The organism is Arthrobacter sp. RCC_34 (assembly GCF_041360795.1).
Taxonomy (GTDB): Bacteria; Actinomycetota; Actinomycetes; order Actinomycetales; family Micrococcaceae; genus Arthrobacter_E.
Genome location: NZ_JBFUPW010000001.1, coordinates 1,533,697 through 1,591,183, shown reverse-complemented (window position 1 = coordinate 1,591,183; position 57,487 = coordinate 1,533,697). Strand labels below are relative to the sequence as shown.

The following is a 57,487-nucleotide window of genomic DNA, read 5'->3' as shown; positions in this document are numbered from 1 at the left end:
CGGGCGGGCGTCGAGCAGACCGCGTGCGGCGACCTTGGCGGCTTCCACATCGGGCTGGTCGTAGGGATTGATGCCGAGGAGGCGACCCGCGACGGCGACTGCGAACTCCCAGACGACCATCTGCGCAGCCAGCCCACCGGCGATCTCGACCTCGTTGCCGGTGGCGGCCGCGTCGTCGTCATCGGGGGAGACGAGGCGGACCACCAGGACGTCAGGCGCGTCCAGGGACAGCTCCGGGGCATCCGCCGGCGCGACGACGGGCAGCAGGCCCTTGCCGCTCTTGCCGGTGGACTCGGCGATCAGCTGCTCCGCCCAGTCGGCGAAACCGACGATGCCGGAGCCGTTGTCCACGATCACGATCTTGTTCCGGAGCGGCTCGGTGCCACCGAGGGCGGCGCCGAGCGCGAGGCCGATGTTGTCCGTGTCGTCCTCGTTGAGGATCTCGAGGGTGTCCTCGGCCTCGTCCAGGAGCGCCGCGATGTTCACGCCGGCCAGACCCGACGGCACCAGGCCGAAGGCGGTCAGCGCGGAGAAGCGGCCGCCGACGTTCGGGTCCGCGTTGAAGACGGCCCGGTAGCCGGCGGCACGCGCGGCCTCATCCAGGGGCGAGCCCGGATCGGTCACGATCACCACGCGGCTCTTCGGGTCGATGCCGGCCGCCTCGAACGCCGCCTCGAAAGCGCGGCGCTGCGAGTCGGTCTCGACCGTGGAGCCGGACTTGGAGGACACGACGACGACGGTCCGCTCCAGGCGGTCGGCGAGGGCCGCGGCGACCTGCTCCGGGTCGGTGCTGTCCAGCACCGTGAGCTCGACGCCGGCCGTCGCGGTGATGACCTCGGGGGCCAGCGAGGAGCCGCCCATGCCGCAGAGGACGACGTGGTCGATCCCTTCGGCGTGGAGCTCCTCCCGCAGGCTGACGATCCCGTCCACGAGCGGACGGGAGACCGCCGGGGCCTCCACCCAGCCGAGGCGGATGGAGGACTCGGATTCGGCCTCGGGACCCCACAGGGTGGCGTCCTTGGCGATGATCCGTGTGGCGACGTGGTCTTCGACCAGCTGGTCGATGTGACGGGTCTTGGCGTCGGCGGCCGCACCGGCGGCGTCGTAGCTCAGGGTGCTCATGGAGGGGTCAGCCTTCCTGGGATGCGGTGTTGAGTGCAGCCTGGACGTCGGCCAGCAGTTCCTTCCAGCTGGCGACGAACTTGTCGAGGCCTTCGGTCTCGAGCTTGGCCACGACGTCGCTGTAGGAGACGCCGATCTTCTCGAGCGCGTCCAGGACCTCGTTGGACTCGGCGTAGGTGCCGGTGATGGTGTCACCGGTGACGTCGCCGTGGTCGAAGACGGCATCGAGGGTCTTCTCCGGCATGGTGTTCACCACACCCTGCGCGACGAGCCCCGTGACGTAGAGGGTGTCCGGGTACGCCGGGTCCTTCACGCCGGTGGAGGCCCAGAGCGGGCGCTGCGGACGGGCGCCTGCGGCGGCCAGGACGTTCCAGCGCTCGGTGGAGAAGAGCTCTTCGAAGACCTGGTACGCGAGACGGGCGTTCGCCACGCCGGCCTTGCCCTTGAGGGCGGCGGCCTCATCGGTGCCCAGCGTGTTGAGGCGCTTGTCGATCTCGGTGTCGACGCGGGAGACGAAGAAGGACGCGACGGAGTGGATCTTGGAGAGGTCCAGGCCCTTGGCCTTGGCCTGCTCCAGACCGTTCAGGTAGGCGTTGATGACCGCGCGGTAACGCTCCAGGGAGAAGATCAGGGTCACGTTGACGCTGATGCCCTCGGCGATGGTGGCCGTGATGGCCTCCAGGCCCTCCTGGGTGGCGGGGATCTTGATGTGGACGTTGTCCTTGCCGACCTTGGCGTGCAGTTCCTTCGCCTCGGCGATGGTGCCTTCGGTGTCCCATGCCTTGCGGGGATCGACCTCGATGGAGACACGGCCGTCGACGCCGTCGGTGGCCTTGGCCACCTCGGCGAAGACGTCGCAGGCGTCCGCGACGTCGGACGTGGTGATCTCGAAGACGGCCTTCTCGGCGTCGGCCCCGGCGGCTGCCAGTTCCTTGATCTGCGCGGCGTAGTCCTGGCCACCCGTGATGGCGGCCTGGAAGATGCTCGGGTTGGTGGTCACGCCGACCACGTTCTTCTCGGCGATGAGCTCCTGAAGATTGCCCGTGTTCAGGCGCTTGCGGGAGAGGTCGTCAAGCCAGATGGACACACCGGCGTTGGACAGTTCTGCAGTGGGAGTGCTCATGTTTCAAATTCCTCGGTTCTGTACCTTGTTGCTCTGTACTGGCGTTGCTCGGTGCCGGCTCAGGCGGTGGCGAGCGAGTCCAGGGAGTCCTTCGCGGCGGCGACCACTGCTTCGGTGGTGATGCCGAACTCCTGGAAGAGGCGCTTGTAGTCGGCGGAGGCTCCGAAGTGCTCGAGCGAGATGGAGCGGCCGGCGTCGCCGACGAACTCGCGCCAGGTCAGGGCGAGGCCCGCCTCGACGGAGACGCGTGCGGTCACGGCGGCCGGGAGGACGGCATCCTGGTAGGCGGCGTCCTGCTTCTTGAACCACTCGACACACGGCATCGACACCACGCGGGTCGGGATGCCGTCGGCCTGGAGCGACTCTCGGGCCTCGACGGCCAGCTGGACCTCGGAACCGGTGGCGATCAGGATGACCTCCGGCGTGACGGAGGCGCCGTCGCGGCTGGCTTCGGCCAGGACGTAACCACCGCGGGCGGTGCCGGCCGCGGAGCCGAAGACGTCACCGGCGGCCTCGCCTTCGCCACGGGCGTAGGTCGGGATGTTCTGACGGGTCAGGACGATGCCTGCCGGGTTCTCGTGGTTCTCCAGCATGGTGTGCCAGGCCACGGCGACCTCGTTGGCGTCGCCCGGACGGACGACGTCGAGGCCGGGGATGGCACGCAGGGACGCGAGCTGCTCCACGGGCTGGTGGGTGGGGCCGTCCTCGCCGAGGCCGATGGAGTCGTGCGTCCAGACGTACAGGGACGGCACGCCCATGAGGGCGCCGAGGCGGATGGCGGGGCGCTGGTAGTCCGAGAAGATCAGGAAGGTCCCGGAGAAGGCGCGGGTGTTTCCGGAAAGCGTGATGCCGTTCACGATCGACGCGGCGGCGTGCTCACGGATGCCGAAGTGCAGGACACGGCCGTACGGGTTGCCCTTCCACGCGTTGGTGGAGCGGCCCACGGGGATGAACGACGGCTCGCCCTCCAGCGTGGTGTTGTTGGACTCGGCGAGGTCGGCGGAGCCGCCCCACAGTTCCGGCATGACCGGGCCGATGGCGTTGAGCACCTTGCCGGACGCGGCACGGGTGGAGACGTCCTTGCCGGCCTCGAACACGGGCAGCGCGCCCGAGAGTTCCGAGGGCAGCTCGTGGGCCTCAAGGCGCTTGAGGAGGGCGGCGCCCTCCGGGTTGGCGGCGGCCCAGGCGTCGAACTTCTCCTGCCAGGCCTGGTGAGCGGCGGCGCCGCGCTCCACGACTTCGCGGGCGTGGGCAAGAACCTCGGGGTCCACCTGGAAGGACTTCTCGGGGTCGAAGCCGAGGACCTCCTTGAGGGCGGCGACCTCGCCGGCGCCGAGGGCGGAGCCGTGGATCTTGCCGGTGTTCTGCTTGGTGGGGGCCGGGTAGCCGATGATGGTGCGCAGGGAGATGATGGACGGCTTGCCCGTCTCCGCCTTGGCCGCCTGAAGCGCGTTGTACAGCTCGTGGACGTCCTCGACGTACTCGCCGGTCTTGGTCCAGTCGACGCGCTGGGTGTGCCAGCCGTACGCCTCGTAGCGCTTGAGGACATCCTCGGTGAACGCGATGTCGGTGTCGTCCTCGATCGAGATGTGGTTCTCGTCGTACAGCACGACCAGGTTGCCGAGCTCCTGGAGGCCGGCCAGTGAGGAGGCCTCGGAGGTCACGCCTTCCTGGAGGTCGCCGTCGGAGGCGATGACCCAGATGGTGTGGTCGAACGGCGACTCGCCCTCGGGGGCGTCGGCGTCGAACAGGCCCCGCTCGCGGCGGCCGGAGTAGGCGAAGCCGACGGAGGAGGCGAGGCCCTGGCCGAGCGGGCCCGTGGTGATCTCGACACCGGCGGTGTGCTTGTACTCGGGGTGGCCCGGGGTCAGGGAGCCCCAGGTGCGGAGTGCCTCGAGGTCTTCCAGTGCCAGGCCGTAGCCGGAGAGGAAGAGCTGGATGTAGAGGGTCAGCGAGGTGTGACCGGGGGAGAGGATGAAGCGGTCGCGGCCCACCCAGTCCGGGTTCTTCGGATCGTGTCGCATCAGTTTCTGGAAGAGCAGGTAGGCGGCCGGGGCCAGGCTCATCGCCGTCCCGGGGTGTCCGTTGCCGACCTTCTCCACCGCATCTGCGGCCAGAACGCGAATGGTGTCTACCGCACGCTGGTCGAGATCAGTCCAGGACAGTTGCTGTTCTTCCACTTGTGACACGTAAACCGGGCCCCTTCTCTTGTGTGTTTTCGAGAGTGCGGCCACCCTGCGGTCCCGTGCCCGGGGCACAGCTGTGGCGCCCGCAGCGAGTTCTCCGCGCTCTCGTTCACCATTGAATAACCACCGGCCTGCGCACCCTGTTCCCTCGCTTCGTCGGGGAGTCCGGGGCCGCCAAGCCGAGCTGTGTTCAGCTTAGCCCGATTCCCGGGGGTTCTGGTGGCACCCCCTGGTTTAAGTGTGATTTATGTCAAAGATGAACCCGGGCGAGAGCGGCCTCCCGTTTACCTGGGCCGATGCCGTGAGCCCGGCGACCGCCCGTGGACGGGTCTGGAAGCGTGCCTGCCGGGGCCATGGGGGAGTGGGCGGTAGAATGAGAGGGGCCGGTCCATGCGCGGATCACGGGATTCACCCGCGCCGCAGGACAGGCCAGTCATCAGTCGCGAAGCAGAAACTAAGGTCATCGTCGCCGTGAGCACTTCAGAGTCCGCCCTCCGCACGCCGTCATTGCCGCAGGGAGGCGGTTTCTCCCGCAAGCTGAAGGCGTACGTCGCCCTGACCAAGCCGCGCGTGATCGAGCTGCTGCTGGTCAGCACCTTGCCGACCATGATTTTCGCCCAGCGCGGATTCCCGTCGATCGGCCTCATGGTGGCGACCATGGTGGGCGGCGCCTTCGCGGCCGGCAGCGCCGGCGCCTTCAACTGCTACATCGACCGTGACATCGACAAGGTGATGAAGCGCACCAAGAACCGCCCCCTCGTCACCGGCGAGGTCACGCCCCGGGAAGCGCTCGTCTTTGCGACGCTGCTGGGCATCGCGTCCATCCTGATCCTCTGGGTCGGCGCGAACGGCCTCTCCGCTCTGCTGGGTCTCGGCGCGATCTTCTTCTACGTGGTCATCTACACCCTGATCCTCAAGCGCCGCACCGCGCAGAACATCGTCTGGGGCGGGGCGGCCGGCTGCTTCCCGGTCCTGATCGCCTGGGCCGCCGTGCGGGACACCGTCGAGTGGCCCGCGCTCGTCCTCTTCATGGTGATCTTCCTCTGGACCCCGCCGCATTACTGGCCCCTGTCCATGAAGTACGGCGAGGACTACCGCAAGGCCGAGGTGCCGATGCTCGGCGCCATCGCGGGCGCGAAGGTGGTCTCCGTGCAGGTGGTCCTGTACGCGTGGGCCATGGTGGCCTGTTCGCTGCTCCTGATCCCGGTGGGCGGCGCCGGCTGGGTCTACTCGATCGCCGCGATCCTCTCCGGCGCCTGGTTCCTCTGGGAATCCCACAGCCTGTACAGCCAGGCCCAGGGGGAGAATGTGGACAACAAGCGTGCCATGAAGGTCTTCCACGGCTCGATCAGCTACCTGACCGTGCTGTTCCTGGCCCTCGCCGTGGACCCGTTCGTCGGCGGCCCCCTCATGACGGGCTTCTGACCAGGCAGGCTCAGAGCTGTCCGGTGTGAACTTTCCGGTACGACGAAGGCCCGGCCGTTCGGCCGGGCCTTCGTCGTGTCCGGGGTGCCTCGCCGCCGGTCGGGTGGCGAGGACGTGAGGTGGCGCGGACGGAGCAGCGCGACGGGGCAGCGCGACGGCGGAGCGCGGCCCGCCGTCGTCGTGCGCCTATCGTGAGGCCCAACTCGGCCCTGCCCGGGAGACGACGAAGGCCCCGCCGATGGCGGGGCCTTCAAAGGTGAGGATCAGGCCTTGGGGCTCCAGCGGCTCACGTCCGCGAGGTTCGTGGCCGCGGCCATGAGCAGAGCGCCCACCACCATGTGCGAGCCCACGAGCAGCGGCGGGATGCCGTTGTAGTACTGGACGAACCCGATCGCCGCCTGAAGCAGCGTGACGCCGAGCAGCGTCAGCGCGGCGGTGCGGAACAGCCCCTGGATGCGGTGGCGGAAGGCCAGCACCACTGCCACGAGGACGCCGGCGGTCACGAGATAAGCGGGCACGGCGTGGAAGTGGCTGACCACGTCCCAGTCGAGCCCGTTGCGCGGGGCCTTGGCGTCGCCGGCGTGCGGGCCGGCTCCGGTCACCACCACGCCGAGCACGACGGCGAGAGCGGCGAAGAAGGCCACGGCGGCAGTGAGCGGCGCGGCGATGCCTGGGAGAGCCTCGAGCGTGCGGTTCATGAAGCGACCGGTGCGGCCGTAGGCGCGGTTCACGAGCAGCATGGCGAAGATGACCAACGCCATGGACACGAGGAAGTGCAGGCCGACCACCCAGGGGTTCAGCCCTGAGAGCACGGTGATGCCGCCGATGATCGCCTGGGCCGGGATGCTGGCGAGCAGGCCGAGTGCCAGGACGAAGAGGTCGCGGCGCTCCTTGCGGATCCGCCACAGCGCCACGAGCATGAACAGCGCGACGGCGGCCAGGAGGAAGGTCAGCGTGCGGTTGCCGAACTCGATGATGCCGTGGACGCCCATCTCCGGGGTGTTGACGAGCGACTCGCTCGTGCAGCGCGGCCACGTGGGGCAGCCCAGGCCGGAGGAGGTCAGGCGGACCGCGCCGCCGGTCCCGATGAGGATGATCTGACCGACCAGCGAGGCGATGGACAGCTTGCGGACGCGGCCGTCGACCTCGGTGGGGAGCCGCTCCACGAGACGGTTGATCCGTTCACCCAGAGGGGTGCTGGCATTCATACAGGTACCTCATCCATCGTTACTCGCATCATCAATTCCACTTGAACCATTTCACGGCCAGGACCCCGGCCACCCCGGCCCACAGGACCAGGATGACGACGGCGGCCACGTCCACCGTGCCGTGCAGCAGCGCCGCGCGCAGGGCGTCGCCCAGGGCGCCGGAGGGGAGGAACGGCGCCACTTCGCCGATCAGGCCGGGCAGACGGCCCGGAGGAACCACAACCCCGCCGAGAGCGCCGAGGAGGATCCACAGGAGGTTCGTCAGGGCCAGGGTGGCCTCGGGCCGCACCGTGCCCGCCACGAGGAGGCCAAGTGCGGTGAAGGCCGCGGCGCCCAGGATCAGCAGCGGGATCGCCAGCAGGAGGCCGGCGCCGTTGGGCCGCCAGCCGAGGAACAGGCCTACCACGGAGATCACCACGGTCTGGATCGCCAGCACGGAGAGAACGGCGAGGATCTTGCCGGCGATCAGTCCACCGCGGCCCAGGGGCGTGGTGGACAGGAAACGGAGGACGCCGTAGCGCCGGTCGAAGCCCGTGGAGATGCCCTGTCCCGTGAAGGCCGTGGACATGGTGCAGAGGGCGAGCACGCCGGGGACGGCGATGTCCACGCGGGCGCCCTGCAGATCATCCAGGAGAGGCGTGAAGCGCAAGGCGAAGAGCGCCATGAGCGGCAGGACGATCGCCAGAACCAGCTGCTCGCCGTTGCGGAGCATCGTCAGGGTCTCGTAGCGTCCCTGAGCCAGAACGCGCTGCACGGTGGAGGCAGGGCGCTGGGCGGTGAGCCCGGGGTGGCCCGGGCGCACGCCGTGTGCGGGGGTGCTGCTGGCCGTCATTTCCGGCCTCCGTTCGGGGCGTCGTTCGTCAGGGAGGTGTCCGGCAGGGAGGCCCGCGCGGAGCCGCCGTCGTCCTGGGTCTGCTCCGCGCTGCGGGCGGCGATGTCGAGGAAGACGTCCTCCAGGGTGGAGGAGGACATCGAGAGGCTGCGGGGGAAGACGCCGCCGTCCTCCCAGGCGGTGGCGATGGCGCGCAGATGCGCCGGGGTGCTGATCCCCTCCACGGCGTAGGACCCGGCCCGGGTCTCGGCGATCTCCAGGCCGTCGGGAAGCGCGAAGGTGAGCCCCGGGTCGGCGTCGAAGGTCAGGGTGCGATTCTCGGAGCCCGCGTCGTCGCGGTGCGCGAGCAGCGAGGCGACGGTGCCTTCCGCGACGATCCGCCCGGCGTCGACGATGTAGACGTAGTCCGCCAGGCGCTCGGCGTCGTCCATGAGGTGGGTGGTGAGGACGATGCCCATGCCGGAGTCCCGGAGCTCCTGGATCAGGGTGAAGACCAGCTGTCGCGACTGCGGATCCATGCCTGCGCTCGGCTCATCGAGGAAGAGTACTTCGGGGCGGCCGATGAGTGCGGCGGCGAGGGCGAGTCGCTGTTTCTGGCCGCCGGAGAGCCTGCGCACGGAGGTGCGGGCGAATTCGGCGATGGAGAGGCGCTCCACGAGATCGTCCACGGGCCAGGGATCCTGGTACATGCGGGCGATGTGCTCGAGCAGCGGGATCGGATGCGCGGAGGGCGGCAGGCCGCCGTCCTGGAGCATGACGCCCACCCGGGCGCGGAGCTCGGGACCCGCGGTGTCGGGGTCCTGACCGAGCAGCTCGACGCGCCCGTCCGTCCGGCGCTGGAGGCCCTGGGCGCATTCGAGGGTGGTGGTCTTGCCGGCGCCGTTGACGCCGAGCAGGGCGGTCACCTCGCCGGCGTGGGCGGTCAGGGAGAGGCCGGCGACGACGCGCATCATGCGGCCGTCGAGGGCCGTGACCGGACCGACATCCTTGACGAGGGAATCGATCACGAGGACTGGGGGAGCAGCGGAACGCACCATAGCATTCTACGCGAGGTAGAAGGTGCCTGGAGCGGACCGGAAGGCGGCGTTCCCGTCGTCCCGCCGCGGGCCGGTACGCCCGCTGATCCGGCTCCGGCGAACGATGTGATGGTGGTCTCTGGTCACAATCGACAGGTCAGCCTAGCCTTAGTGGAAGGCGGGAAGTTATTTAGTGATGATTGTGTTGTGTATTCCATGGACACCTCCACGAACAGGCCGGTCGACAGCCTGAATCCGGGGGCCCAGCAGGGCGCTCCGGGCTCGGTCGCGCCTGCACCTCGTGCAAGTTCGTCCCGTGCGGTCTCGCGAGGCTCTCTGGTGGAATCCGAGGACCGCACGCGGGACAAGGTCCGGGCCGCCGTGCTCGAGCACGGTCCCATCAGCGCCGCGGAACTCGGCAAGCTCCTCGGTTACACGCCCGCCGCCGTCCGCCGACACCTGGACCAGCTCGAACGCGGAGGCGTGATCGAGGTCAAGCGCATGGTCAAGGCCGGCGCAGGGGCGGGCCGCCCGGCGCGGCGCTACGTCATCAGTTCCCAGGGCCAGCAGCACTGGGGCGATGACTACCTGGACATCGCGAGCAAGGCGCTGCACGAACTCGCGGCGCTTGGCGGCGAGCAGGCCGTCGAGGCGTTCGCCGAGCGCCGTTTCGCCGGTATGGCGGAGCGCTACGCCGACGAGGTGAACGCCGCGGGGCCCGACGTCGAGGCCCGCGCCATGGCCCTCGTCGAGGCGCTCAACCGCGACGGCTTCGTCGCCAATGCCAATGTCCTGCGCATCCATCCGGTGAGCAAGAAGCCCTTGCCGCCGCAGCTCACAGCCATCCAGCTGTGCCAGGGGCATTGCCCCATCCAGAACCTGGCCGCCGAGTTCCCGGTCTTCTGTGACAAGGAGACCGAGGTGTTCGAACGGCTTCTCGGTGTGGACGTCCGTCGTCTTTCCACGCTGGCCAACGGCGGCCACGTCTGCACCACGCACATTCCTACCGGACGCAACCACCAGCAAGAAAGGCCGTGATGACGGACCAACTAGCAGAAAAGCCAGTGGCTGAGGGTACGGTGATCTCCGAGATTCTGGAAAAGAACCCGGAGCTCCACGGTATCGGCAACTACGAGTACGGCTGGGCAGACAAGGACGACGCCGGCGCCAACGCGCGCCGCGGCCTGAACGAGGACGTCGTCCGGGACATCTCCACCAAGAAGAGCGAACCCGAGTGGATGCTTGACCTGCGTCTGAAGGGCCTCAAGTACTTCGACCGGAAGCCGATGCCCGCCTGGGGCGCGGACCTCTCCGGCATCGACTTCGACAACATCAAGTACTTCGTGCGCTCCACGGAGAAGCAGGCCGGTTCCTGGGAAGAGCTTCCCGAGGACATCCGGACCACCTACGAGAAGCTCGGCATCCCGGAAGCGGAGCGCAGCCGCCTCGTGGCCGGCGTCGCGGCTCAGTACGAGTCCGAGGTCGTCTACCACCAGATCCGTGAGGACCTGGAGCAGCAGGGCGTCATCTTCCTCGACACCGACACCGCGCTGAAGGAACACCCGGAGATCTTCCAGGAGTACTTCGGCACCGTGATCCCGGTGGGCGACAACAAGTTCGCCTCCCTGAACACGGCCGTGTGGTCCGGCGGTTCCTTCGTCTACGTCCCCAAGGGCGTCCACGTGGAGATCCCGCTGCAGGCCTACTTCCGCATCAACACGGAGAACATGGGCCAGTTCGAGCGCACCCTCATCATCGCCGACGAGGACTCCTACGTGCACTACATCGAGGGCTGCACCGCCCCGATCTACAGCTCGGACTCGCTGCACTCAGCCGTGGTCGAGATCGTGGTCAAGAAGGGCGCCCGCGTCCGCTACACCACCATCCAGAACTGGTCCAACAACGTGTACAACCTGGTGACCAAGCGCGCGATCTGCGAAGAGGGCGCCACCATGGAGTGGATCGATGGCAACATCGGCTCCAAGGTCACCATGAAGTACCCGGCCGTCTACCTCGTGGGCGAGCACGCCAAGGGTGAGACCCTGTCCATCGCCTTCGCCGGCGAGGGCCAGCACCAGGACACCGGCTCCAAGATGGTGCACATCGCTCCGAACACCAAGAGCTCCATCATCTCCAAGTCGGTGGCCCGCAACGGCGGCCGTGCCGCGTACCGTGGCCTGGTCCAGGTCCGCGAAGGCGCGAAGCACTCCGCCAACACCGTCCGCTGTGACGCGCTGCTGGTGGACACCATCTCCCGTTCGGACACCTACCCGTACATCGACATCCGCGAGGACGACGTGCTGCTGGGTCACGAGGCCACGGTCTCCCGTGTCTCCGAGGAGCAGCTGTTCTACCTGATGTCCCGCGGCATGCCCGAGGACGAGGCCATGGCCATGATCGTGCGCGGCTTCATCGAGCCGATCGCCCGCGAGCTCCCCATGGAGTACGCGCTCGAGCTCAACCGCCTCATCGAACTCCAGATGGAAGGATCCGTCGGTTAATGACTGCCGAAGCAACTGAGAAGGCCCGCATCGGCGCCCCGTCGATCGCCGGTTTCACCGAAGAGGGCGAGCAGCTGGTCTCCAGCAAGGTCGACCACAAGCACAATGACGGCACCACCGTCATGTCCTCCCGCGCCGAGCGTCTGACCAGCCACAACGTGGCCGATTTCGCCCTGCCGGACGGCCGTGAGGAGGAGTGGCGCTTCACCCCGGTGCGCGAGCTCCAGCCGCTGCTGCAGGACGGCGCGAACGACGACGGCGCCACGACGGTCTCCGTCGAGGCTCCAGAAGGCTACGTGTCCGCTCCGCTGGCCATCGGTCAGGCACCCCGCGCCACCGCGCTGGTGCCGGCCGACCGTGCCGCCGCCGTGGCGTCCGCCAACGCGCCCGAGGCGCTGCACGTCGTCGTGCCCGAAGGCGCGCAGCCCTCGGAGCCCGTGCGGGTCCTGCTGTCCGGCCAGGGCGCCGGCAAGCGCTCCAACAGCCACCTCGTCCTCGAGGCGGGCGCCAACTCCAAGTCGGTCGTCATCCTCGAGCACGACGGTTCCGCCAACCACAACGGCAACGTCGAGATCTTCGTCGGCGAGGCCGCCGAGCTCACCGTCGTCTCCGTGCAGCTCTGGGAGGATGACGCCATCCACCTGGCCCAGCATGACGCCGTCGTGGCCAAGGAAGGCGTGTACAAGCACATCGCCGTGACGCTGGGCGGCAAGATCGTCCGCCTGAACTCCAATGTGCGCTTCTCCGGCGAACAGGCCGAGGCCGAGCTCCTGGGGCTCTACTTTGCCGACGCCGGCCAGCACCTGGAGCACCGTTCGTTCGTGGATCACAACGTGCCGAACTGCACCTCCAACGTCCTGTACAAGGGCGCGCTGCAGGGCAAGGGCGCTCACACCGTGTGGGTGGGCGACTGCCTCATCCAGAAGCAGGCCGTCGGCACCGACTCGTACGAGAAGAACCAGAACCTGGTCCTGACCGACGGCTGCCGTGCTGACTCCGTGCCGAACCTGGAGATCGAGACCGGCCTGATCGCCGGCGCCGGTCACGCGTCCTCGACCGGCCGTTTCGATGACGAGCACCTGTTCTACCTCATGGCCCGTGGCATCCCGGAGGATGTGGCCCGCCGTCTGGTGGTCCGCGGCTTCCTGAACGAGATCATCCAGAAGATCAAGGTCCCGGCCCTCGAGGAACGTCTCACCGAGGCCGTGGAACGCGAACTGACCGCAGGCGAGAACTAGAAGGAGCGGACGTGCCGGAAACGCCCCAGGGCACCTTGGTGTGCAAGAGCACCGAGATCTCGCCCAAGCAGGCCCTCAGGGTTCTCCTCGAGGGATACCCCGTCGCCGTGGTGAAGGACTCCATGGGGGAGATCCACGCCATCGGTGACACCTGCTCGCACGCGGACGTCTCCCTCTCGGAGGGTGACGTCGAGGGCTGCGCGATCGAGTGCTGGGGGCACGGTTCCCAGTTCGACCTGCGGTCCGGCCAGCCGCTCCAGCTGCCCGCCTATGATCCCGTTCCCGTCTTCGCCGTGGAGATCCACGGCGACGACGTGTACGTCGACACCAGCAACGTTGTGAACGGCGCCCGGGTCTTCTGAGCCCCGGCCGCACCAAACAGACTTAGGACAAGAAAGAACAGCATGTCTACTCTTGAAATCAAGGACCTGCACGTCAGCATCGAGACCGAGCAGGGCGAGAAGGAAATCCTCAAGGGCGTCTCCCTGGTCATCAAGACCGGCGAGACCCACGCCATCATGGGCCCCAACGGCTCCGGCAAGTCCACCCTGGCCTCCACGATCGCCGGTCACCCGCGCTACACCGTGACCAGCGGCACCATCACCCTGGACGGTGAGGACGTCCTGGAGATGAGCGTGGACGAGCGCGCCCGCGCCGGCCTCTTCCTCGCCATGCAGTACCCGGTCGAGGTCCCCGGCGTCACCATGACCAACTTCCTCCGCACCGCCAAGACCGCCATCGATGGCGAAGCCCCCTCGCTGCGCACCTGGACCAAGGACGTCAAGGCCGCCATGGAGCAGCTGCGCATCGACGCCGACTTCGCCCAGCGCAACGTCAACGAAGGCTTCTCCGGCGGTGAGAAGAAGCGCGTGGAGATCCTCCAGCTCGAGCTCTTCAAGCCGAAGTTCGCCATCCTCGACGAGACCGACTCCGGCCTGGACGTCGACGCCCTGAAGGTCGTCTCCGAGGGCGTCAACCGCGCTCACGCCGGTGGCGAGATGGGCACCCTGCTCATCACCCACTACACGCGCATCCTGCGCTACATCAAGCCCGACTTCGTCCACGTGTTCGTCGACGGCAAGGTCGTCGAGCAGGGTGGCCCGGAGCTGGCCGACCGCCTCGAGGACGAGGGCTACGACCGCTACGTGGCCGGCGCCGGCACGGCAGCCGAGCCGGCAGCGGTCTGAGCCACTCGCCTGACAACCCGGGAGGGGACAGAAGATGACTGAAGTGAATGCGGCCAGGACAAGTCTTGAGGACGTCGAAGAGGCGCTCAAGGACGTCATCGACCCCGAGCTCGGCGTCAACGTCGTGGATCTGGGCCTGCTCTACGGGCTCAAGTACTCCGACGAGGACGGCGCGCTCCTGATCGACATGACGCTGACCACCGCGGCATGCCCGCTCACCGACGTGCTCGAGGAGCAGGTCGGCAAGGCCTTGGACGGTGTCGTCGACGACTGGCGCCTCAACTGGGTGTGGATGCCGCCGTGGGGTCCCGAGCGGATCACCGATGACGGCAAGGACCAGATGCGGGCCCTCGGCTTCAACATCTGATCCAGCGTGCACGGCTGAGCACAGCTCGAGTGGCCGAGCTCAACTGGCCGAGCACAGTTGAACGACGACGGCGGCGGCCGGGAGAAATCCCGGCCGCCGCCGTCGTTCGTGTGAGTGAGCCCCCGGGCCGCGTCAGTAGCTCCTGCCCACCACCGCGAACAGCTCCTCGGGGCTCGCGTCCGGGGCCGGGAGACCGCCGTCCTCGGTCTGCAGGCAGCGCACCGTGATGGCCGAGGCGTTGAGGGTCCTCCCGCCGGACTCGCCGAGCAGGTCCCAGCGGATCCGCGCGAATCCCGTCTGGGCGGCCTCCTGCGCCTCGGCGGGATCGGCCGTCTCGAGGGTCCGGTCCGTCAGCCGCCGCTTTGCCTCCTGGAACATCGCGTCCTGGATCTCCGTCAGCAGGCCGGGGATCAGCGCGGAGGTCTCGCTGAGCGACACCGGTTCCTTGGTCCCGGTGTCCCGGCGGACGAGCGTCGCGACCCCCTGGTCCAGGTCGCGGGGACCGAGCTCGATCCGGAGCGGGACACCCTTGAGTTCCCACTCCGTCACGCGGCGTCCGAAGCCGGTCGTGAGCCGTTCGTCGATCTTCACCCGCACGCCGGCCTGCTCCAGGTCCTCGCGAAGGCGGGCCGCGGCGGCGAGGACGCGGCCGTCGTCGCGCACGGGGACGATCACCAGTTGGACCGGGGCGATCGCGGGAGGGAGACGCAGACCCGTGTTGTCGCCGTGGGACATGATCAGCCCGCCGAGCATCCGGGTGCTCGACCCCCAGGACGTGGTCCAGCAGTCCTGCACGGCGCCGTCCGCGTCCGTGAAGCCGATGCCGAAGGCCTTGGCGAAGTTCTGCCCGAGTTCGTGGCTCGTGGCCATCTGGAGCGCTTTGCCGTCGACCATCATGGCCTCGCAAGTCATGGTGTTGACGGCGCCCGCGAACCGCTCCGCCGGGGACTTGTCACCCACCAGGACGGGAATGGCCAGGACGTCCTCGAGGAACGAGCGGTACACCCGGAGGTGGATGCGGCGCGCGTAGGCGGCGGCTTCGTCCCGCGTCGCATGGGCGGTGTGCCCCTCCTGCCACAGGAATTCGCTCGTCCGCAGGAAGGTCCGGGGACGCATCTCCCAGCGCACGACGTTGGCCCATTGGTTCAGCAGGAGCGGCAGATCGCGGTAGGACTGGACCCACTTGGCCATCAGTTCGCCGAAGATCGTCTCGCTGGTGGGCCGCACGACCACCGGCTCGCTGAGCTCCTTGCCGCCGGCATGGGTGACCACGGCGAGCTCCGGGCTGAAGCCGTCCACATGTTCGGCCTCCCGCTCCAGATAGGACTGCGGGATGAACAGGGGAAGGTAGACGTTCTCAGCGCCTTCGGCTTTGATGCGGCCGTCGACCGCCGCCTGCATCCGCTCCCAGATGCCGTAGGCGTAAGGGCGGATGACCATGGTTCCGCGCACCGGGCCGTTGTCGGCCAGCTGTGCCTTGTCCAGGACGTCCTGGTACCAGCGGGGGAAGTCCTCGGCTTGATCGGCGAGGACGGAAGCGTGTGCTTTCACCATGGCCCGACCCTACCGGACGATTCGCCGCTGTGTGCCTGACCGTCTCAGGGCTTGACGGTGTAGTGGCTCGTGATGGCGACGCGGTTGTAGGCGTTGATCGTGATGGCGAGCCAGGACACCGCGGAGATCTGCTCCTCAGTGAGCACCTGGGACACCGGCACGTAGACCTCATCCGGGACCTGGTGATCGGACACCTCGGTGATCGCTTCGGTCAGGGCCAGCGCGGCGCGTTCGACGGCGGTGAAGTACTCGCTCTCCCGCCAGGCCGGCAGTACTGCGAGGCGGTCCTGCGTCTCGCCCAGCTTGACCGCGTCCTTGGTGTGCAGCCGCAGGCAGTAGGCACAGCCGTTGATCTGCGAGGCACGGATCTTGAGGAGCTCGCACAGCTGGGGGCTGATGTCCGCGGCGGCAGCGGCCTCGGTCGCGGCCTTGCTCAGCTTCCCCAGCGCTTTGAAGGTCTCGGAATGGGCTTTGCTGATGTTCACTCGACGGTTCATGTCTGCATGGTAACCGTGGCCGGAGAGCCGGGGCATCCCCCGACCGGCTTATTCATGAGCCGTTCGACGGCGGTTCAGCCGGAGCGCCAGGAGCACCACGATCAGGGCGATTCCGAGGTCCAGGAACGTTCCTGCGGCGAACTCGGCCTTGCCCGTCAGACCCGCCGCGGTGCAGATCCCGCCGATCAGGATCACACCGAGGGAGAGTGCCAGTTGCTGCACGGTGCCGAAGAGGCCGCCGGACAGACCGGCCGCCTCCACCGGGATCTCGCGCACCACCGCCTGGGTGAGCGGGGAGAAGATCATCGACTGCCCGGCACCCAGGAGCACCAGGCTCGGCTGCAGCAGCAGGGGAAGAGTCGGGGTCCAGGCCAGCAGCACGGTCGCGGCGATCAGGACGAGCGCCGCCCCCTGGAGCGTGACGCCCCAGAACAGCGTGCGGTCGCCGAGCCACCGCTGGATCCTGGGCAGGCTGAGGGACACGGCCGTGAAGATCAGGGCGAAGGGAAGCAGGAGGAGACCCGCATCCAGGGGCGTCAGGCCGAGCCCGTGTTCCAGGGCGCGGGGGATGACGTAGAGGATCGCCCCATACCCGGCGAAGAAGAGGCCTGCCGCGAGCAGCCCGGTCTGCAGGGCCGGCAGGCGCAGGATGCTGGGCGGCAGCAGAGGGACGCGGCCGGACTGTTCGATCCGGTTCTGATGCCGCCACAGTGCGAGCAGCAGGACCGCGCCCATCACGAGCGCGACGGGCACCGGCCACGGCCAGCCGAGTGAGGGCCCGAACGTCAGCCCGGCGGCCAGCAGCAGGACTCCGCCGCCGAGCTGGAGGGTGCCCGCGACGTCGATGTCCACGGCCTCGTGGGCTGTGCTGCGGGGTGCGAAGCGGCCGAGCACGACGGCGGTCGCCGCGATCGCCGCGGCGAGCCAGTAGACGGCGCGCCAGCCGGAGAGCGGGCCGAACGTGACGCTCGCCAGCGCCCCGCCGGCCACCTGACCGAGTGCAGCACCGATCCCGCCGCTCGCCCCGAAGGCGGAGATGGCACGCACGCGCGCCGCGCCGTCGCTCGTGGCCTGGATCGTGGCGAGCACCTGCGGGGTGCAGAGCGCGGCGCCGAGTCCTTGCGCGATCCGTGCGGCGATCAGCACGCCGAGGTTCGGCGCGAACGAACAGGCCACGGCCGCCACGAGGAACACCACCATCCCGACGGTGAACATGCGGTGACGGCCGTAACGGTCACCGAGGCGCCCGCCCAGGATCAGCAGCGTGGCGAAGGGGATCCCGTAGCCGGCGACGACGAGTTCCAGCCCGGCGTCGGACGCGGAGAACTCCGTGTGCAGCTGCGAGAGGGAGACGGTGACGGCGTTGAAGGCGTAGGACCCGACGCCGGGTGCCAGAACGAGGCCGAGATAGCGCCAGATCGGCACGGCGGCCGGTGGGACCGGGTGGAGCGTGGTCACGGGTGAGGCGGCTGGTGCGGTGGTCATGGGACCACTCTGCTCCGCTTCTTATCCTGGTGCCAGGAGCCTGTTTATCCTGGTAGTGACAGCACCCGGTCCAGCGGCTCGCGGCCGCGCACGGGCGTGAGAGGATCGCTGCAGGAGGAGACATGTCCACTTCGGCACGCCGCGAGGAATTCGCGGAATTTCTGAGTTCCCGCCGGGCCCGGCTGCGGCCCGAGGACGTGGGTCTGCCACGGGGCGCGCGGCGGCGTGTCGCGGGCCTCCGGCGCGAGGAAGTGGCCCAGCTGGCCGGCGTCGGCCTCACCTGGTACACCTGGCTCGAGCAGGGCCGTCCCATCGCCGCGTCGGAGCAGGTGCTGACGTCGATCGCACGGGCGCTTCTGCTCAGTGACGACGAACGCGATCACCTCTTCGCTCTGGCCGGCGCCGCGATCCCCGAACGTGCCCCGATGAGCTGCCTGAACGACGCGCACCACGAGCTCCTCGCCAAGCTCATGCCGTATCCGGCGGCCGCGCAGACCGCCCGCTTCGACATCGTCGCCTACAACCGCTCCTACCGGTATCTGTTCACGGACTTCGACAGGATCCCGGTGGGGGAGCGCAACTGCGCCCGGCTGCTGTTCACCGCTCCGGAGTGGCAGAAAGCGCACGTGGACCTCGAACACGCTCAGCGGCGCATCGCCGCTCGTCTGCGCGCCGCCTATGGCCGTCATCGCGAGTATCCCGAATGGCAGCGCTTCATCCAGGAACTCCAGGACGCCTCTCCCGTGTTCCGCGAGCTCTGGGCCCGTGGCGACGTCTCCGGCGAACGTAATGCCCTCAAGCGGCTCCGCCACCCCGAGCTGGGCGAGCTGAACCTCAGCATGACGAGTCTCTGGACCGACGAGACGCTCGGCTCGCGGATCGTGTGGTTCGCCCCGGCGGATGCCCTGAGTGCCGAACGTCTGGAACTCCTCGCACTCCTGGAGCAGGATCAGCCGCTGACCAGCGCCGCGGCCTGACCCGCGCCACCGCGGATTCACCGGCGCTCCACGAGCGCCGTGCCGAGCGCTCCCGGCGCTCGTACTAGACTGTTCGGTGGCTGGCTGTGGTCCCGTATGCCGCAAGTCATGAAGCCGCAATGTGAACAGGAGACACCGTGTCAGAAGCCCAACAGATCACCCTCAGAGTCGACGGAGACGAGACCCAGGTGACCACGGGCACCACTGGCGCGGAGTTGTTCTTCGACCGCCGTGATGTGGTGGTCATGCGTGTCGATGGTGTGCTGAAGGACCTGGCCCAGCCCCTGGAGGCCGGCGCCGAAATCGAGTCCGTCACCATCGACTCCCCGGACGGCCTGAACGTCCTCCGCCACTCCACCGCGCACGTCATGGCCCAGGCCGTGCAGCAGCTGCGTCCGGATGCCAAGCTCGGCATCGGCCCGTACATCAAGGACGGCTTCTACTTCGACTTCGACGTCGCCGAGCCCTTCACCCCCGAGGACCTCAAGGCCCTCGAGAAGATGATGCTCAAGATCGTCAACCAGAACCAGAAGTTCGTGCGCCGCGTGGTCTCCCCGGAGGAGGCACGCGAGGCGATGGCTCACGAGCCGTACAAGCTCGAGCTGCTCGGCAAGGCCGACTCCGCCGACGAAGCGGGCGAGGGTGTCAACGTCGAGGTCGGCGCCGGCGACATCACGATCTACGACAACGTGGACCGCAAGAGCGGCGACGTGGTCTGGTGCGATCTCTGCCGCGGCCCGCACCTGCCCAACACCAAGCTGATCTCCAACGCCTTCGCGCTGACCCGTTCCTCCGCCGCGTACTGGCTGGGCGACCAGAACAACAAGCCGCTGCAGCGCATCTACGGCACCGCGTGGCCCACCAAGGAAGCCCTCAAGGAGTACCAGGAGCGCCTGGCCGAGGCGGAGCGCCGCGATCACCGCAAGCTCGGCGTCGAACTGGACCTCTTCTCCTTCCCGGACGAGCTGGGCTCCGGCCTGCCGGTGTTCCACCCCAAGGGCGGCATCATCCGCAAGGCCATGGAGGACTACTCCCGTCAGCGGCACGTGGAGGCGGACTACGAGTTCGTCTACACCCCGCACATCACCAAGGGGCACCTGTACGAGGTCTCGGGTCACCTGGACTGGTACAAGGACGGCATGTTCCCCGCGATGCACGTCGACGCGGAGTTCAACGAGGACGGCACCGTACGCAAGCCGGGCCAGGACTACTACCTCAAGCCCATGAACTGCCCCATGCACAACCTGATCTTCCGCTCCCGCGGACGGTCCTACCGTGAACTTCCGCTGCGGCTCTTCGAGTTCGGCTCGGTGTACCGCTACGAGAAGTCCGGCGTGGTGCACGGCCTGACCCGCGTCCGGGGCATGACTCAGGACGACGCTCACATCTACTGCACCAAGGAGCAGATGAAGGATGAGCTGACCAGCACGCTCAACTTCGTGCTCGGGCTGCTCAAGGACTACGGCCTGGATGACTTCTACCTGGAGCTTTCCACCAAGGACCCGGAGAAGTACGTCGGCAGCGACGAGGTCTGGGAGGAAGCCACCCGCACCCTCGCCGAGGTGGCGGAGGCCTCCGGGCTGGAGCTCGTGCCGGATCCGGGTGGAGCGGCGTTCTACGGCCCCAAGATCTCCGTGCAGGCCAAGGACGCCCTCGGCCGCACCTGGCAGATGTCCACGATCCAGCTGGACTTCAACCTGCCGGAGCGCTTCGAGCTCGAGTACCAGGCTGCCGACGGCTCCCGTCAGCGTCCCGTGATGATCCACCGGGCGCTCTTCGGTTCGGTCGAACGCTTCATGGGTGTCCTGACCGAGCACTACGCCGGGGCGTTCCCCGCGTGGCTCGCGCCGGTTCAGGTCGTGGCGATCCCGGTCGCCGAGGCGTTCAACGACTACCTCTATGAGGTGGCGGCGAAGCTCAAGAAGGCCGGCATCCGGGTCGAGGTGGACGCTTCCAGCGACCGTTTCCCGAAGAAGATCCGCACCGCCAGCAAGGACAAGGTGCCCTTCGTCCTGATCGCCGGCGGTGAGGACGCCGAGAACGGCGCAGTGTCCTTCCGCTTCCGAGATGGCAGCCAGGACAACGGGGTGCCGGTCGAGGAGGCCGTGCAGCGGATCGTCGACGCCGTGAAGAACAGGACCCTCTAGGCATGACGGAACCCACAGGCGCTGCGGAGACTTCCGGGACGGGCGCGACCTCAGATGAAGCCGTGACCGACGATTTCCAGCTCCCCGGCGTCCCGGACGCCTTCCAGCGCCTGTGGACCCCTCATCGGATGGCATACATCAAGGGTGGTCAGGAGCAGTACGACCACCCGGACTCCTGCCCGTTCTGCGTGGCGCCGAGCCGTTCCGATGAGCAATCACTCATCGTTCACCGGGGGAGGCTCTGCTACGTCATCCTCAATCTGTACCCGTACAACCCCGGGCACGCCCTCATCTGCCCCTACCGCCACGTGTCCTACTACACGGACCTGACGGAGGAGGAGACCGCCGAGTTCTCGGCCCTCACCCAGACCACCATCCGCGTGCTGCAGAAGGTGTCCCGTCCGGGTGGCTTCAACATCGGGATGAATCAGGGCAAGGTGGGCGGCGCCGGGATCTCCGAGCACCTCCACCAGCACGTGGTGCCCCGCTGGGGCGGCGACGGCAACTTCCTGCCGATCATCGCCCAGACCAAGGCGATCACGCAGACCTTGGGCGAAGTCCGGGAACTGCTCGCGGACGGCTGGCCGGTGGACGACGACGGCGACCGGCCCGCCGCGGGTGCCGCACGCACTGAAGCGGCGGGGGATCGCTGAGCCCATGCTCAACCGTTTCGCGCGCACCTTCTTCACGCGCCTGTTCACGCCCCTGGCCAAGGCTCTGCTCAAGGCCGGGGTGAGCCCCGATGCCGTCACGGTGACCGGAACGCTCGGCGCGGTCCTCTCCGCGCTGATCTTCTACCCTCAGGGGCAGCTCTTCTGGGGGACCGTGGCGATCACGGTGTTCATTTTCTCGGACGTGGTGGATGGCATCATGGCACGGCTGTCCGGACGGCACGGCTTGTGGGGAAACTTCCTCGACTCGACGCTGGACCGTGTGGTGGACGGCGTGCTGTTCTCCACGGTGGCCTTCTGGTACTTCACCGGTGGGAACGACCCTGTGATCGCGACGGCCGCCCTGGCGTGCCTGGTCCTCGGCATGCTCGTGTCCTATGCGCGCGCGAAGGCCGAGGCGCTGGGCTTCGAGTGCAATGTGGGCATCGCCGAACGCGCGGAGCGGCTCGTGGCCCTGCTGGTCATGACCGGGCTCACCGGTCTCGGGCTGCCGCCGGTGGTCCTCCTGGTGACACTCGTGCTGCTTGCGCTGGCATCGCTCTTCACGATCGGGCAGCGCGTCGAGACCGTCCGGCGTCAGGCTGCCGCCGTCCGCTGACCCGGAACCGGACGGGGGAGCGGCTCGGCTGGGAGTGGCCGGGGCAGAGGCTTCATCGTGGTCTGTTACGCGTGCGCGCCTCACGAGCGGTGCCGCCGTCGGACAGCTATTAGACTTGTCGGCAGGCGGCGTTCTGCCGCCGGTCGGGAGACACTGCGTGAGTTTGGCCGCGTGTTCCTGGCGTACGCCATTTTCTGATACCCATAGGGGTTTTTTGTGTCTACAGCTGAACTGAACGGCGAGAACACCAACGGCAATGCCGCCGATGCGAAGCAGCGAATCGTCACCGGCAGCAGCCGCGTGAAGCGGGGCATGGCCGACATGCTCAAGGGCGGCGTCATCATGGACGTCGTCAACGTCGAGCAGGCCCGGATCGCCGAAGACGCCGGCGCCGTGGCCGTCATGGCCCTCGAGCGCGTCCCCGCGGACATCCGCGCCCAGGGCGGCGTGTCCCGCATGTCCGATCCGGACATGATCGACCAGATCATCGAGGCCGTGTCCATCCCGGTCATGGCGAAGGCCCGCATCGGTCACTTCGTGGAGGCCCAGGTCCTGCAGTCCCTCGGCGTCGACTACATCGACGAGTCTGAGGTCCTCACCCCGGCCGACTACGTCAACCACATCGACAAGTGGGACTTCGACGTTCCCTTCGTCTGTGGCGCCACCAACCTCGGTGAGGCCCTGCGCCGCATCAACGAGGGCGCGGCTATGATCCGCTCCAAGGGCGAGGCCGGCACCGGCGACGTCTCCAACGCCACGGGTCACATGCGCAAGATCCGCTCCGAGATCGCCAAGCTCTCGGCCCTGCCCGAGGACGAGCTGTACGTGGCCGCCAAGGAACTCCAGGCCCCGTATGAGCTGGTCAAGGAGGTCGCGGCCACCGGCAAGCTGCCCGTGGTCCTCTTCACCGCCGGCGGCATCGCCACCCCGGCCGACGCCGCCATGATGATGCAGCTCGGCGCCGACGGCGTGTTCGTGGGCTCCGGCATCTTCAAGTCCGGAAACCCGGCCCAGCGTGCCGCCGCCGTGGTCAAGGCCACCACCTTCTACGACGACCCCGAGGTCATCGCGAAGGTCTCCCGTGGTCTGGGCGAGGCCATGGTCGGCATCAACGTCGACGAGCCGGCGCGCTCCATCCAGTTCGCCGAGCGCGGCTGGTAAACACTGGCACATGAGGCGATTCGGCCCACGCCTCCATCGATTGGCGGCGTGGGCCGTTCTCACTTTTGGGCTGTGGCTGGTGAGATCATGAATCCGGCCCTGGCGTTGCTCGTCGGTGGCGAGCCAGGACAGCTGGCCGGATTCCGTCACCCTGCCCTTCCGCCGTAGTGCACAGTCTGACTACGATCGTGTGTGGGTAGAAGAAACGTCCTCATCGAAGGCGGCTCCGGGACCGGGAAGACCGCCGTGTGTGAGGAACTCGCGCGACGCGGATACCAGGCCATTCACGGCGATCGTGAGCTTGCCTACCGGGGGGATCCGAAGACCGGAGAACCGGTGGGGAACGTCACTGGTCTGGCCGTTCACGACCACCATCTCTGGCGTGTCGACAAGGTCCGAGCTCTTGTGGCAGATCACAGCGAGCCTGTGACGTTCTTCTGTGGCGGATCGCGGAACGTTCTGCAGTTCATTCACCTGTTCGACGCAGTCTTCGTCCTCGACGTCGACACCGCGACCCTGATCAGGCGGCTTGACAGTAGGCCAGAAGAAGAGTGGGGAGGCCGGGGGCGTGACGCGGAACGAGATCTGATACTCCACCTACACCGAACGAGAGCGGACGTTCCGGCTGGAGGCATCGCGATCGATTCCACCGCGTCGGTCGCCTACGTCGTCGACGAAATCCTTGCCTTGAGCGATACGGCGGGAAACTCTGCCCGGTAGCCGGGGCAGAGGGCCAGTCGCGACGGCGTGCGACGACGACCATGATCAGAGCGTTCAAGGAGAGCCACTGATGTATGCGATGCAGTACCAAGTGGGCCTGCCGGCCGATTACGACATGGAGACCATCCGTGAACGCGTCCGCAAGACCGGGCCCCTCCTGGACGGCTTCGCCGGACTCGAGTTCAAGGCATATCTGATCCAGGAGAAGGTCCAGGGCGCGCCTCGCAACGCCTACGCGCCCTTCTATGTCTGGCGGGATATCGACGGCATGAGGAACTTCTGCTGGGGAGAACCAGGCTATTCGTCCATAGTCCGCGATTTCGGGCGTCAGCCCATCCAGGACTGGACTGTCCACCGGCTCGTCGCTGGCCCCGGGGACTACAGTCAGGCACGGAGCCTCTCGATCACGAATACTCAACTGCCGACCGGCATCGCGCCTGCCCGTTGCCTCGACGCGATTGCTCAGCAGTTCCTTTCACGTGTCAGCGAAAGCACGATCTCACTCGTCAGCGCAGTGGACGTCACCACCTGGAATGTCGTCCTCGTCGAACTCAGCAGCGCCCCAGCCGACCAGCGGTCAACGGATTCCGCCATTTACGAAGTGCTCCACGTCTCGACCTCTGCCCGATCCGCCGTTGGCCTGGCTACCAGCATCCTCATTCCCGGCTTGTCTATCGTTCGCGACGGCGGTGGGCACGCACCCGCGATCAGTTCAGACGCGTCGGTGAGCTGTAGAGACGGTGGGTGCGGGCGCCGTCGTCGATGAACACGTCAACGCAGCATTCCGCGGCGCAGGTTCCGAGCCGATCCCATCCCGGCCGCGCGCAGGGCGAGGTGCCTGAGGCAACAGCGCGGAAGGAAGGTGTCACAGAGCTTCGTAGCTCTGCCCGTGGGGGCCAACGAAGGCTAGCGGAGTGCCGTTCGCGGAAACGACAGTCCTCCCGTTGGCCGGTCCAGTGAGCTTAGTTTTGATGGTCGGGAGGACGTGTTCACCTTCGTTGCTGATCCACGTCACCTCCGGCATGGATTGCATGAGGTCCACGAACCGAGCGCGTCGCTCAGCTTCAAGGTAGACAAGCACCGCGCTGTGGAACACCACGGGCCTGGAACCGCGCGGAGCCTGGGCAACGAGCGAAGGAATGGCGTTCAGCAGGTCTCCACGCACCAGATTCGGCGGATCTGCCGCGACGATCTTCCGTGCAGCCTGGAGCCTTCTGCGTCGGGAATCGTGCTCGGGCCACACAAGAGTTTCCAGCCATTCGACCTGTGCGGGGTCGCTGACATCAAGCGGGTTCACATCAACGCCGACCCGCGCGACGACTTCGGGGATCCGATGTGGAACGCTCTTCGGATCGATACGGCAAGGCAGCTCAACCGTGCTCAGCCCTTCGGCAGGGTCAAGGCCGATGATGCCTTCTCCGGTGTCGTACCGGTAGCTGTATTTGTCAGGGTAGAGGCATAACCCCGCGGATGCTCCGGCTTCGATGAGCGCCAAAGGCCCTTCGAGGCGACTCAGCACAGGCAGGAGGACCGCGCACCTGCCCGCTTCATTGGTCTGGGTGGACCGTTCTCGGACTACAGGTTCGACGTCAGACCAGTGGTCCAGTATCCAGACGCGGAATCCTCGGTAAGGACCCACCGGCGCACCCTTGAGCCGGGCAGCGGCGAAGACGAGGTTCGGTTGACGTTTCCCCCATGGCAAAGTCTCGATGACGGCCAGCACCTCGCTGTCTTCGGCCACTGAGGACGCCCATTCACAATAGATGGGCGATATATCCCGTGCTTCGACGCGAGCGAAGCTGCGGTACATCTCCGACGTCACACTCTGCATAAGACTCATGCTAACGGCCGCGACCAGAGCCGCGTCCGAATCGATGAGACCGAGGCCCGGAGCATCCTCATCCTTGTCAGAGATCGTGGTGCACCGATCGGTTGCCCCGGGTTGCCATCGTCACCGGCTACATCGCCATGAAGTCACTCACTCCACTGACCTGACAAATGGGAATACGTCGTGCTGCTTGCCTCGGTTCGTGGTTCCGCCATCATGGCGCAAGACATCGCTATTACTACGGAGTGCGGATACCGGGCTCGCGTCCTCGGCGGTCGCTCACACTCATGGGGTCATGCGGAGATGAGGAAGGCGATGATCACGGCAGCGGCCACTGAACTCAGGACCCAGCTGCCCGTTTGGTCATGATCAGCCTTCTTCACATCGCACGCCGCCGGCCTCTCGCAGGAGCCTGCTCTTGTGGAGATGGTTCTCTGGGGGCTGGTGGAAGCGGCTGATCGGACGCGTGATTCATTCGTGCCCGGCGGAGAGCGTACGCTACAAGGCATCCGGCGAGGGAGGCCAGGGCTGCCGCGGTTCCGGCCCGGAGAATGAGGCCGAGCGATTCCGGCCAGGTCGCGTTCCCGGAAAGCAACGTCAGCACCGTCACGAACAGCGCGCCGATCCCGAAGCCCAGAGCGGTGATGATCACCGTCCGTGCGAGGTCGCTCAGCCGAGCAAAGCGGCGTTCGACCAGGAGCGCAAGGGGCAGCCAGATCGCTGCGCCCAGCGCCGCGAACACCAACGCAGTGCCGAGCAGAAGCGCCAGCAAAGTGCCCATCGGCACGTCTCCGTCACCGGGCGCTGCCAGCAGTCCCATGACGGCGAGAAGCGGCCAGGCTGCCACGCCCCACACGAGCTCTTTTGCCCTCATGCTCCCGGAGCGTAACAGCACACTGTGACCAGCGAATGAACAGCAGTCGTGGCGATGTCAGGATACGTTTTCGAGCGATTATCCTCGCGGCTGGCGGAGTGCCCGCCACACGAGGTCTCATTCCGCCGTGAGTGCCTCGTTGAGCTCGCACAACCGGCCGCCGGCGCGCATGGCGTCGACCGCGCGAGTGAGTTCCTTCAGGCGTCGTTCCGCGCTTGCGATGAGTTGGTCGGAGATCCGGGCCCAGTCCTGTGGCTGCGGGTTCTCGGGCAACTCCTGAAAGATCTCGGCGATCTCGCGAACGGTGAACCCGACGCGCTGGGCGAGCTTGGCCACCTTGACTTGGCAGCCGGCACTCGCGTCGAAGCGGCGCTGATTGCCGGAGGTGCGCACGGCGGTGATCACGCCGTGCTGTTCATAGAACCGAACGGCGGAAGGTGCGACGCCGCCTTCCTCGGCAACGTCTCGGACGGTCCGGAGACGCTTGGCCTCCACAATTTGGGTGGTAGTCATGAGCCAAGGCTGTCAGTCCTGGCGCTTGACTTCAATATTTGTTGAAGTCTTAGCGTGCCGAGCATGGACAACACATCGTCAGCATCGGGCCCTTCGTCAGACCCATCGGAGCGCGGCAGCGGCCGGTCCACCACCGGGGTGACCACGGTGCTCGCGGCAGGGATCCTCCTGCAGGCGATCACCATGTACCTCACCAGCGCTCTGATGCCCAGCGCGGTCGCCGACATCGGCGGAGATGCCTACTACGCATGGGTCACGACAGCGTTCATCGTCGCGGGAGTCGCTGCCACGGTGGCGACTCCCGCAGTGCTCGGTCGGCTCGGATCTCATCGCTCGTACGTGTTCGGCGCGGGTGCGTTCGCGATCGGCAGTGCGGTCGCCGCGGCCGCGCCGAGCATGGAGATGCTGTTGATAGGCCGCGCAGCCCAGGGCGTCGGAGGCGGACTTTTGTCCGGGTTGGCGTTCGCTCTCATCAGGATGGCGCTGCCCGAGCCGGCGTGGGCACGCGCGACCGCTGTCGTCTCGGCGATGTTCGGGGTCGGCACGCTTGTTGGCCCAACCGCCGGCGGGGCATTCGCGCAGGTGGACGCCTGGCGGCTCGCGTTCGCGTCGGTCGCCGCCGCCGCCGCCGCCGTCGTTCTGGCGATCGCCGCGCCGCTCGCGCTGCCCCGATCGCCGAGGTCGGTGAGCCTGACGCGGCTGCCGCTTCTCTCGCTGATCGTCCTGGTCGGCGCGGTTGCTGCGCTGAGCGTCACCAGTGTCCTGCCTGGCGGCTGGGTGTGGGCCGGAGTCGTGCTTGCGGCGATCCTGCTGATCGTGTTCGTCGCCGTCGACCGTTCTGCGCGCGTCGGTGTCCTGCCACCCCTCACCTACACCCGGGGCCCGCTCAAGTGGATCTACCTGGCGCTCGCTCTGACCACGGCCGCTCCAGCGAGCGAGGCGTTCACCCCCCTCTTCGGGCAGCGTCAGTTCGAGCTCGCACCCTTCGCAGCCGGTTTCCTCGGTGCGACAGTGTCGGTGGGCTGGTCTGTCGCTGCGATCTGGAGCTCGCGCGCCGAGCAGCCGAGCCATCGTGCGCGCCTGCTGCTCGCCGGTCCAGCTGTGACGGCGGCTGCGATGGCCGTGCTCGTCGTTCTGCAGATCATCCCAGGCGGTAGATCGGCCATCATCATCGGGTGGGTTCTGGCGCTGATACTTGCCGGCGTCGGCGTCGGCCTGGCGAATCCACACCTGCCCGTTCGGGTGATGTCCAGTACCTCGAGCGAAGCCGATGGGGCCACCGCTGCCGCCGCGATTCCAGTCGTCAGCCAACTCGGGCAGGCGTTCGCCGCCGCTATCGGAGGCACCGTCGTCAATGCGGCCATGCCCTCGATCGCGGGTGCCGCAGCCGGCCTGTTGGAACTGGGGGACCACAGCATCCCGGCTCCTCCGCTCTGGGCGAATCTGCAGTTCGACTGCAGAGGCCTGGTTCAGTCGTATTTCGCGTGCTCCAGGACCCGATGGCCGAAGGGGGAGGCGAGGTGCACGGTCAAACGATGTATGACGGCCTGAAGGGTGCAAATCTCTTGAGGCCCCGCCGGCTTGCGGGCGATCACTCCGATGGTGACTTTCTTTCCTTCTTCCTTGAGATAGATCGCGACAGGACGATCGCATGCGCCGGATTCGGCCATGAGGCTGATGACCTTGCTGGACGGTTCAGGGCCTGTTCCTGACCAGTCCAGGAGTTTGTGGGCAGCCGCGTTCGGGAGGTCGGAGAGATAGGGGAGGGGCGCTCCTGGACCCACGGAGGGAAGCGGCAGGACGTTCGGGGTCTGGGTCGCGCTCACGATCCCCGCCGTCACCCCTCCTGTCACGACGACCGCAGCGGCCAACAACAGGACGAGCCGCGATCCTTTCATCACCACACCCCGTAACTGGTCTGCCTTTCGTGGTCGCGCCCGCTTCTGCTTCTTAGTACTACCTTGGTCTGGCGGGAGAATCGCCACAAGCTATTCGGCGGCTCCTGGGGGGTCAGCGGTAGATCATGCACGTCTCGGTGCCGTGGGCGATGAGTTTGCCGGCTTCATCGGTCACTTGGCCTTCTGCCAGTGCGGTGGACCGCCCGAGGTGGAGCACGCGTCCGGTGGCCGTGAGGCGGGACGGGGCATCGGCTTGGATGGTGCGGAGGTAGTTGAGCTTCATTTCCAGGGTTCCGTAGCCGATGCCGGGTCCGAGCATGGAGTGCACGGCGCAGCCCATGGCGGAGTCCAGCAACGTGGCATGGATGCCGCCGTGGACTGTTCCCAAGGGGTTCGCGTGGTCCGGGCGGACTTCGATGCTGAAGACGACGTGTCCTTCTTCCACGGTCTGAAGTTCCGCACCCAGCAGGACGCCGATGTTGGGCCTGAGCTCAGGATTGGACTGGAAGAGCCGCAGGAGCTGGAGGCCGCTCAGTGCGGAGAGCGCCTCTGCTGGCGAGGTGTTCATCGGACGCCTCCGGGGATGTGCTCGACGGGGTTCCCCAGGCTCTGGAGCGCCTCAGCGTAGAGACCGGTCTTGATCGCCATGAGCGTCGCGGGGTCCTTGCCGACCAGCTTTCCTGCCAGTTCGAGTGCGACGGCGGCAACGGAGTCCTCAGGCGCCGTACTGTCGACGAGTTCGAAGCCCAGGGCTTCCTGCGCTCCGAAGCGGCGTCCGGAGATCATCGCGGCGGTCCGGGCGCGCGGGGTCAGCTTCGCCGCGAGCAGGGCGTGCATGCCGGTGGTGAAGGGCATGCCCAGGTCGACTTCAGGCAGACAGATGTAGCCCTTGTCTTCCCGCATGACCCGGTAGTCGTGGGCGAGGGCGAACATGGCTCCCGCTCCGAAGGCGTGGCCCGTGACGGCCGCCACTGTCGGGACCGGGAGGGTGAGCACCCGCGCCAGCAAGGTTTCTGCTCGCGCGATGTAGGCCGCGAATCCGGCCGAACCCAGGGGTGTGGCTTCCAGGGCGAGGCCGGTGGAGAAGAACTTCCCCGTTCCCAGGGTGACCAGGGCCGAACCCGGTTCTGCCTCGACACGGCTCAGGGCCGCCTCGACCACGGTGAGCCATCCATCGGTGAATTGGTTCTGATCATCGTCCAGGTTCAGCGCCCACACGCCGTCCCTCTTCGCAAGCTGCGGCATCGGAGCGTCCTTCCAAGTAGACCGATCGGGCTACTCTGACCATAATGGGAAAGCCCCACGTCCACAAGCACACGAGTCCAGGAGAGCGCGATGACCGTCAAGAAGAGGCTCGTCGATTCGGCCATTGGTCTGCTGCGGCGTCGCGGTGTCGCCGGCACGGGCCTGGCGGCGGTGCTGGAGGACAGCGCGGTGGCGCGACGTTCGATCTATCTGAACTTCCCTGATGGCAAGAATCAACTCGTCGCGGAGGCGACCCGCGTCGCAGGGGAACGCGTGCATTCCAGGATGCTCCGTCACGAAGGGACGGCCGAGGAACTCATCGCCATCCTGATCCAGAACTGGATCAAGGAGCTCCAGCAGACGGACTTCAGGGCCGGATGTCCCGTCGCCGCCGCGGCCATGGGCCACGAGGTAGCGGCCGAGGCGGGTATCGCCGCCGGAGACGCTTTCGAAGCCTGGACCGAGGCCCTGGCTTCCTCCTACGAAGCCGACGGCCTGGCCCGCCGCGAGGCACAAACTTCGGCCACCCTTGCCGTCTGCGCCATCGAGGGAGCGATCATCCTCGCCCAGGCCACCCGCAGCATCGAGCCACTGCAACGCATAGCGGAGGGTCTCACCGGGGCCTCCGGCGCTGGGGGAGAGGCAGCGGGCTCGTCAGGCGAGAGTCGCCAACTTCCTTGGCTTCTCTTGTAGTCTCCGGCAGGGTTGTTCATGACGGAAGGTCGGAAATGCCTGCTCGCAGCACGTGGAAGCTCGACTTCCTGGCCGCCGGTCAGGGGGTCTCCAGTGCCGGCGATGCCATGACTCCGATCGCTCTGATGCTGGCCTTCCAGTCCGCGGGGGCTGATCCGCTGCTGGTGCCCCTGGTCCTGGTGCTGGGATTGCTGCCCAGCGTGGTTCTGGGTCCGGTCCTTGCCCCCTTGGTGGATCGCATGGAGTCCTCCCGGCCCCTGCGGATCCTCTGCCGCTGCGGTTCGCCGTGGGACTGGCGCTAGCCTTCACTGACCGCCCGCCCGAACATGCACGGACTGTGCGCCCGTGCTTCGCGCCGCCGGGAGCGACCCTGGATGACGCACGCCAAATCTTGGCCTTCTCCGCAGCGAACCGGCATCATGGGACGATGACCTCCCCCCATGGGAATCAAGGTGTCCACCGCATCGACCGGATCCTCGAGAGCGTCGCTCGCGCGCCTGTCCCACCGCGGCTGACGGATATTGTCCATGAGACGGGCCTTCCTCGTAGCACGGCGGCTGATCTGGTCGATGAGCTCAGGCGGGCAGGGTATCTGCAGCGCTCGGCCAACACCTATCGGCTTGGACGGCGTTTGCAGGTTCTTACGCTGATTGCCAAGCTTCCGCCCCCAACCCCGATCGAGCATGCCCGGCTGGGAAGCCTCAGCCGGGTCGCGAAGACTCCACTGGCACTCGCAGCACTCGTGGGCGGCGAGATTCTCTACCTCGACGCGGCGGGCCCGCAGGCCCCTCAGCGACTGCGAACTATCGCAGAGGATCTTCGTCCCCGTCCCGCGTTGCGTACCGCAGCCGGGCGGCTCCTCCTGACTTTCGCCGATGACAAGCAACGCGATCATGTGCTTCGTACTGTCCGCGAAGCCGACCCCGAATCCGTCGAAGCGTTCCTACCAGAGATGCCGACGATCCGACGCACCAGAGTCGCACGCAGCGATGGCCTCGCCGACGTCGGTGTCCGGGCTCTTGCGGTGCCGGTGACCGAACACGGAGCGGTCACCGCTGCCATCGTTCTTCTCGGACCACGCATTTCGCATCGCTCCGACCCAGTTGCCCAGCTAAGCCTGGACAAGGCCGCTGCCGAGTTGCTCAACGCCTGGCTCGACTGAGTTAACCGGCGGCCACCTGAGGTGGAATCTCCAGCTATTCCGGATATGCGGATCCAGTAGAAACCGGCCAAGTACGGCATCAGACTCGATGGCATGAGCGAACAACCAGGATTTCCGACAACCCTGCAGATGGTCGATGAATTGCTGAGCAGCCTGTACGGGGATGGAGCGATGGGCGATCCTAAGGTGAGCATTGTGGGCGCTGATCCTCTCTCGCCCTCGCCTCATCGTCTGGCGGATGTCTCCGCAGCAGCGATCGCAGCGTTCGGCCATCAAATCGCCAGCCTGGGTGGTGATCGCGGTGCGACCGTGGACCAGGTAACCGTGCGGGCTGCCGAGGCGCTCGATCAGCTTCGGGCACCGTTCCTTGCGACCGTCAACGGGGTGTCTCCACAGCTGTTGACGGACGATCAGAGCCTGCTCGGGCTCAATGACTTCTACCGGACCCGCGATGGCTGGGTGTTCCTTCTCTCGACCTACCCGCATCTGCGCCGGGCCGTATGCGAAGTCCTGGACTGCCCACCCACCCCTGAGGCCATCTCGGAAGCCGCCCGCCATTGGGCGGCGATCGCGTTGGAGGAGGCCGTGGTTGCCGCCGGCGGGGTCGCGGTCGCGGCACGCACGAGCGCAGAATGGGCCCGGCATACCGTTGGCCAACACCTCGCGGCGCGTCCGGTGATTGAGTTGGAGCGCATCGGGGATGGCCCCCTACGGCCATTGACTCCTCTGATGCTTGCGGACGAGGCGATAGATCAGTGGCTGCCACTTTCGGGAGTCCGGGTCGTGGATAACACCCACGTGATCGCCGGACCGGTGGCCGGGAAGCTGTTGTCGGCCTTCGGCGCGGAGGTGGTCCACACCTCACGACCCGACCGTCCGGACGCTCTCGGCATGCTCGCCGTCACGGGCGGCGGAAAGCGCAATGCCTATGCGGACCTGCGAACCGAGGAAGGCCGCGATTCGTTCGACCGGTTGGCCCGTTCGGCGGACGTGGTCATTAACTCCTACCGAAACGTGAGCCAGTTTGGTTTCGATCCCCAGCAGCTGACCGACCGGTTCCCCGGAATCATCACAGCCGAGGTGCATTGCTGGGGGCCCGATGGGCCCTGGTCGCAGCGTGGCGGATTCGATCAGCTCGCGTGTGCGGCCACGGGTTTCTCTCTCGACGAAGGCCAAGCTCGCGGCTACGAAGCTGGCCGCCCGGCGCTGCCACCCACCCACCTGCTCAACGACTATCTCGCAGCCTACTTGGTCAATGTGGGTGTGGTCGCGGCCTTGCGGCGGCGTGCGCAGGATGGCGGTTCTTGGCGGGTGAGAGTCAATCTTGCGCGAGTGTGCATGTGGGTCAGGGACCAGGGCACCTACCCGATCGATCAGGTGGCACAGATACCGATGCCCTCGCCGAGCATTCCCCTCTACAGCGTGGATAGTCCCTTGGGCACCATGACCGAACCGGTCATCCCCCTGACCTTCTCCGGCCACCGGGCGCCGACGCCCGCGGCCCCGGCTCTGCTGGGAACCGCACCGGCAGCCTTCCGGACCCTCCGCCCATAACACCGACCGAAAACTATTCAGGGAGAGGACGATCATCATGGATCTACGAACTGAGATGGCTTGGCTGTCTCGGACCGGATCTCGCCTCACGGGCTCAGAAGGTCAGGCCCGGTTGGTGGGCCGGATTGAAAGCAGGTTACTGGAGCTCGGACTCACACCGGAGTCAGACAGCCTGACCTTCGAGCGGTGGCAATCACCGGAACCGACCGAGGTGCTGCTTGAATTCGGTGGAACCCGGCTGCCCATCGCCTCCGTGTTCCCCTATTCTGGAACTACTGGACCGGACGGGATCACGGCGGAGGCCGTGGTCGTGGACCTGCATGATCCGGACTGGTCCGCCGCTCGTGGAAACATCGCGGTGATTCCCGTGACGAACCCGCAGGCACCTTTGTCCGCACTGGTGGGGACATGGTTCGACGCGCCCGCCTGGGGGCCGGTGAACAATCCGCAGCTCGGGGCCATGCTCGCCGCGATGCTCCTTCCTGCCGCGAGGGAGCACGGCGTCGCCGCGGTCGTGTTTGCCTGGCAAGAATTGCCCAGAGAGGTCATCACCGGTCAGTACATGCCCTTCACGCTGCCGCCGCAGAACATCCCAGCGGTGTTCGTGGACGGAGAGGCGACAGCGACACTTCTCGCAGGCCAGGGAGCCCGCATCCGTCTCCGACTGAACATCACGAGGGACGCAGAGGCGTCCACGCGCACCGTTTGGACGATGATCGAAGGAACCGAAGCGCCCGAGGAGACGATCATCCTCATCACCCATACCGACGGCGTCAACTGCCTGGAGGAGAACGGGCACATCGCGATGCTCGAGCTGGCGCAGCGAATCGCGAAGCACCCGTGCCGGCGCACCATCGTGTTCGGCTTCGTCACCGGGCACCTGCGCATCCCTGCAGTCACCGCCCATGGGCAGGCCTCAAGCCGCTGGCTGGAAGAGCACCCCGAACTCTGGGACGGAGCTCCTGGACACAGGAGCGCCGTTGCGGGACTTGGCTTGGAACACTTCGGGGCCCGCGCCGTGCCCGCTGACGGAACATGGGCGACCGCACCGCTTGAACCCGAACTGCTGTACGCCAGCACCGAAGAACTCGCCAAGCTCGCACTCCAGCAATGGGACTTCGGAACGCGTCCCCAACGCGTCTCCCGGCCATTGTCGTCCCTGCATTTCGGCGAAGCGGAGCCGATGTTCCAGCGCGGAGTTCCCACCGTCGCGCTCGTGACCGCCCCGGATTACCTCCTGGCAGAACGCGAGGACGATTACGTGGACATCGCCGCCATGGAGGACCAGATCGAATCGTTTCATCGAATCCTGCGGCTGCTCGACACCATGCCGCGCGATCACATCGGAGTCGTCGAGGTATCCGCGGCCCCCTCAGGGCTCGATACGCTCCAGAGCGCTCTGAACGCGCTCGGAGGTGCGTGAGAAGATCCGCGGTCAGCACACCTCGACGACGAAGACCCTGACCGTGTCAAGGCCTCCCTGCACGGATCTGATAACCGGGCTGGGCGGGAACCTCGCGAGCGGCCCTGGCTGCGCCGAGGCCCCTCACTGCCCATCGGCCACGATCGCATCGACGAAATAGTTGCCCCCGCCACTGACTTCAACCCTGAGGACGCCGACAACGCACACCTTCACATGACTGACGCCCGGTTGTGTAGGCGCGCCCGGCAGGGCACACGAGAATGACCACAGTGCCCTGCCAGGCTTGCGCGCCGTCGATCGGGCGGGCCGGCAGCCCCATACTCAGAGGGCGGGGATGATTCCCGTGACTGCCGTGGAATACTCCCAGAGTCTGGACGCACTCTCGGGGTCCAGGGCCCAGGGTTTCACTCCTCCTGCGACCATGTCGGCGTCCGTTGAGACGTGGGCTACGTCATTGTCCTGGGCATAGATTCCCGACAGGTCCTGGAGCAGCGGAGAGGTGAGTGCCCAGACCGCTGTTGACGCGCCCTGCTGAGGGGTCTTGAGGCGGAGCGCGGGGCTGGGGTTCCCCTCGTTGTCGGCCCATCCAAGGGCGATTTGATCCTGCACGGACAGATGCCGTTGAAGGGGTGTCATGATGTTTCCGGGGTGCACCGCGTAGGCGCGGAGTCCTGCCTGTCGTCCGCGTTCGGCGAGTTCAACCGCGAAGAGGGCATTGGCTGTCTTGGACTGGCCATAAGCGAGCCATGGGTCATAGGTCTCGGCGACGAAGTCGATGTCATCCCATCGGATCCCTGAGGCGAAATGGCCAGCGGATGAGAGCATCACGACGCAGGATTCGTGGTGTGTGAGCAGCGGGATCATCCCGCCGATCAACGCGAAGTGTCCGAGGTGGTTGACTGCGAATTGATACTCGCGCCCCTGCATGGCGCGGCGTTCGGGCGTCGCCATGACCCCGGCGCTGGCGATGACCCCGTCAAAGGGCGTTCCGTCTGCGAGGAAATGGTCGCTTAAGCGAGTGATGGAGTCGAGGTCAGCCAGGTCGGATTCCACGACCCTCACGCGTTCAAGGCCTGACAGTGCTTGAGTCGCAGCATCCACCCGGCGGGAGGGGATGACGACAGCCGCGCCGGCTCGAACGAGTGCACGAGTCATCTCCAGGCCGAGTCCCGAGTAGCCTCCGGTGATCAGATATCGCTTGTTCCTCAGGTCGATGTCGGCCAGGACATCATCTGCAGTGTCGGACCGGCTCAGGCCGGAGGGAAGGGGATGCTGACGTTCCAGACGCTGTTCTAAAGTGATCATGCTTGGAATCTAGGATCTAGAGTTCGCTCTAGGTCAAGTGCCTATCGAAGAACCGTGAGGATCGCAGCATGGACGAGCAGAGCATCCGCTACACCATTGGCGAGGTGTCGCACCTCACCGGCCTGAGTGTGCACGCGCTGCGGTGGTTCGAACGAGAAGGCCTCATCCCGATCGAGGTCCCCAGAACGTCCGGAGGACAGCGGATCTTCGACGCCGATATCGTCTACTGGATCACCCTCTGCACCACCCTGCGCGAGACCGGGATGCCCATCTCCGGCATCAAGGCGTTCGCCGAGCTCGTGGCCGCCGGCCCCGGCAACGAGAGCGATCGGCTCGCCCTCCTCGAAGCCCACGAACAAGCCGTGCGCGATCGGATCGCACACCTGGAGAATTCACTCAGCATCATCGTCACCAAGAGCGAGACCTACCGGGCCCACATAGCGGCGGGCACTGCGCGGGGCGTGTGGGACCCGATAGCCCTGCGGGCTGAGCAATAGGGGACCCGGCTGGAGGACCGGTTGCTGCGCCCGAGACATTCGAGGCCTCGATCAGCAGGATTCTTCGCCCGGAGAGCGGCAACCCGATGTAGCGGCGCAGCCAGAGCCACGACCAAAGCAGCACCCACGCGAGATTGACATGGCGCTGCGACGGACACTCAGGGATCGAGTGGGAGCGGCGGTCTGCTTGGCTCAGGAAGGTCGTGCCGTCGGTCGCGAACATATCCTTGCCCCGGCCGCGCCGGTCTGGTCCGCACGCAAGGAACCGTTCACTCCTCATTGATGCAAGACCTCACCAGCGTTGAGTGCGCGGGCGTCTGTCGGCCGCCTCGGCGACGGAGACTCGCCTTCGACCCCTGTGCTGCTGAGAAGAGCTCCCGTTCAAGAACTTGAGGTGTTTCCGGGGGTGCGGCTGAAGGTGTGGAGTAACCTCAGCAGGGAGGCCGCGGCATTGCGTAATTGAAAGTCGGGATCTGCGAGAGTCTCGGCCGTGAGCGCGTCGACAGCGCCGCTGAGCATGATGGCCTGCGCCCTCGGGTCAATCTGGTCGTCGTATTCGTCGGCAGCTTGCGCCCGAACGATGAGCTCGGCGAGCGGCTGCCGCTCTCCCGGGCTTGAACCGCATCGGACTCGCCTCCCTCCGAATCCCGGTCGAACAAGTCGCCGAACGCGGAACCCACATCCTGCAGCACATGCTTCGCGACCGCTCCAAGGCCCAGGTCAGACACGAACGGTTCGCCGGCGAGTTTGTCTTCGGAAAGACTCTCGCCGCGCCCAGCCCGTAGAAGACTCAGCCCTGGCCCGCAGCGATGCCGGGAGTCGTTGTGCGAGTAAGCAGCTCGGGCTCTTTTGCGATCGTCCCCGCTTGACGCTTACGGCGCAGTCGATCGCGGGACGCGGTCCGCTAGCGTGGTTGCGTGACCGGATTCGCCACCCCCGCTCATCCCGGATTTTCTCCGCCTGATAGTTGGGGGACTCGACCCGGATGGCCTGAGAGTGGCTCTGAGAAATCGCAGGGTTCTCCTCAATGCCCACGCCGAGGCACTCCTCGCCCATCCCGCGCTCTCCGCTCGTGCCCCCGAAGAGATCACCGTGGTGCAGAAATCTGTCGAGGCGCTCGGTTTGGCTGCGGGGGCCACATTGCCCAGCGTCTTCGCCGTGGCACGGAAGCAAGGTCCCGCGCTTTGCCCGCCGGACGCGGGCCCTTACCTCCGATTGGCGCTCCTGCACCAGGCTGATGCTCCAGATTCGGTGCTCTCCGCCGGACGTTCGCCGCCGGGATCTCTCAAGGTGGCCTCTGCTCCGCTGCTTGATGACGTTGAGTATCCCAAGGGTTACTATCTTCGAGCGGTTGACGGACAGCCACGGCTCCGCAGTTACCGCTGTGATGACGAGTATTGCTTCCCGCCGGATCAGGACTTCATCTTCCGGGTGGCCGATGATCCGGGACCGGTTGCTGGGTGTTCGTCCGCGGGAGTCCCACACTGACGGTCACCCAGCAACCCATAACCCTCAGGCGAGCCCGCGACGCTTCAGCAGCGGGGCGACCTCGGCGTCGCGGCCGCGGAAGGCCTGGAAGCTCTCCAGCGGGTCACGGCTGTTGCCCCTGCTGAGCAGTTCCTGGCGGAAGTGCTCGCCGTTCTCACGGGTGAGACCGCCGTTCTCGCGGAACCACTCGACGGTGTCCGCGTCGAGGACCTCGCTCCAGATGTAGGAGTAGTAGCCCGCGGCGTACCAGCCGCCGGCGAAGATGTGCTGGAAGTAGCCCGAGCGGTAGCGCGGCGGCACCAGGTCCCAGTCCAGCCCGGCCTTGTCGAGGGCAGCACGCTCGAAGCCCTCTACGTCCTCGGGGACGTCGCCCTGGCCGAAGGAGTGCCAGGCCAGGTCGAGCAGGGCGGCGCCCAGATACTCGGTGGTCCCGAAGCCTTGACCCCAGAGCTGCGCGGCGTCGAGGCGTTCCACCACGGCGGGGTCCAGCGCCTCGCCGGTCACGTGGTGGCGGGCGTAGTTGGCCAGCACCTCGGGGTGGAAGATCCACATCTCATTGACCTGCGAGGGGTACTCGACGAAGTCGCGGGGCACATTGGCGCCTGACAGGCCCGGATACTTCACCTTCGACAGCAGGCCGTGCAGGGCATGCCCGAATTCGTGGAAGACGGTCCGGAGCTCGTCGAGGGTCAGCAGCGCGGGCTCGCCTTCGGCGGGGCGGGCGATGTTGAGGGTGTTGAAGACCACGGGCGACGTCCCGGCGAAGCTGGACTGCTCCACGAGGGAGTTCATCCAGGCGCCACCGCGCTTGGAGGGACGCGTGAAGAAGTCACCGAGGAACAGGCCCAAGGGAGTGCCGTCCTCCTCGAAGACCTCCCAGGCGCGGACATCGGGGTGGTAGACCTTGAGATCGGGCCGCTCGGTGAACGTCAGGCCGAAGAGCTTGCCGGCAGCGTGGAAGATGCCGTTCTCGATCACGCTGTCGAGCTCGAAATAGGGGCGCAGCTCCTGCTCGTCCACCTGGAACCGCTCATTGCGGACCCGGTCCGAGTGGAACTGCCAGTCCGCGGCGTCGATGGGATGACCGGCCGACGCCGCCAGCGCCTCCGCCTCACGCTCGGCGTTCGCGCGGGCCGCGGGCGCCATGCGGTGCAGCATCTCGAGGACAGGTTCCAGCCCGGGCGCCGTCTGGTCCTGCACGGAGAGCTCCGCGTAGTTGGCGAAGCCCAGCAGCTCGGCCTTCTCGGCGCGGAGGCGTGCCTGCTCCAGGATGTTCTCCCGGACATCCAGATCGCCCGGCTGAATGCCGCGGGCGAGCGAGTTGGCGAGCAGCTGCGCGCGCGTGCCCGGATCCTCCAGGACGGACAGCGCAGGCTGGCTGCTCGGCTGGATCAGCGGCACGAGGAACTTGCCGGAGTGTCCGGCTTCGTCGGCGGACTGGGCGGCGGAGCGGATGGCTTCGGCGTCGAAGCCGCGGAGGGCCTCTTCGGTGTCCACGACGAGGGCTCCGGCGTTCACGCTCTCCTTGGCCTTCTGGGAGAATTCGGTGCCGAGCGCGGACAGGCGGGCGTTGATCTCCCGGAGCCGTGCCTGCTGGCTCTCTTCGAGGCCGATGCCCGCCAGGCGGAACCGGCGGAGGTACTCCGAGAGCAACTGCGCGTCCTCGCCCTCCAGGCCGTCGGCGTCGACCGCTTCGAAGCGGTCGAACAGCGCGCGGTTGAGGTAGATCCCGTCCTCGTGCTCGGCAAGCAGGGGCGTCACCTCGGATTCCAGAGCGTCGAGCTCCGGCGAGCTGTCCGCGCCGGAGACGGTGTGGAAGGCCCGGACGGCGCGCTCCAGCAGGTCGCCGGAGGATTCCAGCGCCAGGACGGTGTTGTGGAAGTCAGGGGCGTCGGCGTTGCCGGTGATGGCCTCGACCTCGGCGCGGTGTTCGCTGAGACCCTGGAGGATCGCCTCGCGGTAGTCTTCGGTGGTGAGCTCGGCGAACGGCGTCAGACCGTACGGGAGCGTGCTCGGCTGCAGAAGAGGATTGGTCATGAAACGACCCTTTCACAGCCGTGGCGTGTGTCACAAGGCTGGCGCGCCGGGAGAGTCATGGGGGGACCCGGTGAGCCGGGAAGAGGAGGGGCTGAATGCGCATCGCGATCATCGGTGCCGGGCTGGTCGGTCTCGCCACGGCCGCCGGATTGGCACGCCACGGGGCCCAGGTGGAGGTCTTCGAACGGGCCGGCGAGGGGTCTCCGGCCGGGGCAGGGATCTCACTGTTCCCGAACAGCCGGAAGGCCATGCGTCGCTTGGGTCTGGGCGATGGTTTCGACCGTCTTCCACACGGCCCGCCTGCGGGGATCCGCACCGCGATGCGCCGACGCGACGGGCGCATCAGGTTCTCCGCACCCGCCCCGCGCGACCACGGCGTCCGCATGTTCCATCGCAATGACCTCCGCGAATTCCTGCTGGAGTCGTGCCCTGACGTCACCTTCCACTGGCGCGTCGCCGCCTCGGTGGCCGACGACGGCGACCGCCTCCGCCGCGCGCGCCTCACCGTCGACGGGGGAGGCGGTGCTCCGGGCAGCACCCGAACCGTCGACGGCTGGGATCTGGTGATCGCTGCGGACGGCCTGCGCAGCCGCACCCGGACGGCACTGGGGCTCGACCCTGGCCTGCGCTACGCCGGGTACACCGCCTGGCGGGGTGTGACGGCGGTCCCTGTGGACACGGACGGCACGGCGGGGGAGGACTGGGCCGGGGAACACCGGTTCGGCACAGTCCCCCTCGCGGACGGCAGGGCGTACTGGTTCGCCGTGGCGAGCCGACCGGCGGGGGAGACCGCGGTGTCCCGGGGCCTCATGTCCGAGAAGGACGCCGTGAGCCGCGAGTTCGCCGATTGGTACCGCACGGTCGGCATGCTGATCGACGCGACACCCGACGACGCCGTCCTGCGCCATGACATCCACGACCTCGCCCGGCCCCTCAGAGCGTTTCACCGGGGCCGGGTGGCCCTGGCAGGCGACGCCGCTCACGCCATGACACCGGACCTCGGGCAGGGCGCCGGGGCGGGGTTCGAGGACGCGGCGGCACTGTGTGCCCTCGTCGCCGGCGCCAGGGGAGACGGACCCGATGGGGAAGGGCAGGACGCCGTGGCGCTCCTCGAGCGCTACAGCTCGCAGCGGGCCCGCTCGGCGGGGCGCGTCCTCCTCGCCTCGCGGTTCATGGGGAAGGTGGCCCACCGCCGTCGTCGGGTATAGCGAACCGGACCCCGACGTGAGGAGGCCCCCACCGGAACATCCGGTGGGGGCCTCCTCGCGGGACGGGGACCTGGCTCAGGCCTGCGTCACCACGAGAGACATCGGGGTCGCCTGGGCGCCCTGTCCCTGCGGGTTGTCCTTGAACATCCCCGCGATCGTCTCGGTCGGGAGCGCGGTGTCGTGGCCCATGACCACGACGCCCAGGTCGTTGGCGTCCATGATGGCCACGCCGCCGAAGTTCTCCACCGCCTCGTCGGGCAGGGTCGCGCGGATCTCGGCGCTCAGCGCACGTGCCACGCCCTCGGGATCCTTCGGAGCGAGCTTCACGGAGTTGCTCGCCGCGCCCAGGCTGTACGGGGTCGCGCCGTCGATGGCATTGATGTTGTTGCCGACCACGTCGTAGAAGACGCCGCTCTTGCCCTGGAACTTGCCCACCACGGACGCCGCGGCGGCCTTGGCGATGAGCGGCAGGCCGACCTCGTTGATGGCGATCTGCATGGACCAGGGGCTGCCCAGGCCGATGCCGGCGGGCGTGCGGGTGACGAACTTGCTCAGCACGCGGGCGGCAGGAGTCACCTTGATCTCCCAGACTGGGAAGGAACGGCCCTGCGTGATGGCGACGATCTTCTCGCTCACCAGCAGGTACCACTTCCGGCCGTCCTGGCGTGCGCTCTCGATGGCATCCCGGACGTCCGCCGGGGCGCCTTCCAGACCGTCGAAGAAGCGGGCCGGGTACTGGGTCACCGCGGGAGCCAGCTCGGTGTCCTTGGCGAACACCTCGGTCTGGAGCGGGAAGCGGAGGAACGTGGCGCCGGCCGACTCGATGCCGAGCTCCTTGCCTGGGTTCGGCTCGTAGTCGCTCTTGTTGAGCTTCACGTCCGCAGGGGTCTCGTTCTTGTCGATGAACTCACGGAACCACAGCTCGACGTTCATGAGGCGCCAGAACACCATGGTGTCGGCGTCGTTCTTGTCGTTGAGGTACTCCTCGAACGCGGTCAGGACCGCTTCACGGTTCCAGTACGGACGGTTGTAGAAGGAGTTCGACATGAAGATCTTGTAGATCCGCTCGTTCATGATGCGGAACCACTCCACCTCGGGGGTGGTGAAGCCGATCTTGTTGCGGCGGTTGCTGATCTTCTCGGGAAGCAGCCCGCGGGTGGCGTCCCGGAGGATCCGCTTGTTCCAGCCGCCCTTGATGATGGCCTCATCGGACAGGCTGAAGAGGAACTTCACCACTTCCTTGTCCAGGAAGGGCACGCGGCCCTCCAGGGAGAAGCGCATGGTGTTCTTGTCCTCGTAGCGGAGCAGCGAGGGCAGCGACTTGTGGAAGAGGTCGTCGATGAGACGGGCCTTCATGTTGTCCGGCACGTTGCCGAACTTCTCGCCACGGTACCCGGAGGTGAACTCCTTGTTGAGGAGCTGGCCCATGGTCACGCGCTTCTTGGCGGTGAGCTTGGACTTCAGACGGAAGCGGCCCAGGCGGTAGAAGATGTCCAGGGACTGGCCGGCTTCCTTGAGGAGCTTCCGGTAGTCGCCGGCCTTCTGCAGCTGGCGCAGGTATGCGAAGTAGTACGGGATGTAGCCGGCCATCATCTCGTCGGCGCCTTGGCCGTCGAGCAGCACGGTGACGTGCTTGCTGGCTTCCTTCATGACGCAGTACTGGGCGTACGGTCCGGAGGAGATGATGGGCTCCTCCATGGTGCGGACGAAGTCCTCGAGGTCCGCCGCGAAGCCCTCGGCCGTCGGGAGGATCTTGTGGGCCTCGATGTTGCCGCTGCACTTGGCGATGGCGGCGTCCGCGTAGGCCTCCTCGTCATTGATCGAGTTGGGGAAGACCGCGCTGAAGGTGTTCTGCTTGGGGCCGATCGAGTCGACCGCGTCCGCGTGTTCCTGCATCAGTTTGTTGATGGTCACGACGACGGCGGAGGAGTCGAGGCCGCCGGAGAGGGCGGAGCCCACGGGGACCTCGGACTTGAGGCGCATCCGGATGGCCTCGGTGAACCGCTGGCGGTATTCCTCGGTGACCTCGGGCGTGTACGGGCGGTTGACGCTCGAAAGCTCCTCGAGCTCCTGGCGCAGCCGCGTGAAGCTCTCGATGGTGAAGCGGCCCGTGGCGTTGTCGATGGTCATCATCTCGCCGGGGAGCAGCTTGTTGACGCCGGCGAAGAAGGTCTCGGCGGTGTCGTCGTGGATCCGGTACTGCAGGTAGCGGTAGAGGATGCGCTCGTTGGGCGCGGCCTCGATGTGGCCGGTGGCCAGGATCGGGCGGATCTCGGAGGCGAAGATCACGCGGGGCTCGTCCTCGGTCCCGGCGTTCGCCCAGTACACCGGCTTGATGCCGAAGTGGTCGCGGGCCAGCACGGTGACGTTGCGCTTCTTGTCCAGGATGGCGAGACCGAACATGCCGTTGAAACGGTCGAACGCTTCGGTGCCCCACTCCTCGTAGGACTGCAGGACGACCTCGGTGTCCGACTGGGTGCGGAACGTGCGGCCCAGGGCCTCCAGCTCGGCGCGCAGCTCGAGGTAGTTGTAGACCTCGCCGTTGTAGACGAGGACGAAGTCGCCGTCGGCGCTGATCATCGGCTCCTGGCCGTGCGCGACGTCGATGATGGACAAACGGCGGTGCGCGAGTCCCACATTCGCCTCGGTGAAGTACCCCTCACCATCGGGGCCACGGTGAACGATGCAGGCGCTCATGGCCTTGAGCATCTCCTCGTTCTCCCCAAAGCCGTGGTAACCGGCGATTCCGCACATACTGCGCACCTCTTCGATAGATAACAGGTCCTGACCAATGCTACTGGGTGGGCGGCCCCCGTCCGGGGAGCATAGAAGGGTCGCGGGCGTCACACGGAACGGCCGCGACGTCCCGGCTGATTACACTGTCAAGGTGCGAATTCCTCCCTCCGACGCCCCCTTGGTGGGCGTGCTCGCCCTGCAGGGCGACTTCCGAGAACACCTGAAGGCCGTCCACGAGGTGGGCGGCCGCGCCGTTCCCGTGCGCCGCCCGGCCGAGCTGGCCGGCGTCGACGGCCTCGTGATCCCCGGCGGTGAGTCGACGGCGATCGACAAGCTGGCCCGCGCTTTCGAGCTGTCCGAGCCCCTCCGCGAGCGGATCGCCGCGGGGCTCCCGGTGTACGGTTCCTGCGCTGGGATGATCCTCCTGGCCGACCGGATCGAGGATCCGACCCTGGACCTCGACGGGAATCCCCAGCAGACCTTCGGCGGCATCGACATGACGGTGCGCCGCAACGCCTTCGGGCGTCAGCGCGAGTCCTTCGAAGTCGATGTGGACTTCGGCGGCCTCGAGTTCTCGGCCGGGCGCGACGGCGACGGCGTGGCTCCCGTTCACGCGGTCTTCATCCGGGGTCCCTGGGTCGAGTCGGTCGGCGAGGGCGTCGAGGTCCTGGCCCAGTTGCACCCTGACGAGATGCCGTCCGCGGCGACACTCGATTCACGGGCTAGAATTGTTGCGGTTCGCTCGGGCAACCTGCTCGCCACGTCGTTCCATCCCGAAGTGACGGGGGAGCTGCGCGTTCACGAACTGTTCATCCGGATGATCAAAGGAGAAGCGTAGGCATGTCGGGTCACTCCAAATGGGCTACCACCAAGCACAAGAAGGCCGTGATCGACGGCAGGCGTGCCAAGGCGTTCGCCAAGTTCATCAAGAACATCGAGGTCGCGTCGCGGATGGGCGGACCGGACCTCTCCGGCAACCCGGCGCTCGACCTGGCCGTGTCCAAGGCCAAGAAGAACTCGGTCCCCAATGACAACATCGACCGCGCCATCAAGCGCGGCGCCGGTCTGACCGGTGAAGTCGTCGACTACACCGAGATCATGTACGAAGCACGTGGCCCGCAGGGTTCCGCGCTGCTGATCGAGTGCCTCACGGACAACAAGAACCGTGCCGCCTCCGAGGTGCGCCTGGCCATCACCCGCAACGGCGGCACCGTGGCCGACCCGGGTTCGGTGGCGTACCTCTTCACCCGCCGCGGCGTGGTCAGTCTGCCGAAGAACGGCCTGAGTGAGGACGACCTGCTCATGGTCGTGCTCGACGCCGGCGCCGACGAGGTCAAGGACCAGGGCGAGAACTGGGAGATCCACTCCGAGCCGGGCGATCTGCAGGCCATCCGCGACGCGCTGAACGAGGCCGGCATCGAGTACGAGACCGATGAGGCCGAGTTCCTTCCGTCCATGCAGGTCGACCTCGACCTGGACGGCGCCAAGAAGTTCCTCAAGCTCGTGGACGCGCTGGAAGAGCTGGACGACGTCCAGAACGTCTACACCAACGCTGATCTGAGCGAAGAGGTCCAGGCCCAGCTCGAGGCCGAGTAGTCATCGTCCCGGTGAAAGGGCTCCTGCCGTGAGCCTGCGGGTTCTCGGGGTCGACCCGGGACTCACGCGGTGCGGCCTGGGGGTCGTGGACGTCGCCGGCGACCGCCGCGCCACCATGGTGGCCGTCGGAGTCGTCGGCACGGCGGCCGAGCAGCCGCTGGATCAGCGGCTGCTCGTGATCGCCAACGCGATCGACGAGTGGCTGGACCGCCATGAGCCGCACGTGGTCGCGGTGGAACGGGTGTTCTCGCAGCAGAACGTCAGCACCGTGATGGGCGTGGCCCAGGTGTCCGGCGTGGTCATCGCCGCGGCCGCCCGGCGCGGCATCGCGGTGGCCCTCCACACGCCGTCGGAGGTCAAGGCCGCCGTGACCGGCAGCGGCCGGGCCGACAAGGAAGCGGTCACCCGCATGGTGACCAAGATCCTCCGGCTGGAGGTGGCCCCCCGGCCCGCCGATGCCGCCGACGCGCTGGCGCTGGCCATCACCCACGCATGGCGTGCCGGCAGCGGCGCCGCCGTCGCCACCTCGGCGCCCGGTCACGCGTCGCTCACCCCGGCGCAGAAGGCCTGGGCCGAAGCCGAGGCCCGGGCGCGGCGCGGTCGCTGACCCGGGGATCGTCTTGCTAGCCTATTCGTAGAAATGTTCGAATGGCACAAACTTACTGAGGGGTCGCCGTGATCAGCTCGCTCCGTGGAACCGTGACGCATCTGGGGCTCTCCAGCGCAGTCCTGGAGGTCGGAGGGGTGGGGATGGCCGTGCAGGCCACGCCGCAGACCCTGTCCGCCCTGCGTCTCGGTGAGGAAGCGCGGGTCAGCACCGCGCTGATCGTGCGGGAGGACTCCCTGACGCTGTTCGGTTTCGCCGACGACGACGAGCGCGAGGTCTTCGAGACCCTGCTCACTGTGAGCGGCGTGGGGCCGCGGCTGGCGCTGGCGGTCCTCGCCGTGCTGGACCCCGAGGCGATCCGCGTGGCGGCCCACGGCGAGGACAGCAAGGCCTTCACGACGGTTCCCGGCATCGGGCCGAAAGTGGCCGGACGGATCGTGCTCGAACTCAAGGGCAAGCTGGTGCCGCACGGGACCGGTTCCCCCGGGACGCCGCTGCTGCCGGTGTCCGGCGAAGAGGCCTGGAAGCCTCAGGTCGTCGCAGCGCTCACGAGCCTCGGCTGGAGCGAGAAGGACGCCTCCTCCAACATCGACAAGGCGCTCAAGGATTCGCCGGAGCTCGCCGAGGCCGGCAGTGTCCCCGAGATCCTGCGGGCCACGCTCCGCTGGCTCGGCCAGGACGGCGCGCGGGTGAGGAGCGGTCGTGGCTGACGGCACGCCCGAAGACTCGCTGGTCCGCGGAGGCGAGGAGCCCGAGGAACGGGTCATCGAAGCCGCGCTGCGGCCGAAGAACCTCGATGACTTCGTCGGTCAGGCCCGGGTCCGGCAGCAGCTCAAGCTCGTGCTGGAAGCATCCCGGCTACGCGGCAAGAGCGCCGATCACGTCCTGCTCTCCGGCCCTCCCGGCCTGGGCAAGACCACGCTGGCCATGATCATCGCGGCCGAGATGAACGCGCCCCTGCGTATCAGCAGCGGTCCCGCCATCCAGCATGCCGGTGATCTCGCCGCGATCCTCTCCTCGCTCAGCGAAGGGGAGGTACTCTTCCTCGACGAGATCCACCGTATGTCCCGGCCCGCCGAGGAGATGCTGTACATGGCGATGGAGGACTTCAGGGTCGACATCGTGGTCGGCAAGGGGGCGGGCGCCACGGCGATCCCGCTCGAGCTTCCTCCGTTCACCCTGGTGGGCGCCACGACGCGTGCGGGTCTCCTGCCCGGGCCGCTCCGTGACCGCTTCGGATTCACCGGCCACCTGGAGTTCTATGCCGTGGAGGAACTGGAGCTCGTGCTGCGGCGTTCCGCCGGGCTCCTCGATCTGAAGGTGTCGTCCGCCGGTTTCAGTGAAATCGCGGGCCGTTCGCGCGGCACGCCCCGTATCGCGAACCGCCTCCTCCGCCGGGTGCGGGACTGGGCGCTCGTGCACGGGATCGACCAGATCGACGCCCGGACCGCGGGCGCTGCCCTCGACATGTACGAAGTGGACTCGCGTGGTCTGGACCGCCTGGACCGCTCCGTGCTGGAGGCCCTGGTGACGAAGTTCGGTGGCGGCCCCGTCGGTCTGTCCACCCTGGCGATCGCCGTGGGAGAGGAGCCGGAGACCGTGGAGACGGTGGCCGAGCCGTTCCTCGTCCGTGAAGGGCTGGTCGGCCGCACGCCCCGCGGACGGATCGCGATGGCCGCGGCCTGGACGCACCTCGGTTTCGTCGTTCCTGACGGCGTGTTCGGGCGGGAGCAGTTCGCCGCCGCGGGCCTGGTGGAGGAGGCGTTCCAGCCTCTTCTCCTGGACGACGACGGGTCCGGCTTCAGCGATTGACGCGGGAGCGCCCGGCATCGTTGCGCCCGGCCGCTTGACACTGTTCTCCCGGTTTTTGCCCGTAGACTGTGTTGACGCCCGCCCCTTCACGGGTGCGGCGACCCCCTGCCTGAACGCAACGATTGGAAATGATCCGTGGATCCCACCTTGCTCTTGATGCTGGCCGCCCTGGCCGTCCTGATGTTCTTCATGATGCGCCGGAACAAGAAGACCCAGCAACAGCAGCAGCAGATGCAGTCCAAGTTCGCACCGGGCGTCGACGTCATGACCAGCTTCGGCCTGTTCGGCACCATCCGCTCCATCGATGAGACGGAGAACAAGGTCGTCCTGGAGCTTTCCCCCGGCCACCTGGCCACCGTGCACCGTCAGGCGATCGCGAAGGTCGTCGAGCCGGCCGCCGCTGAGGCTGAGACTGTCGCTCCCGTCGAGGAGACCGTGACTGAGGCGCAGACCGCCCCGGCCGTTGAGCTCCCCGAGACGGTCAAGGACGACGTCGCTCCCGGCACCGCCGCCGAGACGCCGGAAGAGACTCTCAAGCGCCTGAACGGCGACAGCAAGTAGCCCCTGAACACCTTCCGTGGCCTTGCCACGTAGCCCCAAAGGACCTCATAGATGGCTAAGACCGGCCCCATAAGGGTGGCGCGCAGAACGCTGCTCTGGCTTGTCGCTTTGACCCTTGCCATGACAGCAGTCATGGCCGGGGGAGCGTTGTCCGGCGCATCCAGCTGGACGCCCAAACTCGCCCTCGACCTCGAAGGCGGCACCCAGATGATCCTGGCGCCGCGCGTCGAGGGCAGTGCCTCGGTCAGCTCGGAGCAGCTCAACCAGGCGGTGGAGATCATCCGCCAGCGTGTTGACGGCTCCGGCGTCTCCGAGTCGGAGATCAGCACGCAGGGCGGCCGTAACGTGGTCGTCTCGATGCCGGGCACTCCGACCAAGGAGGAGCGCGACCTGATCCAGGCGTCGGCGGATATGAACTTCCGGCCGGTCATCACGGCGGGCGCCGGCACGCCGGTCCCCGAGGCGCAGCGCACCCCGGCCAGCAAGCTTCCGAAGCCCACGACGCCGAAGGATGCCAGCGACAGCGCCTGGATCACGGCGCCCGTGCTGAAGGAGTTCGAGGCGATGGACTGCTCCACCCTGGACAAGGGTGGCGTCAAGCGCTCCGATCCGACCAAGCCGCTGGTCACGTGCCAGCCGGCCGCGAACGGACAGCCGGCCATCAAGTACGTCCTCGGGCCGGTCGAGGTCAAGGGCCAGGACATCGTGACGTCCTCTTACGGTCTGCAGCAGGGCCGCCAGGGCGCCGTGACGAACGAATGGGCCGTGAACATCCAGTTCAACGACCAGGGCACCAAGATCTTCAAGGACGTCACGCAGCGTCTGAACCAGTTCTACGTCGCCGGCGGCGGCGAGAACGGCAGCGATCCGCGCGCACAGTTCGCGATCGTCCTGGACGACAAGGTGCTGTCCGCTCCGCGATCGCTGGCCGTCATCACCGATGGCCGTCCGCAGATCACGGGCAACTTCACTGAGGCCAGCGCCAAGGCCCTGTCGGACCAGCTGCGGTACGGCGCCCTGCCGATCAGCTTCGAGATCCAGTCCCAGGAACAGATCTCCGCGACCCTCGGTGGCGAGCAGCTCAAGATGGGTCTGATCGCAGGCCTCATCGGTCTGCTGCTGGTGGTCATCTACTCGCTCTTCCAGTACCGGGCCCTCGGTTTCGTGACCGTCGCCTCCCTGGTCGTGGCGGGTGTCATCACGTACCTGGCGATCACCCTGCTGGGCTGGGCGCAGAATTACCGCCTCTCGCTCGCCGGTGTGGCTGGTCTGATCGTGGCCATCGGCCAGACGGCGGACTCGTTCATCGTCTACTTCGAACGCATCCGTGACGAACTGCGTGACGGACGCGGTCTGGTGGCCGCGGTGGAGAACGGCTGGCGCCGCGCCAAGCGCACCATCCTGGCGTCCAAGGCGGTGAACCTGCTGGCCGCCGTCGTGTTGTACTTCGTGGCGGTGGGCAACGTGCGGGGCTTCGCCTTCACGCTGGGTCTGACGGCCCTCGCCGACCTTCTGGTCGTGTTCCTCTTCACGCACCCGACGCTGCAGCTCCTTGCCAAGACCAAGTTCTTCGGCGAAGGCCACCGGTTCTCCGGTCTGGACCCGCGGAACCTGGGCGCCGTGCCGCTGTACCGCGGCGCAGGCCGTGTCCGCACTCCCGAGGACCTGGTGACCGCCGGCGCCCCGGTGCCGGCCAAGAACAGCCGTGCGCAGGCCGAAGCCGAACGCCGTCTGACCATCGCCGAACGCCGTCGTGCCGAGCGCGAGCAGGGCACTGAGGCGGAAGACGCCGGAAAGGAAGGCAAGTAGCCATGTCAACAGTCTTCGCACGTTTCGGCAACGAGCTCTACACCGGTAAGCGTTCCTACGAATTCGTGGGGCGCAAGAAGCTCTGGATGCTGATCGCCGGCGTGGCGGTCCTGCTGTCCATCATGGTGCCGGTGCTCAAGGGGGGCTTCAACCTCGGCATCGAGTTCCGGGGCGGCTCCGAGTTCACCATTTCCAACGTCCACAGCACCGATCAGCGCCTCGGCGAGGACGCGGTGCGGCAGGTCGTGCAGGGGTCCGCTCCGCGTGTCGCCAATATCGCCGGCGACACCATGCGCGTCCAGACGGACAAGCTGACGGATGAGCAGACCACCCAGCTTCGCGACAGCCTGGCCAAGGCCTACGGCGTGGGTGACGACAAGGTCACCTCGACCTTCATCGGCCCGACCTGGGGCGCCGATGTGAGCCAGCAGGCCCTGCTCGGCCTCATCATCTTCGTCCTTCTCGCCGCGGTGCTCATGGCGCTGTACTTCCGGACCTGGAAGATGTCGCTGGCGGCGCTGGCCGGCATGGCGGTCACGCTCATCATCACGGCCGGCATCTATGCCGTCAGTGACTTCGAGGTGACGCCGAGCGCCATCATCGGCTTCCTGACGGTGCTGAGCTACTCGCTGTACGACACGGTGGTGGTCTTCGACAAGATCCGGGAGAACACCGCCGATCTGCTGACCTCCACGCGCCGCACCTTCGACGAGGAGGTCAACCTGGCGGTCAACCAGACCCTGGTCCGGTCGATCAACACCAGTGTCGTCGCCGTCCTGCCGGTGGCCGCCATCCTGTTCATCGGGGCCGGTCTGCTGGGTGCGGGCACCCTGCGCGACCTCTCGCTCGCGCTGTTCGTGGGCATCATCCTCGGCACCCTCGCCACGCTCTACGTCTCCGCGCCGCTCTACGCGTGGCTGCGTCACGGCGAGGCGACGCTGAAGGCTCAGGCGGCGAAGGTTCACGAGCGGCGTGGCCGCAGTGAGGCCGTCGTCGAAGGCGTCTGAGGCGCCGTCGATCGGTTCTGACATTGAAAGGCCGTCCCCACCTGCGGGTGGGGACGGCCTTTCGTCCTTTTAAGCTGCGGGAACGGATTAGAATTGGTGAATTAAGTCCGTGGGGAGGAACAACTGTGGTGGACGGTTCAGCACCGGGTTCGACCCCGGAGGATGAGGCACCCGTGGGTGCCGAGCGCTCGGCGGCGCCCGCGACGACGGCGGAGCGCACTGCGCTGCAGGCGCCGGGGCACACCGTGGTGGGCGTCCCCGTGGACAATTCGGCGGCGAAGGCCACCTTCCCGGGGCGGCGGGAACGCACGCTCTCGCGACTGGCACGCCTCACGGGCCGTGGTGGCCTGAGCTATTCGCCGATCCTCGAACCGCTGCTCCGGACGGTGCGCAGCAACAATCCGCGCGAGGACCTCGAATACCTCCAGCGCGCCTACGACACCGCGGAACTTCACCACCGTGGCCAGAAGCGCAAGAGCGGGGACCCGTACATCACCCACCCCGTGGCCGTGGCGACCATTCTGGCCGAGCTCGGCATGAGTGGCACCACGCTGGCCGCGGCCCTGCTGCATGACACGGTGGAGGACACCGACTACACCCTGGACCAGCTCTCCAAGGACTTCGGTCCCGAGGTGGCCATACTGGTGGACGGCGTGACCAAGCTCGACAAGGTCACGTACGGCGACGCCGCCCAGGCCGAGACCGTCCGCAAAATGGTCGTGGCGATGGCCAAGGACATCCGCGTCCTCATGATCAAACTCGCCGACCGTCTCCACAATGCGCGGACCTGGCGGTTCGTCACCGCCGAGTCGTCGGCCAAGAAGGCCCGCGAAACCCTCGACATCTTCGCCCCGCTGGCCCACCGCCTCGGCATGAACACGGTGAAGTGGGAGCTGGAGGATCTCTCCTTCGCCGCCCTCTACCCGCGGGTCTACGAGGAGTTCGTCCGGATGGTCAGCGCCCGGACCCCCGAGCGTGAGGAACTGCTCGGCAGCATCCGCGAGATGGTGGCCGAGGAACTGCGGGAAGCGCGCATCAAGGCGACCATCACGGGCCGGCCGAAGCACTACTACTCCATCTACCAGAAGATGGTGGTGCGGGAGAAGGAATTCGACGACATCAACGACCTGCTCGGCGTGCGGGTCCTGGTGGACAGCGTCAAGGACTGTTACGCCGCACTCGGCGTGGTCCATTCCCTCTGGAAGCCGATTCCGGGGCGCTTCAAGGACTACATCGCCATCCCGAAGTTCAACATGTACATGTCCCTGCACACCTCGGTGATCGGACCGGGCGGCAGGACGGTCGAGATCCAGATCCGCACCCACGAGATGCACCGCAACGCCGAGTACGGTGTCGCGGCGCACTGGAAGTACAAGCACCAGGCCCGGGCCGCCGGCACGCCCCGCGAAGGCGAGATGGGCTGGCTCCGTTCGCTCGTGGACATGCAGCGCGAGACGGTGGATCCGGGCGACTTCCTGGACAGTCTGCGGCACGAGATCAGCACCAACGAGGTGTTCGTGTTCACCCCCAAGGGGGAGATCATGACCCTGCCGGCCGGCGCCACGCCCGTGGACTTCGCCTACGCCGTGCACACCGAGGTCGGCCACCGGACCATCGGCGCCCGGGTGAACGGCAAGCTGGTTCCCCTGAACTCGGAACTCAGCCACGGTGACCGGGTGGAGGTCTTCACCTCCAAGGCCGAAGGGGCCGGCCCCAGCCAGGACTGGCAGCACTTCGTCAAGAGCGCACGTGCCCGCAACAAGATCCGGCAGTGGTTCACGAAGGAACGCCGCGAGGAATCCATCGAAAAGGGCAAGGAGATGCTCACGCGGGCCATGCGCAAGCAGAGCCTCCCGCTGACGAAGGTCCTCACCCCGGAGAATCTCACGTACCTGGCCGATGCGTTCAAGTACGTCGACGTGGCCGGCCTCTACGCCGGGATCGGCGACGGGCACATCTCCACGCAGTCCGTGGTCGAGCGGGCCATGGAGCGGCTCACGGAGCCGGCTCAGGCCGAGGTCGAGGAGGAGTTCACTCCGGCCCGCACCCACAGCCCGAGCGGCAGGGTTTCGGACGCCGGCGTGATCGTGCGCGGTGTGGACGACGTCTGGGTCAAGCTGGCCCGGTGCTGTTCGCCGGTGCCGCCGGATGCGATCACCGGTTACGTGACCCGCGGCTCCGGCATCTCCGTGCACCGCAGCGATTGTCCGAACGCCCTTGCCCTCGCGCACGAGCCCGAGCGGTTCGTGGACGTCGAATGGGCGCCGACGCGCAGCAGCATCTACCTGGTCCAGATCCAGGTCGAGGCACTGGACCGCAAGAGCCTCCTGATGGACGTCACCAAGGTGCTCTCCGAGAATCACGTGAACATCCTCGAGGCCAGCGTGCACACCTCGAAGGACCGGCTGGCGATCTCCCGGTTCGCCTTCGAGATGGGGGATCCGAAGTACCTGGACCACATCCTGAACGCGGTGCGCCGGATCGACGGCGTGTTCGATGTGTACCGGACGGGCGGCGGACAGCGCCGCTGACCGGACTGCCCTTGACCGGCCTGCCCCTGACTGCCAGCGGCACGACGTTCCACGCCGGCGGGTTTCCGCCGGCGTTAACGGACGCACGCGTCCACCTTGGCCAGCGCCGCCTCGCGTACCCGTGGGGGAGCGGCGTGTTCCACCGCCAGACGGAGGACCCGCCAGCTGAGGCCGCGGCCGCCGTCGTCGAGCATGCTCCGCAGCACGGGCACCGCGAGCTCCGGGCGCAGTGAAGAGGCGATGTCCAGTGCGGTGCGCAGGGGAGTCGTCACCAGGATTCCACCCAGACTGACGACGTCGTGGCTGCCCAGCTGGATGTCGTGGAGCTCAGCCCGCAGGCCGTGGCGCAGTGTTCCGGCCCTGCGACCAGGGGCGATGTAGAGGACAGGCCGCGCAGGCTCCTTGGAGTGGCCATGGATCCACGCCGCGCTCAGCCGCCCGGCCACCACACGCTGCCGTGCTTCGAGCGGTATGCGGTCCGCCAGTGCCCTGGCCCGCAGTCGCGCATCCACCACGGCCGTCCCGGAAGCGAAGCAGTCCTGCGAGAGCGGCTGGGCCAGGCCGTCCAGCACCAGGCCATTCAATTCGGATCTGCTGAACGGCCGGCCGGTGCGCAGGAGGCTCTGGCGGCCCGGCGGCGCCGCGGTGGGGAAGTCCATGACAGCATCCTGCCGTGCGGACCCGTCACGCGACACCACCGGGACGTGGTCTGTGGACAACCCGGATGGTCCCGCCGGTGGACGGGGGATCGGCTCGCTGGAGGCTTAGGACCACAAAGGCCGCGGGCGCCGGAACCTGGGTTCCAGCGGCCGCGGCCTTCTGTTCAGTGCCTTCTGCTCAGTGCGGGGGTAAGCCGATCAGCCGAGGTCCTTGGCCGAGTTGCGGACCACCTCGAGCCACTGTTCCCGTGCTTCGAGCGCTTCACGGGCGCTCTTGATGGCACGGGCGTCGCCCTTGGCCTCGGCGGCGCTCAGATCGTCACGCAGACCCGCGATGGTGGCTTCGAGCTGTTCGATCATGCTGGTGCTGCGGGCCTTGGCCTCGGGATCGCTCCGGCGCCAGTTCTCCTCCTCGGCCTCGCGGACGGCGTCCTCCACGCGGCGCAGTGCGGCTTCGATGCGGCCCATGTCGGCACGCGGCACGCGGCCGGCTTCCTCCCAGCGGTCCCGGATCGACTGGAGCCCCTTCTTGGCGGCGGCCAGGTCGGAGACCGGGACGAGTTCCTGGGCTTCCAGCAGGAGCTGCTCCTTGACGGCCAGGTTGGCCGAGTAGCTCGCGTCCAGCTCGTCGTTGGCGGCCTGGCGTGCCGCGAAGAAGACGTCCTGGGCGGCACGGAAGCGGGCCCACAGCGCGTCATCGTCCTTGCGGCTGGCGCGCGGCGCGGCCTTCCACTGATCCATAAGACGGCGGTACTCCGCCGCCGCGTGGCCCCAGTCGGTGGACGTCTGAAGTTCCTCCGCCTCGGCGATCAGCTGTTCCTTGACGGCCTTCGCCTGGGCGTTGGAGCTGTCCAGCTGGGAGAAGTACGCGCGTCGGTGACGGTCGAAGACGGTGCGGGCAGTGCGGAATCGCTTCCACAGGCCTTCCTCGACGCTCTTGGACAGGCGGACGCCGGACTTCTGCGCGGCCTTCCAGGCGTCGAAGAGCTCGTTCATCCGGGTGCTCGAGGTCTTCCACTGCGTCGCCGCCGGGTCCTGCGCGGAGATGGTCTCGGCTTCGGCGACGATGGCTTCGCGGGCACTCAGCTCGGCGGCCTTGGCGGCCTCCTGGTGCGCACGCTGCTCCGCGATGAGAGCCGCCACCTTCTCGTCGAGCGAGGACACGCGGTCCAGCGCACCACGGATGTCGCCGAGGACGTTGCGTGCCTCGAGCTGCTCGCGCAGGTGCTTGAGGCTGGTGGGGAGCTCGCCGGCGGCGGCCTTGGCCTCCACTCGGCTCTCCAGCAGGTCGATCTGTGCCGTGATGTCCTCGAACTTGCGGGCGAAGTAGGCCAGGGCCTCGTCGGCCGAGACGCCCGGGTACTGGCCGGCGACGTGCTCTTCGCCGCCGACGGTCACGAAGACGTGACCGTCGCCTTCCACCCGGCCGAAGGCGCGGGCCGCCGTGAGATCCACCGTGGTGTCCGGGGCGTGGACCGCTGCGGGAGCGGCCGCAGGCGCCTTGGGCCGGGCGGCGAACGCCGCCGGGCTCGGTGCTGCGGGCTTGGCAGCGGACGTCTCCGTGGCCGCTTCCGTGGTGCTGGCTTCGTCGGGTTGCAGACTTTCTGTCACCGCTAAAACTCTTTCCTTCGTTGGAACATGCGCGGTCCCGGCCGGAGCAGGGATCGAGGATGGTGCTTCGTCCGAAGCGGGAATCACGTCAGAGCGAAAATCACTTCAGAGTAAACGAGTCTATCGTCACTGCCGTGGCAGGAGGGCCATCCGTGGCGGATGTCCCGCCTGCCTTGACTCCGGCCGACGCGAGGGCCGTGACGGCGTCGAGTCCGGAGGTGACGCGGCCCATGACCGTGTAGCCGCCCTGATCCACGGGGAGGACGCTGTCCTTGTACGTGATGAAGAACTGCGTGCTGTTGCTGTACGTGCTGGCCGCGCGGGCCACCGCGATGGTTCCGGCCGGGTATTTGCCGTCCGCCGGGACATTCTCGACCGGCCCCCACTGGAAGCCCGGGTCCACCCCGCCCTTGCCGTCCTTGGAGCCGCACTGCAGCACGTAGATCGAGGCGGTGGTCAGCCGGTGGCAGCCGTTCTTCTTGAAGAAGTCCTGGTCGGCCAGGGTCTTGAAGACGGACACCGCCTGCGGCGCCTTCGTCCCGTCCAGGGTGACGCCGAGCGGTTTGCCGTTCACCGTGAGAGTTCCGGTGAGGGTTTTGCCGCGGGCGAGATCGGCGCTGGGGATGTTGCCGACATTGCTTTCGGAAGGAGACGGGGTGGCGGACGGCGACTGCAGCCCGGCCTGGACCGCCGCGTACTCCTCGGGAGTGGGGTTGCTGGCGAACGCCGTCAGCTGGAGCACGACACCGAGTGCGACCGCGACGACGCCCGCGCCGATCGCGAGGGTGTTGTCACGGCGGCGCCGCTGCTGCTGAGCG

51 protein-coding genes (2 of these 51 running past the window's edge) are annotated in these 57,487 nt (G+C 67.2%); 31 read left to right on the top strand and 20 right to left on the bottom strand.

Going from position 1 to position 57,487, the window contains the following annotated elements; genetic code table 11:
• The 3 genes in view from AB6732_RS07515 to tkt are tightly spaced (at most 59 nt apart) and all read right to left on the bottom strand, a layout consistent with a single transcriptional unit that may run on beyond the window.
• On the bottom strand, nt 1–1,122 hold the 5' portion of the coding sequence (locus AB6732_RS07515; protein WP_370959352.1) for a glucose-6-phosphate isomerase. It extends 501 nt beyond the left edge of the window; the window shows 1,122 of its 1,623 coding nt (coding positions 1–1,122); the start codon lies at nt 1,120–1,122; the stop codon falls past the left edge of the window.
• A gap of 7 nt (nt 1,123–1,129) precedes the next feature.
• Nucleotides 1,130–2,245: a transaldolase gene (tal, locus tag AB6732_RS07510; protein WP_370959351.1), complete on the bottom strand. Its 1,116-nt coding sequence runs from the start codon at nt 2,243–2,245 to the stop codon at nt 1,130–1,132.
• Between the two features lie 59 nt (nt 2,246–2,304).
• The gene (gene tkt, locus AB6732_RS07505; RefSeq protein WP_370959618.1) at nt 2,305–4,425 is read right to left on the bottom strand and encodes a transketolase; all 2,121 of its coding nucleotides are present in this window, start codon (nt 4,423–4,425) and stop codon (nt 2,305–2,307) included.
• A 468-nt stretch (nt 4,426–4,893) separates the two neighbouring features.
• Here tkt and AB6732_RS07500 point away from each other — a divergent pair, with 468 nt between their 5' ends.
• Nucleotides 4,894–5,856 (top strand): heme o synthase, encoded by a 963-nt coding sequence (locus AB6732_RS07500; protein WP_370959617.1) that lies wholly within the window; start codon nt 4,894–4,896, stop codon nt 5,854–5,856.
• Between the two features lie 263 nt (nt 5,857–6,119).
• On the opposite strand, the gene AB6732_RS07495 is transcribed toward AB6732_RS07500, so the two are convergent.
• Genes AB6732_RS07495 through AB6732_RS07485 form a run of 3 tightly spaced genes read right to left on the bottom strand, consistent with a single transcriptional unit; the run spans nt 6,120 to nt 8,930 of the window.
• On the bottom strand, nt 6,120–7,064 hold the full coding sequence (locus AB6732_RS07495) for a heme A synthase (protein WP_370959350.1): 945 nt from the start codon (nt 7,062–7,064) through the stop codon (nt 6,120–6,122).
• 31 nt (nt 7,065–7,095) lie between these two features.
• Nucleotides 7,096–7,896, bottom strand: a complete 801-nt coding sequence (locus tag AB6732_RS07490; RefSeq protein WP_370959349.1) for an ABC transporter permease — start codon at nt 7,894–7,896, stop codon at nt 7,096–7,098.
• Nucleotides 7,893–8,930, bottom strand: a complete 1,038-nt coding sequence (locus AB6732_RS07485) for an ABC transporter ATP-binding protein (RefSeq protein ID WP_370959616.1) — start codon at nt 8,928–8,930, stop codon at nt 7,893–7,895. The genes AB6732_RS07490 and AB6732_RS07485 overlap by 4 nt, the downstream gene beginning before the upstream one ends.
• 198 nt (nt 8,931–9,128) lie before the next feature.
• Between AB6732_RS07485 and AB6732_RS07480 the strand changes: the two genes are divergently transcribed.
• From AB6732_RS07480 to AB6732_RS07455, 6 genes are read left to right on the top strand one after another with little or no spacing between them, the layout of a single operon-like run.
• Nucleotides 9,129–9,950, top strand: coding sequence for a helix-turn-helix transcriptional regulator (locus AB6732_RS07480; protein WP_370959348.1), 822 nt, complete (start codon nt 9,129–9,131; stop codon nt 9,948–9,950).
• Entirely contained in the window at nt 9,950–11,413 is a 1,464-nt protein-coding gene (sufB, locus tag AB6732_RS07475; protein WP_066212790.1) for a Fe-S cluster assembly protein SufB, read from the top strand. The genes AB6732_RS07480 and sufB overlap by 1 nt, the downstream gene beginning before the upstream one ends.
• Nucleotides 11,413–12,651: a Fe-S cluster assembly protein SufD gene (sufD, locus tag AB6732_RS07470; RefSeq protein ID WP_370959347.1), complete on the top strand. Its 1,239-nt coding sequence runs from the start codon at nt 11,413–11,415 to the stop codon at nt 12,649–12,651. The genes sufB and sufD overlap by 1 nt, the downstream gene beginning before the upstream one ends.
• A gap of 11 nt (nt 12,652–12,662) precedes the next feature.
• Complete coding sequence (locus AB6732_RS07465) at nt 12,663–13,013, top strand: non-heme iron oxygenase ferredoxin subunit (protein ID WP_278268953.1); 351 nt, start codon at nt 12,663–12,665, stop codon at nt 13,011–13,013.
• A gap of 42 nt (nt 13,014–13,055) precedes the next feature.
• Complete coding sequence (gene sufC / locus AB6732_RS07460) at nt 13,056–13,838, top strand: Fe-S cluster assembly ATPase SufC (protein ID WP_370959346.1); 783 nt, start codon at nt 13,056–13,058, stop codon at nt 13,836–13,838.
• Between the two features lie 34 nt (nt 13,839–13,872).
• Complete coding sequence (locus AB6732_RS07455) at nt 13,873–14,205, top strand: metal-sulfur cluster assembly factor (protein WP_066212780.1); 333 nt, start codon at nt 13,873–13,875, stop codon at nt 14,203–14,205.
• Nucleotides 14,206–14,337: 132 nt separating this feature from the next.
• Here AB6732_RS07455 and proS read toward each other — a convergent pair whose 3' ends face one another.
• Genes proS through AB6732_RS07440 form a run of 3 tightly spaced genes read right to left on the bottom strand, consistent with a single transcriptional unit; the run spans nt 14,338 to nt 17,741 of the window.
• Nucleotides 14,338–15,759, bottom strand: coding sequence for a proline--tRNA ligase (proS, locus tag AB6732_RS07450; RefSeq protein WP_370959345.1), 1,422 nt, complete (start codon nt 15,757–15,759; stop codon nt 14,338–14,340).
• Nucleotides 15,760–15,803: 44 nt separating this feature from the next.
• The gene (locus tag AB6732_RS07445) at nt 15,804–16,256 is read right to left on the bottom strand and encodes a carboxymuconolactone decarboxylase family protein (RefSeq protein ID WP_370959344.1); all 453 of its coding nucleotides are present in this window, start codon (nt 16,254–16,256) and stop codon (nt 15,804–15,806) included.
• Nucleotides 16,257–16,304: 48 nt separating this feature from the next.
• Nucleotides 16,305–17,741: an MFS transporter gene (locus AB6732_RS07440; RefSeq protein ID WP_370959343.1), complete on the bottom strand. Its 1,437-nt coding sequence runs from the start codon at nt 17,739–17,741 to the stop codon at nt 16,305–16,307.
• A 122-nt stretch (nt 17,742–17,863) separates the two neighbouring features.
• Between AB6732_RS07440 and AB6732_RS07435 the strand changes: the two genes are divergently transcribed.
• From AB6732_RS07435 to AB6732_RS07405, 7 genes are all read left to right on the top strand, one after another.
• Nucleotides 17,864–18,718, top strand: coding sequence for a helix-turn-helix transcriptional regulator (locus AB6732_RS07435; protein WP_370959342.1), 855 nt, complete (start codon nt 17,864–17,866; stop codon nt 18,716–18,718).
• 137 nt (nt 18,719–18,855) lie between these two features.
• A complete protein-coding gene (gene thrS, locus AB6732_RS07430) occupies nt 18,856–20,865 on the top strand; it encodes a threonine--tRNA ligase (protein WP_370959341.1) in 2,010 nt (669 codons plus the stop codon).
• Nucleotides 20,866–20,867: 2 nt separating this feature from the next.
• Entirely contained in the window at nt 20,868–21,518 is a 651-nt protein-coding gene (locus AB6732_RS07425) for an HIT domain-containing protein (RefSeq protein ID WP_370959340.1), read from the top strand.
• 4 nt (nt 21,519–21,522) lie between these two features.
• A complete protein-coding gene (gene pgsA, locus AB6732_RS07420) occupies nt 21,523–22,134 on the top strand; it encodes a phosphatidylinositol phosphate synthase (RefSeq protein WP_370959339.1) in 612 nt (203 codons plus the stop codon).
• Between the two features lie 231 nt (nt 22,135–22,365).
• Nucleotides 22,366–23,295, top strand: a complete 930-nt coding sequence (gene pdxS / locus AB6732_RS07415) for a pyridoxal 5'-phosphate synthase lyase subunit PdxS (RefSeq protein WP_370959615.1) — start codon at nt 22,366–22,368, stop codon at nt 23,293–23,295.
• Between the two features lie 192 nt (nt 23,296–23,487).
• Nucleotides 23,488–24,015: an AAA family ATPase gene (locus AB6732_RS07410; RefSeq protein WP_370959338.1), complete on the top strand. Its 528-nt coding sequence runs from the start codon at nt 23,488–23,490 to the stop codon at nt 24,013–24,015.
• A gap of 70 nt (nt 24,016–24,085) precedes the next feature.
• A complete protein-coding gene (locus tag AB6732_RS07405; RefSeq protein ID WP_370959337.1) occupies nt 24,086–24,781 on the top strand; it encodes a DUF4865 family protein in 696 nt (231 codons plus the stop codon).
• 99 nt (nt 24,782–24,880) lie between these two features.
• On the opposite strand, the gene AB6732_RS07400 is transcribed toward AB6732_RS07405, so the two are convergent.
• From AB6732_RS07400 to AB6732_RS07390, 3 genes are all read right to left on the bottom strand, one after another.
• Nucleotides 24,881–25,846: a DUF2332 domain-containing protein gene (locus AB6732_RS07400; protein ID WP_370959336.1), complete on the bottom strand. Its 966-nt coding sequence runs from the start codon at nt 25,844–25,846 to the stop codon at nt 24,881–24,883.
• A gap of 376 nt (nt 25,847–26,222) precedes the next feature.
• Nucleotides 26,223–26,717, bottom strand: a complete 495-nt coding sequence (locus tag AB6732_RS07395) for a hypothetical protein (RefSeq protein WP_370959335.1) — start codon at nt 26,715–26,717, stop codon at nt 26,223–26,225.
• Between the two features lie 117 nt (nt 26,718–26,834).
• On the bottom strand, nt 26,835–27,230 hold the full coding sequence (locus tag AB6732_RS07390; RefSeq protein WP_370959334.1) for a MerR family DNA-binding transcriptional regulator: 396 nt from the start codon (nt 27,228–27,230) through the stop codon (nt 26,835–26,837).
• Between the two features lie 63 nt (nt 27,231–27,293).
• Between AB6732_RS07390 and AB6732_RS07385 the strand changes: the two genes are divergently transcribed.
• Nucleotides 27,294–28,781 (top strand): MFS transporter, encoded by a 1,488-nt coding sequence (locus AB6732_RS07385; RefSeq protein WP_370959333.1) that lies wholly within the window; start codon nt 27,294–27,296, stop codon nt 28,779–28,781.
• 459 nt (nt 28,782–29,240) lie between these two features.
• On the opposite strand, the gene AB6732_RS07380 is transcribed toward AB6732_RS07385, so the two are convergent.
• Both AB6732_RS07380 and AB6732_RS07375 read right to left on the bottom strand, forming a co-directional pair.
• On the bottom strand, nt 29,241–29,696 hold the full coding sequence (locus tag AB6732_RS07380) for a PaaI family thioesterase (protein ID WP_370959332.1): 456 nt from the start codon (nt 29,694–29,696) through the stop codon (nt 29,241–29,243).
• The gene (locus tag AB6732_RS07375) at nt 29,693–30,373 is read right to left on the bottom strand and encodes an enoyl-CoA hydratase-related protein (RefSeq protein ID WP_370959331.1); all 681 of its coding nucleotides are present in this window, start codon (nt 30,371–30,373) and stop codon (nt 29,693–29,695) included. The genes AB6732_RS07380 and AB6732_RS07375 overlap by 4 nt, the downstream gene beginning before the upstream one ends.
• Nucleotides 30,374–30,463: 90 nt before the next feature.
• Between AB6732_RS07375 and AB6732_RS07370 the strand changes: the two genes are divergently transcribed.
• The 5 genes from AB6732_RS07370 (at nt 30,464) to AB6732_RS07350 (ending at nt 35,205) form a co-directional block, all read left to right on the top strand.
• On the top strand, nt 30,464–31,066 hold the full coding sequence (locus AB6732_RS07370; protein ID WP_370959330.1) for a TetR/AcrR family transcriptional regulator: 603 nt from the start codon (nt 30,464–30,466) through the stop codon (nt 31,064–31,066).
• 35 nt (nt 31,067–31,101) lie between these two features.
• Entirely contained in the window at nt 31,102–31,368 is a 267-nt protein-coding gene (locus AB6732_RS07365) for a hypothetical protein (RefSeq protein WP_370959329.1), read from the top strand.
• Between the two features lie 125 nt (nt 31,369–31,493).
• Nucleotides 31,494–32,228, top strand: coding sequence for an IclR family transcriptional regulator (locus AB6732_RS07360; protein WP_370959328.1), 735 nt, complete (start codon nt 31,494–31,496; stop codon nt 32,226–32,228).
• Nucleotides 32,229–32,321: 93 nt separating this feature from the next.
• A complete protein-coding gene (locus tag AB6732_RS07355; protein WP_370959327.1) occupies nt 32,322–33,782 on the top strand; it encodes a CoA transferase in 1,461 nt (486 codons plus the stop codon).
• A gap of 310 nt (nt 33,783–34,092) precedes the next feature.
• Nucleotides 34,093–35,205 (top strand): hypothetical protein, encoded by a 1,113-nt coding sequence (locus AB6732_RS07350; protein ID WP_370959326.1) that lies wholly within the window; start codon nt 34,093–34,095, stop codon nt 35,203–35,205.
• A 321-nt stretch (nt 35,206–35,526) separates the two neighbouring features.
• Here the strand turns inward: AB6732_RS07350 and AB6732_RS07345 are convergent, their stop codons facing one another.
• A complete protein-coding gene (locus tag AB6732_RS07345; RefSeq protein ID WP_370959325.1) occupies nt 35,527–36,510 on the bottom strand; it encodes an SDR family NAD(P)-dependent oxidoreductase in 984 nt (327 codons plus the stop codon).
• 68 nt (nt 36,511–36,578) lie between these two features.
• Between AB6732_RS07345 and AB6732_RS07340 the strand changes: the two genes are divergently transcribed.
• Entirely contained in the window at nt 36,579–37,007 is a 429-nt protein-coding gene (locus AB6732_RS07340; protein WP_370959324.1) for a MerR family transcriptional regulator, read from the top strand.
• Nucleotides 37,008–38,519: 1,512 nt separating this feature from the next.
• On the opposite strand, the gene AB6732_RS07335 is transcribed toward AB6732_RS07340, so the two are convergent.
• The gene (locus AB6732_RS07335) at nt 38,520–40,532 is read right to left on the bottom strand and encodes a M3 family metallopeptidase (protein ID WP_370959323.1); all 2,013 of its coding nucleotides are present in this window, start codon (nt 40,530–40,532) and stop codon (nt 38,520–38,522) included.
• A 95-nt stretch (nt 40,533–40,627) separates the two neighbouring features.
• Between AB6732_RS07335 and AB6732_RS07330 the strand changes: the two genes are divergently transcribed.
• Entirely contained in the window at nt 40,628–41,740 is a 1,113-nt protein-coding gene (locus AB6732_RS07330; RefSeq protein ID WP_370959322.1) for an FAD-dependent monooxygenase, read from the top strand.
• Between the two features lie 75 nt (nt 41,741–41,815).
• On the opposite strand, the gene asnB is transcribed toward AB6732_RS07330, so the two are convergent.
• Entirely contained in the window at nt 41,816–44,494 is a 2,679-nt protein-coding gene (gene asnB / locus AB6732_RS07325) for an asparagine synthase (glutamine-hydrolyzing) (RefSeq protein WP_370959321.1), read from the bottom strand.
• A gap of 133 nt (nt 44,495–44,627) precedes the next feature.
• Between asnB and pdxT the strand changes: the two genes are divergently transcribed.
• The 9 genes from pdxT to AB6732_RS07280 all read left to right on the top strand — a co-directional run bounded on the left by pdxT (nt 44,628) and on the right by AB6732_RS07280 (nt 54,399).
• Complete coding sequence (pdxT, locus tag AB6732_RS07320) at nt 44,628–45,314, top strand: pyridoxal 5'-phosphate synthase glutaminase subunit PdxT (RefSeq protein ID WP_370959320.1); 687 nt, start codon at nt 44,628–44,630, stop codon at nt 45,312–45,314.
• Nucleotides 45,315–45,316: 2 nt separating this feature from the next.
• A complete protein-coding gene (locus AB6732_RS07315; protein WP_287903234.1) occupies nt 45,317–46,072 on the top strand; it encodes a YebC/PmpR family DNA-binding transcriptional regulator in 756 nt (251 codons plus the stop codon).
• A 28-nt stretch (nt 46,073–46,100) separates the two neighbouring features.
• On the top strand, nt 46,101–46,679 hold the full coding sequence (gene ruvC, locus AB6732_RS07310; protein WP_370959319.1) for a crossover junction endodeoxyribonuclease RuvC: 579 nt from the start codon (nt 46,101–46,103) through the stop codon (nt 46,677–46,679).
• A 68-nt stretch (nt 46,680–46,747) separates the two neighbouring features.
• Nucleotides 46,748–47,389, top strand: a complete 642-nt coding sequence (gene ruvA, locus AB6732_RS07305) for a Holliday junction branch migration protein RuvA (RefSeq protein ID WP_370959318.1) — start codon at nt 46,748–46,750, stop codon at nt 47,387–47,389.
• Entirely contained in the window at nt 47,382–48,491 is a 1,110-nt protein-coding gene (ruvB, locus tag AB6732_RS07300) for a Holliday junction branch migration DNA helicase RuvB (protein ID WP_370959317.1), read from the top strand. Before ruvA ends, ruvB begins: the two co-directional genes overlap by 8 nt.
• Nucleotides 48,492–48,647: 156 nt before the next feature.
• Nucleotides 48,648–49,052 carry a preprotein translocase subunit YajC gene (gene yajC / locus AB6732_RS07295; RefSeq protein ID WP_370959614.1) on the top strand — a complete coding sequence of 135 codons (405 nt, stop codon included), beginning with the start codon at nt 48,648–48,650 and terminating at the stop codon, nt 49,050–49,052.
• 51 nt (nt 49,053–49,103) lie between these two features.
• Complete coding sequence (gene secD / locus AB6732_RS07290) at nt 49,104–50,861, top strand: protein translocase subunit SecD (protein ID WP_370959316.1); 1,758 nt, start codon at nt 49,104–49,106, stop codon at nt 50,859–50,861.
• Nucleotides 50,862–50,863: 2 nt separating this feature from the next.
• Nucleotides 50,864–51,868, top strand: coding sequence for a protein translocase subunit SecF (secF, locus tag AB6732_RS07285; protein ID WP_370959315.1), 1,005 nt, complete (start codon nt 50,864–50,866; stop codon nt 51,866–51,868).
• A gap of 245 nt (nt 51,869–52,113) precedes the next feature.
• Nucleotides 52,114–54,399: a bifunctional (p)ppGpp synthetase/guanosine-3',5'-bis(diphosphate) 3'-pyrophosphohydrolase gene (locus AB6732_RS07280; protein WP_370959613.1), complete on the top strand. Its 2,286-nt coding sequence runs from the start codon at nt 52,114–52,116 to the stop codon at nt 54,397–54,399.
• A 74-nt stretch (nt 54,400–54,473) separates the two neighbouring features.
• On the opposite strand, the gene AB6732_RS07275 is transcribed toward AB6732_RS07280, so the two are convergent.
• From AB6732_RS07275 to AB6732_RS07265, 3 genes are all read right to left on the bottom strand, one after another.
• Nucleotides 54,474–55,058, bottom strand: coding sequence for a hypothetical protein (locus tag AB6732_RS07275; protein WP_370959314.1), 585 nt, complete (start codon nt 55,056–55,058; stop codon nt 54,474–54,476).
• A gap of 198 nt (nt 55,059–55,256) precedes the next feature.
• Nucleotides 55,257–56,756 carry a DUF349 domain-containing protein gene (locus AB6732_RS07270; RefSeq protein ID WP_370959313.1) on the bottom strand — a complete coding sequence of 500 codons (1,500 nt, stop codon included), beginning with the start codon at nt 56,754–56,756 and terminating at the stop codon, nt 55,257–55,259.
• A gap of 13 nt (nt 56,757–56,769) precedes the next feature.
• Nucleotides 56,770–57,487, bottom strand: partial view of a peptidylprolyl isomerase gene (locus AB6732_RS07265; RefSeq protein WP_370959312.1) — the 3' portion only. 77 nt of this gene lie beyond the right edge of the window; only the last 718 of its 795 coding nucleotides appear in the window; its start codon lies beyond the right edge, outside the window; it ends in the stop codon at nt 56,770–56,772.

Bases quoted from the DNA above. Each gene is read 5' to 3' on its own strand.
- AB6732_RS07370 (WP_370959330.1), top strand. From the start codon at position 30,464: ATGACCGTCAAGAAGAGGCTCGTCGATTCGGCCATTGGTCTGCTGCGG.
- AB6732_RS07425 (WP_370959340.1), top strand. From the start codon at position 20,868: ATGACGGAACCCACAGGCGCTGCGGAGACTTCCGGGACGGGCGCGACC.
- AB6732_RS07490 (WP_370959349.1), bottom strand. From the start codon at position 7,896: ATGACGGCCAGCAGCACCCCCGCACACGGCGTGCGCCCGGGCCACCCC.
- AB6732_RS07355 (WP_370959327.1), top strand. From the start codon at position 32,322: ATGAGCGAACAACCAGGATTTCCGACAACCCTGCAGATGGTCGATGAA.
- AB6732_RS07400 (WP_370959336.1), bottom strand. From the start codon at position 25,846: ATGCAGAGTGTGACGTCGGAGATGTACCGCAGCTTCGCTCGCGTCGAA.
- AB6732_RS07435 (WP_370959342.1), top strand. From the start codon at position 17,864: ATGTCCACTTCGGCACGCCGCGAGGAATTCGCGGAATTTCTGAGTTCC.
- AB6732_RS07340 (WP_370959324.1), top strand. From the start codon at position 36,579: ATGGACGAGCAGAGCATCCGCTACACCATTGGCGAGGTGTCGCACCTC.
- yajC (WP_370959614.1), top strand. From the start codon at position 48,648: ATGCTGGCCGCCCTGGCCGTCCTGATGTTCTTCATGATGCGCCGGAAC.
- AB6732_RS07480 (WP_370959348.1), top strand. From the start codon at position 9,129: ATGGACACCTCCACGAACAGGCCGGTCGACAGCCTGAATCCGGGGGCC.
- AB6732_RS07360 (WP_370959328.1), top strand. From the start codon at position 31,494: ATGACCTCCCCCCATGGGAATCAAGGTGTCCACCGCATCGACCGGATC.
- AB6732_RS07495 (WP_370959350.1), bottom strand. From the start codon at position 7,064: ATGAATGCCAGCACCCCTCTGGGTGAACGGATCAACCGTCTCGTGGAG.
- AB6732_RS07375 (WP_370959331.1), bottom strand. From the start codon at position 30,373: ATGCCGCAGCTTGCGAAGAGGGACGGCGTGTGGGCGCTGAACCTGGAC.
- asnB (WP_370959321.1), bottom strand. From the start codon at position 44,494: ATGTGCGGAATCGCCGGTTACCACGGCTTTGGGGAGAACGAGGAGATG.
- sufC (WP_370959346.1), top strand. From the start codon at position 13,056: ATGTCTACTCTTGAAATCAAGGACCTGCACGTCAGCATCGAGACCGAG.
- sufD (WP_370959347.1), top strand. From the start codon at position 11,413: ATGACTGCCGAAGCAACTGAGAAGGCCCGCATCGGCGCCCCGTCGATC.
- secD (WP_370959316.1), top strand. From the start codon at position 49,104: ATGGCTAAGACCGGCCCCATAAGGGTGGCGCGCAGAACGCTGCTCTGG.
- AB6732_RS07445 (WP_370959344.1), bottom strand. From the start codon at position 16,256: ATGAACCGTCGAGTGAACATCAGCAAAGCCCATTCCGAGACCTTCAAA.
- pgsA (WP_370959339.1), top strand. From the start codon at position 21,523: ATGCTCAACCGTTTCGCGCGCACCTTCTTCACGCGCCTGTTCACGCCC.
- AB6732_RS07440 (WP_370959343.1), bottom strand. From the start codon at position 17,741: ATGACCACCGCACCAGCCGCCTCACCCGTGACCACGCTCCACCCGGTC.
- AB6732_RS07335 (WP_370959323.1), bottom strand. From the start codon at position 40,532: ATGACCAATCCTCTTCTGCAGCCGAGCACGCTCCCGTACGGTCTGACG.
- AB6732_RS07380 (WP_370959332.1), bottom strand. From the start codon at position 29,696: ATGAACACCTCGCCAGCAGAGGCGCTCTCCGCACTGAGCGGCCTCCAG.
- AB6732_RS07345 (WP_370959325.1), bottom strand. From the start codon at position 36,510: ATGATCACTTTAGAACAGCGTCTGGAACGTCAGCATCCCCTTCCCTCC.
- AB6732_RS07390 (WP_370959334.1), bottom strand. From the start codon at position 27,230: ATGACTACCACCCAAATTGTGGAGGCCAAGCGTCTCCGGACCGTCCGA.
- AB6732_RS07365 (WP_370959329.1), top strand. From the start codon at position 31,102: ATGCCTGCTCGCAGCACGTGGAAGCTCGACTTCCTGGCCGCCGGTCAG.
- proS (WP_370959345.1), bottom strand. From the start codon at position 15,759: ATGGTGAAAGCACACGCTTCCGTCCTCGCCGATCAAGCCGAGGACTTC.
- AB6732_RS07395 (WP_370959335.1), bottom strand. From the start codon at position 26,717: ATGAGGGCAAAAGAGCTCGTGTGGGGCGTGGCAGCCTGGCCGCTTCTC.
- tal (WP_370959351.1), bottom strand. From the start codon at position 2,245: ATGAGCACTCCCACTGCAGAACTGTCCAACGCCGGTGTGTCCATCTGG.
- AB6732_RS07275 (WP_370959314.1), bottom strand. From the start codon at position 55,058: ATGGACTTCCCCACCGCGGCGCCGCCGGGCCGCCAGAGCCTCCTGCGC.
- AB6732_RS07315 (WP_287903234.1), top strand. From the start codon at position 45,317: ATGTCGGGTCACTCCAAATGGGCTACCACCAAGCACAAGAAGGCCGTG.
- sufB (WP_066212790.1), top strand. From the start codon at position 9,950: ATGACGGACCAACTAGCAGAAAAGCCAGTGGCTGAGGGTACGGTGATC.
- AB6732_RS07455 (WP_066212780.1), top strand. From the start codon at position 13,873: ATGACTGAAGTGAATGCGGCCAGGACAAGTCTTGAGGACGTCGAAGAG.
- AB6732_RS07330 (WP_370959322.1), top strand. From the start codon at position 40,628: ATGCGCATCGCGATCATCGGTGCCGGGCTGGTCGGTCTCGCCACGGCC.
- secF (WP_370959315.1), top strand. From the start codon at position 50,864: ATGTCAACAGTCTTCGCACGTTTCGGCAACGAGCTCTACACCGGTAAG.
- AB6732_RS07405 (WP_370959337.1), top strand. From the start codon at position 24,086: ATGTATGCGATGCAGTACCAAGTGGGCCTGCCGGCCGATTACGACATG.
- AB6732_RS07385 (WP_370959333.1), top strand. From the start codon at position 27,294: ATGGACAACACATCGTCAGCATCGGGCCCTTCGTCAGACCCATCGGAG.